The 54909-nt window shown below is 69.6% G+C and carries 54 protein-coding genes and 1 tRNA gene (1 of these 55 only partly in view); 30 read left to right on the forward strand and 25 right to left on the reverse strand.

Going from position 1 to position 54909, the window contains the following annotated elements; genetic code table 11:
- Window positions 1–190: 190 nt before the first annotated feature.
- Complete coding sequence (locus tag C7444_RS07945; protein ID WP_110400320.1) at window positions 191–1561, reverse strand: Fic family protein; 1371 nt, start codon at window positions 1559–1561, stop codon at window positions 191–193.
- Between the two features lie 861 nt (window positions 1562–2422).
- On the opposite strand from C7444_RS07945, the gene C7444_RS07950 reads away from it, so the two are divergent.
- Window positions 2423–3979: a M20/M25/M40 family metallo-hydrolase gene (locus C7444_RS07950; RefSeq protein ID WP_170130673.1), complete on the forward strand. Its 1557-nt coding sequence runs from the start codon at window positions 2423–2425 to the stop codon at window positions 3977–3979.
- 11 nt (window positions 3980–3990) lie between these two features.
- Window positions 3991–4515 carry an Lrp/AsnC family transcriptional regulator gene (locus C7444_RS07955; RefSeq protein WP_110400321.1) on the forward strand — a complete coding sequence of 175 codons (525 nt, stop codon included), beginning with the start codon at window positions 3991–3993 and terminating at the stop codon, window positions 4513–4515.
- A gap of 24 nt (window positions 4516–4539) precedes the next feature.
- Here the strand turns inward: C7444_RS07955 and C7444_RS07960 are convergent, their stop codons facing one another.
- Complete coding sequence (locus tag C7444_RS07960; RefSeq protein ID WP_110400322.1) at window positions 4540–6141, reverse strand: HDOD domain-containing protein; 1602 nt, start codon at window positions 6139–6141, stop codon at window positions 4540–4542.
- Between the two features lie 64 nt (window positions 6142–6205).
- Window positions 6206–7255, reverse strand: a complete 1050-nt coding sequence (locus C7444_RS07965) for a quinone-dependent dihydroorotate dehydrogenase (RefSeq protein WP_110400323.1) — start codon at window positions 7253–7255, stop codon at window positions 6206–6208.
- A gap of 45 nt (window positions 7256–7300) precedes the next feature.
- Between C7444_RS07965 and rpiA the strand changes: the two genes are divergently transcribed.
- A complete protein-coding gene (rpiA, locus tag C7444_RS07970) occupies window positions 7301–7963 on the forward strand; it encodes a ribose-5-phosphate isomerase RpiA (protein WP_110400324.1) in 663 nt (220 codons plus the stop codon).
- Here rpiA and C7444_RS07975 read toward each other — a convergent pair.
- The 3 genes from C7444_RS07975 to C7444_RS07985 form a co-directional block, all read right to left on the reverse strand.
- Window positions 7957–8763 carry a BPSS1780 family membrane protein gene (locus C7444_RS07975; RefSeq protein ID WP_110400325.1) on the reverse strand — a complete coding sequence of 269 codons (807 nt, stop codon included), beginning with the start codon at window positions 8761–8763 and terminating at the stop codon, window positions 7957–7959. The two genes, rpiA and C7444_RS07975, sit on opposite strands and share 7 nt — an antisense overlap.
- Window positions 8764–8776: 13 nt before the next feature.
- Window positions 8777–9745 carry a homoserine kinase gene (locus tag C7444_RS07980; protein WP_110400326.1) on the reverse strand — a complete coding sequence of 323 codons (969 nt, stop codon included), beginning with the start codon at window positions 9743–9745 and terminating at the stop codon, window positions 8777–8779.
- An 89-nt stretch (window positions 9746–9834) separates the two neighbouring features.
- Window positions 9835–10158 carry a hypothetical protein gene (locus C7444_RS07985; protein WP_110400327.1) on the reverse strand — a complete coding sequence of 108 codons (324 nt, stop codon included), beginning with the start codon at window positions 10156–10158 and terminating at the stop codon, window positions 9835–9837.
- A 42-nt stretch (window positions 10159–10200) separates the two neighbouring features.
- Here C7444_RS07985 and polA point away from each other — a divergent pair, with 42 nt between their 5' ends.
- From polA to cho, 3 genes are read left to right on the forward strand one after another with little or no spacing between them, the layout of a single operon-like run.
- The gene (gene polA / locus C7444_RS07990) at window positions 10201–13059 is read left to right on the forward strand and encodes a DNA polymerase I (RefSeq protein WP_110400328.1); all 2859 of its coding nucleotides are present in this window, start codon (window positions 10201–10203) and stop codon (window positions 13057–13059) included.
- 22 nt (window positions 13060–13081) lie between these two features.
- Window positions 13082–13576, forward strand: a complete 495-nt coding sequence (locus C7444_RS07995; protein ID WP_110400329.1) for a HugZ family pyridoxamine 5'-phosphate oxidase — start codon at window positions 13082–13084, stop codon at window positions 13574–13576.
- 21 nt (window positions 13577–13597) lie between these two features.
- On the forward strand, window positions 13598–14473 hold the full coding sequence (gene cho, locus C7444_RS08000; protein WP_110400330.1) for an excinuclease Cho: 876 nt from the start codon (window positions 13598–13600) through the stop codon (window positions 14471–14473).
- Window positions 14474–14556: 83 nt separating this feature from the next.
- Here the strand turns inward: cho and C7444_RS08005 are convergent.
- From C7444_RS08005 to C7444_RS08020, 4 genes are all read right to left on the reverse strand, one after another.
- Window positions 14557–14644 (reverse strand) — tRNA-Ser (locus C7444_RS08005).
- A gap of 50 nt (window positions 14645–14694) precedes the next feature.
- Window positions 14695–15993 (reverse strand): serine--tRNA ligase, encoded by a 1299-nt coding sequence (serS, locus tag C7444_RS08010; RefSeq protein WP_110400331.1) that lies wholly within the window; start codon window positions 15991–15993, stop codon window positions 14695–14697.
- A gap of 73 nt (window positions 15994–16066) precedes the next feature.
- Window positions 16067–17056, reverse strand: coding sequence for a 4-hydroxy-3-methylbut-2-enyl diphosphate reductase (gene ispH, locus C7444_RS08015; protein ID WP_110400332.1), 990 nt, complete (start codon window positions 17054–17056; stop codon window positions 16067–16069).
- Window positions 17056–17508 carry an FKBP-type peptidyl-prolyl cis-trans isomerase gene (locus C7444_RS08020; protein WP_110400333.1) on the reverse strand — a complete coding sequence of 151 codons (453 nt, stop codon included), beginning with the start codon at window positions 17506–17508 and terminating at the stop codon, window positions 17056–17058. Before C7444_RS08020 ends, ispH begins: the two co-directional genes overlap by 1 nt.
- Window positions 17509–17580: 72 nt before the next feature.
- Between C7444_RS08020 and radC the strand changes: the two genes are divergently transcribed.
- Together radC and C7444_RS08030 are read left to right on the forward strand one after the other, a co-directional pair.
- Window positions 17581–18249 carry a RadC family protein gene (gene radC / locus C7444_RS08025; RefSeq protein ID WP_110400334.1) on the forward strand — a complete coding sequence of 223 codons (669 nt, stop codon included), beginning with the start codon at window positions 17581–17583 and terminating at the stop codon, window positions 18247–18249.
- A 33-nt stretch (window positions 18250–18282) separates the two neighbouring features.
- A complete protein-coding gene (locus tag C7444_RS08030; RefSeq protein WP_110400335.1) occupies window positions 18283–18987 on the forward strand; it encodes a Smr/MutS family protein in 705 nt (234 codons plus the stop codon).
- A 33-nt stretch (window positions 18988–19020) separates the two neighbouring features.
- Here the strand turns inward: C7444_RS08030 and C7444_RS08035 are convergent, their stop codons facing one another.
- The 3 genes from C7444_RS08035 to C7444_RS08045 form a co-directional block, all read right to left on the reverse strand.
- The gene (locus C7444_RS08035) at window positions 19021–19377 is read right to left on the reverse strand and encodes a group II truncated hemoglobin (protein ID WP_245909471.1); all 357 of its coding nucleotides are present in this window, start codon (window positions 19375–19377) and stop codon (window positions 19021–19023) included.
- Between the two features lie 139 nt (window positions 19378–19516).
- Complete coding sequence (locus C7444_RS08040; RefSeq protein ID WP_245909459.1) at window positions 19517–20329, reverse strand: MinD/ParA family protein; 813 nt, start codon at window positions 20327–20329, stop codon at window positions 19517–19519.
- Window positions 20330–20337: 8 nt separating this feature from the next.
- A complete protein-coding gene (locus C7444_RS08045) occupies window positions 20338–21102 on the reverse strand; it encodes a GGDEF domain-containing protein (RefSeq protein ID WP_110400338.1) in 765 nt (254 codons plus the stop codon).
- 253 nt (window positions 21103–21355) lie between these two features.
- On the opposite strand from C7444_RS08045, the gene C7444_RS08050 reads away from it, so the two are divergent.
- From C7444_RS08050 to C7444_RS08060, 3 genes are read left to right on the forward strand one after another with little or no spacing between them, the layout of a single operon-like run.
- Window positions 21356–22213, forward strand: coding sequence for a CheR family methyltransferase (locus C7444_RS08050; RefSeq protein WP_110400339.1), 858 nt, complete (start codon window positions 21356–21358; stop codon window positions 22211–22213).
- A gap of 40 nt (window positions 22214–22253) precedes the next feature.
- Window positions 22254–22916, forward strand: coding sequence for a chemoreceptor glutamine deamidase CheD (gene cheD, locus C7444_RS08055; protein ID WP_110400340.1), 663 nt, complete (start codon window positions 22254–22256; stop codon window positions 22914–22916).
- Window positions 22917–22936: 20 nt separating this feature from the next.
- Window positions 22937–24040 carry a protein-glutamate methylesterase/protein-glutamine glutaminase gene (locus C7444_RS08060; protein WP_110400341.1) on the forward strand — a complete coding sequence of 368 codons (1104 nt, stop codon included), beginning with the start codon at window positions 22937–22939 and terminating at the stop codon, window positions 24038–24040.
- Window positions 24041–24114: 74 nt separating this feature from the next.
- Here the strand turns inward: C7444_RS08060 and hemW are convergent, their stop codons facing one another.
- From hemW to C7444_RS08085, 5 genes are all read right to left on the reverse strand, one after another.
- Window positions 24115–25371 (reverse strand): radical SAM family heme chaperone HemW, encoded by a 1257-nt coding sequence (hemW, locus tag C7444_RS08065; protein WP_375136918.1) that lies wholly within the window; start codon window positions 25369–25371, stop codon window positions 24115–24117.
- Window positions 25364–25996, reverse strand: a complete 633-nt coding sequence (rdgB, locus tag C7444_RS08070; RefSeq protein ID WP_110400342.1) for an RdgB/HAM1 family non-canonical purine NTP pyrophosphatase — start codon at window positions 25994–25996, stop codon at window positions 25364–25366. Before rdgB ends, hemW begins: the two co-directional genes overlap by 8 nt.
- Window positions 25993–26724: a ribonuclease PH gene (gene rph / locus C7444_RS08075; protein WP_110400343.1), complete on the reverse strand. Its 732-nt coding sequence runs from the start codon at window positions 26722–26724 to the stop codon at window positions 25993–25995. The genes rdgB and rph overlap by 4 nt, the downstream gene beginning before the upstream one ends.
- A gap of 82 nt (window positions 26725–26806) precedes the next feature.
- Complete coding sequence (locus C7444_RS08080) at window positions 26807–27721, reverse strand: PP2C family protein-serine/threonine phosphatase (protein WP_110400344.1); 915 nt, start codon at window positions 27719–27721, stop codon at window positions 26807–26809.
- A gap of 34 nt (window positions 27722–27755) precedes the next feature.
- Complete coding sequence (locus C7444_RS08085) at window positions 27756–28724, reverse strand: serine/threonine protein kinase (protein ID WP_110400345.1); 969 nt, start codon at window positions 28722–28724, stop codon at window positions 27756–27758.
- A 28-nt stretch (window positions 28725–28752) separates the two neighbouring features.
- Between C7444_RS08085 and C7444_RS08090 the strand changes: the two genes are divergently transcribed.
- From C7444_RS08090 to C7444_RS08105, 4 genes are all read left to right on the forward strand, one after another.
- Window positions 28753–29676: a YicC/YloC family endoribonuclease gene (locus tag C7444_RS08090; protein ID WP_110400346.1), complete on the forward strand. Its 924-nt coding sequence runs from the start codon at window positions 28753–28755 to the stop codon at window positions 29674–29676.
- Between the two features lie 46 nt (window positions 29677–29722).
- Window positions 29723–30343: a guanylate kinase gene (gmk, locus tag C7444_RS08095; protein WP_110400347.1), complete on the forward strand. Its 621-nt coding sequence runs from the start codon at window positions 29723–29725 to the stop codon at window positions 30341–30343.
- Between the two features lie 66 nt (window positions 30344–30409).
- On the forward strand, window positions 30410–30613 hold the full coding sequence (gene rpoZ / locus C7444_RS08100) for a DNA-directed RNA polymerase subunit omega (protein ID WP_110400348.1): 204 nt from the start codon (window positions 30410–30412) through the stop codon (window positions 30611–30613).
- A 115-nt stretch (window positions 30614–30728) separates the two neighbouring features.
- Window positions 30729–33053 carry a RelA/SpoT family protein gene (locus tag C7444_RS08105; protein ID WP_110400349.1) on the forward strand — a complete coding sequence of 775 codons (2325 nt, stop codon included), beginning with the start codon at window positions 30729–30731 and terminating at the stop codon, window positions 33051–33053.
- Here the strand turns inward: C7444_RS08105 and greB are convergent.
- Window positions 33043–33624 (reverse strand): transcription elongation factor GreB, encoded by a 582-nt coding sequence (gene greB, locus C7444_RS08110; RefSeq protein ID WP_110400350.1) that lies wholly within the window; start codon window positions 33622–33624, stop codon window positions 33043–33045. The two genes, C7444_RS08105 and greB, sit on opposite strands and share 11 nt — an antisense overlap.
- A 257-nt stretch (window positions 33625–33881) precedes the next feature.
- On the opposite strand from greB, the gene C7444_RS08115 reads away from it, so the two are divergent.
- From C7444_RS08115 to C7444_RS08150, 8 genes are all read left to right on the forward strand, one after another.
- Window positions 33882–34523, forward strand: coding sequence for an excisionase family DNA-binding protein (locus tag C7444_RS08115; protein ID WP_110400351.1), 642 nt, complete (start codon window positions 33882–33884; stop codon window positions 34521–34523).
- Window positions 34524–34525: 2 nt separating this feature from the next.
- Window positions 34526–35623: a sensor histidine kinase gene (locus C7444_RS08120; RefSeq protein ID WP_110400352.1), complete on the forward strand. Its 1098-nt coding sequence runs from the start codon at window positions 34526–34528 to the stop codon at window positions 35621–35623.
- A gap of 25 nt (window positions 35624–35648) precedes the next feature.
- Window positions 35649–36032, forward strand: coding sequence for a response regulator transcription factor (locus C7444_RS08125; RefSeq protein WP_110400353.1), 384 nt, complete (start codon window positions 35649–35651; stop codon window positions 36030–36032).
- Window positions 36033–36128: 96 nt separating this feature from the next.
- Entirely contained in the window at window positions 36129–38114 is a 1986-nt protein-coding gene (locus C7444_RS20525; protein ID WP_110400354.1) for a PAS domain S-box protein, read from the forward strand.
- A 13-nt stretch (window positions 38115–38127) separates the two neighbouring features.
- Window positions 38128–38685: a heme NO-binding domain-containing protein gene (locus C7444_RS08135; protein WP_170130675.1), complete on the forward strand. Its 558-nt coding sequence runs from the start codon at window positions 38128–38130 to the stop codon at window positions 38683–38685.
- Window positions 38682–40265 carry an ATP-binding protein gene (locus tag C7444_RS08140; RefSeq protein WP_110400356.1) on the forward strand — a complete coding sequence of 528 codons (1584 nt, stop codon included), beginning with the start codon at window positions 38682–38684 and terminating at the stop codon, window positions 40263–40265. The genes C7444_RS08135 and C7444_RS08140 overlap by 4 nt, the downstream gene beginning before the upstream one ends.
- A gap of 106 nt (window positions 40266–40371) precedes the next feature.
- On the forward strand, window positions 40372–41079 hold the full coding sequence (locus C7444_RS08145) for a response regulator (RefSeq protein WP_110400357.1): 708 nt from the start codon (window positions 40372–40374) through the stop codon (window positions 41077–41079).
- Window positions 41079–42527: a sensor histidine kinase gene (locus C7444_RS08150; RefSeq protein ID WP_110400358.1), complete on the forward strand. Its 1449-nt coding sequence runs from the start codon at window positions 41079–41081 to the stop codon at window positions 42525–42527. Before C7444_RS08145 ends, C7444_RS08150 begins: the two co-directional genes overlap by 1 nt.
- Here the strand turns inward: C7444_RS08150 and C7444_RS08155 are convergent.
- Complete coding sequence (locus C7444_RS08155) at window positions 42494–42940, reverse strand: DUF3717 domain-containing protein (RefSeq protein ID WP_110400359.1); 447 nt, start codon at window positions 42938–42940, stop codon at window positions 42494–42496. The genes C7444_RS08150 and C7444_RS08155 overlap by 34 nt on opposite strands.
- Window positions 42941–43062: 122 nt before the next feature.
- The gene (locus C7444_RS08160) at window positions 43063–43512 is read right to left on the reverse strand and encodes a YidB family protein (RefSeq protein ID WP_110400360.1); all 450 of its coding nucleotides are present in this window, start codon (window positions 43510–43512) and stop codon (window positions 43063–43065) included.
- Between the two features lie 121 nt (window positions 43513–43633).
- Between C7444_RS08160 and purN the strand changes: the two genes are divergently transcribed.
- The 3 genes from purN (at window position 43634) to C7444_RS08175 (ending at window position 46916) form a co-directional block, all read left to right on the forward strand.
- Window positions 43634–44260 carry a phosphoribosylglycinamide formyltransferase gene (gene purN / locus C7444_RS08165; protein ID WP_110400361.1) on the forward strand — a complete coding sequence of 209 codons (627 nt, stop codon included), beginning with the start codon at window positions 43634–43636 and terminating at the stop codon, window positions 44258–44260.
- Window positions 44261–44279: 19 nt separating this feature from the next.
- The gene (locus tag C7444_RS08170) at window positions 44280–45536 is read left to right on the forward strand and encodes an RsmB/NOP family class I SAM-dependent RNA methyltransferase (RefSeq protein WP_110400362.1); all 1257 of its coding nucleotides are present in this window, start codon (window positions 44280–44282) and stop codon (window positions 45534–45536) included.
- Between the two features lie 156 nt (window positions 45537–45692).
- Complete coding sequence (locus C7444_RS08175; RefSeq protein ID WP_110400363.1) at window positions 45693–46916, forward strand: DesA family fatty acid desaturase; 1224 nt, start codon at window positions 45693–45695, stop codon at window positions 46914–46916.
- A 76-nt stretch (window positions 46917–46992) separates the two neighbouring features.
- Here C7444_RS08175 and C7444_RS08180 read toward each other — a convergent pair whose 3' ends face one another.
- The 4 genes from C7444_RS08180 to trxB form a co-directional block, all read right to left on the reverse strand.
- Window positions 46993–48603: a hypothetical protein gene (locus C7444_RS08180; RefSeq protein WP_110400364.1), complete on the reverse strand. Its 1611-nt coding sequence runs from the start codon at window positions 48601–48603 to the stop codon at window positions 46993–46995.
- A 173-nt stretch (window positions 48604–48776) separates the two neighbouring features.
- Window positions 48777–48947 carry a 50S ribosomal protein L33 gene (gene rpmG, locus C7444_RS08185; RefSeq protein ID WP_110400365.1) on the reverse strand — a complete coding sequence of 57 codons (171 nt, stop codon included), beginning with the start codon at window positions 48945–48947 and terminating at the stop codon, window positions 48777–48779.
- 17 nt (window positions 48948–48964) lie between these two features.
- Window positions 48965–49198, reverse strand: coding sequence for a 50S ribosomal protein L28 (gene rpmB, locus C7444_RS08190; RefSeq protein ID WP_110400366.1), 234 nt, complete (start codon window positions 49196–49198; stop codon window positions 48965–48967).
- Window positions 49199–49506: 308 nt separating this feature from the next.
- On the reverse strand, window positions 49507–50451 hold the full coding sequence (gene trxB / locus C7444_RS08195; RefSeq protein WP_110400367.1) for a thioredoxin-disulfide reductase: 945 nt from the start codon (window positions 50449–50451) through the stop codon (window positions 49507–49509).
- Between the two features lie 262 nt (window positions 50452–50713).
- Here trxB and C7444_RS08200 point away from each other — a divergent pair, with 262 nt between their 5' ends.
- The 4 genes from C7444_RS08200 to C7444_RS08215 all read left to right on the forward strand — a co-directional run.
- Entirely contained in the window at window positions 50714–51385 is a 672-nt protein-coding gene (locus C7444_RS08200) for a Crp/Fnr family transcriptional regulator (protein WP_110400368.1), read from the forward strand.
- A 79-nt stretch (window positions 51386–51464) separates the two neighbouring features.
- Window positions 51465–53957 carry a DNA translocase FtsK gene (locus C7444_RS08205; protein ID WP_110400369.1) on the forward strand — a complete coding sequence of 831 codons (2493 nt, stop codon included), beginning with the start codon at window positions 51465–51467 and terminating at the stop codon, window positions 53955–53957.
- 5 nt (window positions 53958–53962) lie between these two features.
- Window positions 53963–54598 carry an outer membrane lipoprotein periplasmic chaperone LolA gene (gene lolA, locus C7444_RS08210; RefSeq protein WP_110400370.1) on the forward strand — a complete coding sequence of 212 codons (636 nt, stop codon included), beginning with the start codon at window positions 53963–53965 and terminating at the stop codon, window positions 54596–54598.
- A 5-nt stretch (window positions 54599–54603) separates the two neighbouring features.
- Window positions 54604–54909 carry the 5' end (the start) of a replication-associated recombination protein A gene (locus tag C7444_RS08215; protein ID WP_211317503.1) on the forward strand. The gene runs 1059 nt beyond the window's last position, so 306 of the gene's 1365 nt are visible here — the first part of the coding sequence; the start codon lies at window positions 54604–54606; its stop codon lies off the right edge, out of view.

Here is a 54909-nt window from a genome sequence, read left to right on the forward strand (position 1 = left end):
CCCGCCCGCCGAGGCTGAGGCAAACTACTACTGGCATCTCGCCGAGCAGGTCGCTGTCGCGGCCTGACTTAAACCAACTGGCCTCCATGAAACCCGGGGCGGTTCATTATTGCATTGCTTCCGACTGCGCGTCTGTGCTCTACGCGAAGGCACGCGCTCGCGGCAAATGCGACCTCTCAGAACGGGCCGGTTACCGACGCCTTCCAGCGTCAATCCACCGCTGTGTCATGCCTCGGGCAAGGTTGTAACGGGCGCAGTTGTATTGCTCCAGGTGGTCCAACTCCGTGTGCGCGATGACCCGTAACGCTGCTATGTCTGCTGCGTCCACGGGCACCTCCGAAAATGCGTTCTCCAGTGTCCGGCCGTAGAAGACGACGAACTGCATGAGCTCATTCAGGGCCTGTCGGTAGCGTACCCGAATCGGGTCGGGGGCAGCCAGGGAGGCTCGCAGCACGCTGTACTTCTGAATCGAGCGACGGTAGATGAACTCGAACAGCTCCACGGCCGCAGCGACGTTGCGTTGCTCGTAGACACCGAGCATGGCCGTCGCGTAGTCCGTGCGCTCGACATCCAGGAACGACAGCGGCGCGCAGTTGTAAAGCATGAGCGGCATGTTCGCGCTCAGGCGGCTTGTGCGTTTGTTGCCGTCCGAGAACGGCTGCAGGTACGCGATATGGACCCAAAGGAAGAATGCGGCCTCCACAGGGTTGCGGATGTGGCGGACCTTGTCGACGATGGACGCCAGTGTTTCTTCCAGCAGCATGGGGATGTTGCTCGGGGAATAGACCGAGCCGTCGATGTTCACCATGCGCCGGCGGATGCTGCCGATGTCCCGCGAGTCCTTCAGCAAGTCCCGCATCAACTTGGCCTGCAAGTCGACGATGACGGGCACCGTGATGCCTTCGGTCGGCACGGCTTCAACCATGAACTCGATGGCGCTCTTGTGGTTGAGCAGCATCAGGGTGTCCTCGTCGATGGGGCCGGCTTGTTCCCCCAGCTCGAAGAGTGCCTGGGTGTCGAGCAAGCTCTTGTTGTTGCCCTCCAGGCGTGATGACGACCAGGACAGGTCAATCAGCAACTGCTCCAGAACTTCGCGGGCATAGGTGCCGGCAGGTTGCTGGTCGCGGCTGCGACCAGCGTTGAACAAGTCCGTGGCCAGTTGCGGGGGCAGCAGGCTGGACTGGTTCGGGATGTAGTTGCCCACAAAACTGCTGTCGTAGCCCACAGGGGTACGAGTTCCCAGAGGCGCGCGAAGCGATTCGACCAATGACAGTGCAGCGGGCGACCATCGCAGCAGGCCGGATCCTGTTGCGGTGGGTTCGACCGAAACCACGGCTCCCAGTGCGGCTTGGGCTGCATCCGTGGCCAGGTAGCGCGTGGACCGGCCGTCCCCCAGCTTCTCCAGAAGGCCAGACGCCAGCAGGTCTCGCAAGGCCCGGTTGATGGTCGGCCGGGAAGACTGAAGGGCTTGCTCCAGCGCTCCAGGCTGTACAGGCGCGCCGGCGCCAAGGACCAGGCGCAGCAAGGCCTCGTGACGGGGCGAAAGGCTGGCAGCAGTCATGGTTCAGGGAATCTTGTCAGTTGATGAGATAAGCGCCAAAATCTTGTCAATACAATAAGATTAGAGCTTAATCTTATCAATCTGAGCGGTCGGCGACAAGAATCCGGCGCGCAAGTCCAGGTGAAAGGCTTGGGGGACTGCGGCTGCCGCGGTTCAGGTTTGCCGGCCCCACTCACCCCGAATGAACCGAACGCAGGTGGTTAGAGGTTCGCCCCTCTCCAGGCACCACATCCTTGGACGCTTGGGTCAGTTCAGACAAGATGCCGCACGCCTGCGCAGAACGCGCGTCAAGAGGCCTTGATCTCTGAGCGTCTGGGGATGGACTTCACTCAGGCCGGCTGCTCCTGTCGAAGTGACGCCATGACTCCCCGCATCCGGCCCCTGGCTTTGAACAGTGGCCAACTACGGATGGGCCCATGATCACATGGGCCCCAACACCTTGTGACCGCGGCAAGGTGTGTGGCGTTCGCCCGTCCTGGGCACGTCGGCACTCGGGGGCACTGAAGGATGCCGTGGTCGCTCATCCGGATTGGTGCATCAATCGTGCGCTGGGCACGAAAAAATGCGGTGAACGCGCACCATTAGGCATCGGATGATGAAATCGTGCGGACATGGGTCGGCATGAATGCGTCGAAATGTGCCCAAGTCGTTGATCTGAAAGGATCTTGTCGATTCGGGCAGCGGATGGCCCCGGATTTGCTCACGCAGGCTGGTGTTCTTCGCTTCGGCCCCCATCGCAGCGATGCCACGCGATGCCCGGCGCGGCGTCAGCGACCCCGCGCCGACCCTGACGGCGGTCCGGCTGCAGCGCGTGACGGGGGCTGTCCCTTCTGGTCTGCCTTGCTTGTCGAGAGCCCTGTCATGACGTCCGTCCTTCCGTCCTCCCGTTTCCTGCGTCGCCACCTGTTCGGCCTGGTCTGTGCCACCCTGGCCGGCACCAGTGGTGCGCAGCACGTCATCAGTCCGTCGCAGGCCGAGCAGTTCGCCCGGCAGAGCTTCCCGGCTTACCTGCAGTTCCTGTCCATGCCCGCTGATGCGGCCAAGCCGGCCGACATCCAGCGCAACGCCGCCTGGCTGCAGGAGGCCTTCGAGGCGCGGGGCTTTCGCACCCAGGCCCTGCCCAACGAAGGCAAGCCGGTGGTCTACGCCGAGCTGCCCGCCGGCCAGCCGGGCCGCAAGACGGTGCTGTTCTACATGCACTTCGATGCCCAGCCCGTGACGCCCTCCGAATGGCAGACCGACCCGTGGACGCCGACCCTGCGTGCCCGCGATGCGGCCGGCCAGTGGCAGACCCTGCCGCTGAGCAAGCTGAGCACCGACCCGATCGACCCCGAGTGGCGCGTGTTCGCGCGTGCCGCCGCGGACGACAAGGGCCCGATCATCATGTTCCTGGCCGCCATCGACGCGCTGAAGGCGGCCGGCCAGCTGCCCGAGGTCAACATCAAGCTGCTGCTGGACTCGGAAGAAGAGAAGGGCTCGCCCCGGCTGCACAGCGTCATGGCGGCTCACCAGGCCCTGCTGCAGAGCGACGGCCTGATCGTCTACGACGGTGCCATGCCGGCCAGCAACCAGCCGGGCGTGAGCTTTGGCAACCGTGGCTCCATCCAGCTGGACCTGACCATGTTCGGGCCCTTGAGCGCGCAGCACAGCGGCCACCAGGGCAACGTCATTCCCAACCCGGCGCTGGGCCTGAGCCAGCTGCTGGCCACCATGAAGGACCAGGACGGCCGCGTCGTGATCCCCGGCTTCTATGAAGGCGTCCACATCAGCGAGGCCGACAGGCAGCAGATGGCGCAGATGGCTCCGCCCCCGGGGGCCCTGGCCAAGCGCCTGGGCCTGGCCAGGCTGACGACCTTTGCGGCCAACCCGCTGGAGGCCGTGCAGTACCCCTCGCTCGATATTCTCGGCCTGAGCGCCGGCCAGGTGGGGGCCAAGGCGGCCAACGCCATCCCGGCCACGGCCGTCGCCAGCCTCAACATCCGCACCGTGCCCGAGACCCCGCCGGCCCGCATGCTGGGCCTGGTGCGCCAGCACCTGGTGGACCAGGGCGTGCACCTGATCGAGGGCGAGGTGCCCACGGCACAGGAGCGCAGCCAGTTCAGCCGGCTGGCCCGTCTCACGATGCTGGCCTACCCCAGCACCTCGACCGCCGCCCGCGTGCCCATGGACTCGCCCCTGGCCCGCTGGGTGCTGCAGGGCGTGAAGGCCCCGAGCCGGATCGAGCCCGAGAAGGTGCGCATGATCGGCTCGACCCTGCCGATGAGCGGTGCGGTCGACGTGCTCAAGATGCCCTATGTGGTGGTGCCCCTGGTGAACGCCGACAACAACCAGCATGGGGCCGACGAGAACATGCGCCTGGGCAACTACCTGGAGGGCGTGCGCACCATCGCGGCCATGCTCACCACCCGGCTGCCGTGACCGCCCGCGCCATGAGCGACACCGACAAGGCTCCTGGAGGCGATGCCGACGCCGTGGTCCGTACCGGCGCAGGCCTCGATCCGCACGACCGCCTGATCCTCGACCTGCTGCGTGACGATGGCCGCCTCACCAGCCAGGAACTGGCCCGGCGGGTCGGGCTGTCGCCGTCGCAATGCTCGCGCAGGCGGCTGGCGCTGGAGCAGCAGGGGTTGATCCTGGGCTACCACGCCCAGCTCTCGCCGCGCGCCGATGGTGCGCCGCTGCTGAGCCTGATCGAGGTGAGCCTGGCACGCCAGGCGGTCGATGCGGTGCAGGCGCTGCTGCGTTTCGTGCGCGACGAGCCGCATGTGCGTGACATGTACAAGCTCACGGGCGATCACGACTACCTCATCAAGGCCGCCGTGGGTGATCTTCCCGCGCTCAATCGGCTGCTCAACAGCCTGTCCGCGCTGCCGGGCTGCGTGGCCCATCTGCAGACCTCGGTGGTGCTGGAGCGCATCAAGGAAAGCGGTCTGATGCTGCCGCTGGATCCATGAGCCGGGCGACGGGCGGCCGCGGGGTCAGCCGCCCGCCTTCCTCGGCATCAGGATGATCTGCACCAGCTGGTCACGCAGGGACTTCAGCAGCGTCAGCTCCTGGTCGCCGATGGCGAGGGAGCCGGCGTCGCGCCGGTCGGCGTAGACCAGCCCGACGGGCTGGCCGTGCACGGTCAGCGGCAGCAGCAGGAAGGTCTGGGCGGTGACCCGGCTGCGGAACCAGGCGGGCAGGTGCCGGGCGATCGACAGGTCGCTGGCGTCGGAGATCAGCGTGTCGGCGGCCTTGATCGACAGCAGGCCGAAGAGGTCCGAGGGCGGCGCCAGCGGCACGGTGAAGGTGGGCATCAGCACGCTGACCCGGTCGCCCTGGCCGTAGCGGCCGCGCAGCTGCGCCGGCGGGCCGGGCGTCCTCAGGCAGATCAGGATGCGCTGCAGCTCCAGCGTCTCGACCATCATGGTCATGTAGGCCTGCCAGAGCTGTTCGGCGGGCGTGCCGGCCCGCGCGAGGGCGTCGAGCTGCTTCATGCCCTGGTTCAGCGCCTGCTTGACGGCCTTGCGCCGGGCCGCGTCGCTGGTAGCCACGAGGGTGGAGCCGGTCTTGCCGGGAGGCTGCTTGCGCGGCAGGTCGAGCACCAGCGCCATGTCGTTCCACTGCCGCATCGAGGTCTCCAGCGTCTGGGCGATGGTGCTGTCGTCGATCGCCAGGCAGGTGCCCCAGCGGGCCACGAAGGCCAGTCCGTGGGCCTCGAGCTCCGGGCCGGGGGTCGCGTCGATGCACAGCCGGGCCAGCTCGTTGGCGGCGGTGCAGGTGACACGCAGCAGCTTGTCCATGCTGGCCGGCTCGTCCAGGTTGGCCGGCACCAGCGGCCGCAGCGCCGACTGCAGCGCCTCGGGCCAGCCCCACTGGCAGGCGATCTCCACGCCGAGCTCCTCGTAGGACAGGCCGAGCACCTCACGCTCCAGCCGTTCGGTGGCGAGCAGGTCGACGGGGGCCGCGGGGTCAGGGGTGGCTTCGCGCTGCTCGTCCAGGCGCTGCTCGATGGTCTCGGCGTCGTCGGGGAAGTGCAGCCACGCCAGCATCGAGCCCAGGTTCTGGAACAGCGCGGTGACGTAGATGTTCTCCTCGAGCGCGCGCACCGGGCAGAGCTGGTGCGCCAGCGTGGCGGCCAGCAGGGCCAGGGCGAATTCCTCGCGCACGCGGGCGCCGTCGCTGCCCTTGGGCAGCCGGTCGAAGAGCTGCAGCGAGGCCGCCAGCCGTCCGATCGCCTCGAAGCCCATCAGCGCGACCGCCCGGGTGATCGTGGTGATCGAGCCCCCGCCCACCGAGTTGTAGAAGGCGGTGTTGATCAGCCGCAGCAGCTTGTTGGTGAGCGCGACGTCGTTGAGCACCTCGTCGGTCAGCACCCGCATGTGGGCCAGGTCGGAGCGGGTGACCTTCTGGATCGAGCGGATCGAGTCCTTCAGCGAAGGAAAGTCCTTGCGCTCGTGGATGCGGTTGAAGAGCCGCTGCAGCCGTGCTTCCCGGGCGGCGGCCTCGTCCTCGACCTCGCTGACCGGGTCGGCGGGGCGTGCCGGTGACGTGTCTTCGGTGCTGGTCGGGGTCGAGGGGACATCAGGCGCGCTCATGCCCCCAGCCTAGCGGCTGCGGACCGTACCCAGGCTCGGAAGAAACGTGGAAAAAGCCCGTTCGTCAGCGGGCCGTGGCGGCCTTCAGCGCCCGGGCGCAGTCGCCCACCAGGCCGGGGCCCTGGTAGATCAGGCCGGTGTAGACCTGCACCAGGTCGGCACCGGCCTCGAGCTTGGTGCGGGCGGCCGTGCCGCTGTCGACGCCGCCGACCCCGATGATCGGGTAGGCCGCGCCCAGTTCGGCCCGCAGCTGGCGGATCACCCGGTTGCTGGCCTCGAACACCGGCCGCCCGGACAGGCCGCCGGTTTCCTGGGCGTGGGCCAGGCCCTGCACGGCCGACCGCTCGATCGTGGTGTTGGTGGCGATCACGCCGTCGATGCCGTTGTGGCGCAGCGTGGCGGCGATCACCTTGACCTGGGCCTCGTCGAGGTCCGGGGCGATCTTGACGAACATCGGCACCTGGCGGCCGTGCTGGCCGGCCAGTGTCTGGCGTCGCGCCTGCAGGGCGCCCAGCAGCGCGTCCAGCGCGGCGTCGCTCTGCAGCGCGCGCAGGTTCTTGGTGTTGGGGCTGGAGATGTTGATCGTCACGTAGTCGGCGTGCGGGTAGACGCCGTCCAGGCAGATCAGGTAGTCCCGCTCGGCCTGCTCGATGGGGGTGGCCGCGTTCTTGCCGATGTTGAGTCCGAGCAGGCCGCCCGAGCGGCGAAAGCGCGTGGCCCGCTTCACGTTGGCCAGGAAGCTGTCCAGGCCCTCGTTGTTGAAGCCCAGCCGGTTGATCAGCGCCTGCGCGGCGGGCAGGCGGAACATGCGGGGTTTCGGGTTGCCCAGCTGGCCCAGCGGCGTGACGGTGCCGACCTCGATGAAGCCGAAGCCCATCGCGCCGAGGCCGTCGATGCAGCGCCCGTTCTTGTCCAGCCCGGCGGCCAGGCCGATGCGGTTCGGGAAACGCAGGCCGGCCACGGTGACCGGGTCGTCGACGCGCGCGCGGGCCCACAGGCACTGCAGCGGCGTGTTCTGGAAGCGCGCGATCGAGTCGAGCGTCAACTCATGGGCCGCTTCGGGGTCCATGCCAAAAAGGAAGGGGCGGGCGAGGGCGTAAGGCACTGACGACATAATCCGGCGATTGTCCCAGAGACTTCCCTGATCCCGTTCCTCAACATGACTCAAGACGAACTCAAGGCCCTGGTGGGCCAGGCGGCCCTGGCCTATGTCGTGCCCGGCAGCATCGTGGGCGTGGGCACCGGCTCCACCGTCAACCACTTCATCGACGCGCTGGCCACGGTGCGCGACACCATCCGGGGCGCCGTCTCCAGCTCGGTGAAGAGCACCGAACGCCTGCTGGCGCTGGGCATCCCGGTGCTGCAGGCCGAGGAGGTCGACTCGCTGCCGGTCTACATCGACGGCGCCGACGAGATCGACGCCCGGGGCTGCATGATCAAGGGCGGTGGCGCGGCGCTGACTCGCGAGAAGATCGTCGCCGACCTGGCCGAGCGTTTCATCTGCATCGCCGACGAGAGCAAGCTCGTGCCGGTGCTGGGCCGCTTCCCGCTGCCCGTCGAGGTGATCCCGATGGCGGCCACGCAGATCGCCCGCCGCTTCGCGAAGGCCTATGGCGCCCAGGCCGTGCTGCGCGCCGGGGTGGTGACCGACAACGGCAACCACATCCTGGACGTGAGCGGCCTGTCGATCACCGATCCGCTGGCCATGGAGGCCGAGACCAGCGGCTGGCCGGGCGTCGTCACCGTGGGCATCTTCGCCCGCCACCGCGCCAGCGTCTGCCTGCTGGGCACGGCGGACGGCGTGCGCACGATCGCCTACTGATCCGTCGCGGTCACGGTGGGGGCGGCGTCGATCTCGAGGCAGCCTTCCACCGTGGCGGCGAGCGAGGCGTAGAACGCGGTCGAGAACATCAGCGCCACCGGCATCGCCAGCAGCATGACCAGCTGCTGCAGGCCCAGCAGCGTCAGCAGGCCGCCCAGCAGCATCGACAGCGCCACGTCGGCACCGGCCCAGGCCAGCGCGTAGACCCCGAAGGCGCCCAGGTTGCGCCAGCTGGCCAGCGCGCTGGCGAACAGGGCCTTCGGGATGGCCATGTTTTCGCGGTGCACCAGCACCGGGGCATGCCAGAACAGCAGCGACAGCGGCACCATCAGCAGCGCCCGCAGCACCATGCTGCCCTGCAGGTCGCCGATCGCCGCCATCACCTCGGCTTCGGTGCGCTGGTCCTCGTCGCCGCTGCGCAGCACGTCCCAGGCGGCTTCCAGGCCCGGATCGACCAGATCGGCCAGCCCCAGCAGCACGAAGGCCAGCACCGCGTGCAGCGCGCCCAGCTTCAGCAGCCGCGGCCGTGCCGGCGAGCGCAGCGGCGCCAGCAGGTGGCCCAGGCTGGCCGGCTGGCCGGCCTGCAGGGCCTGCACCTCGTGCACCCAGCCGGCGGTCAGCAGCGGCAGCAGTGCTCCGACCAGCAGCGGGCCGATCCAGGGCATGCCCAGCAGCATGCCCATCAGCAGCATCGTCAACGCGAACTGGCCGCTGAGCGCCAGCGGGTGGCGCAGCAGCAGCATCACGCCACTCTTCATCCACAGCGCGCCCTCGCGGGCCGTGGCTCGGCGCAGTTTCATCGGGGATCCTCGTTCAGCTCACACCATGCCAGGGGTTGGCGATGCGTTCGCGCAAGACGCGCTCGAAATGGGTCGGATCGTGCGGCTGCAGCATGCTGGCCTCGCGCGGCAGGTGGAAGTCCCACAAGCGCGAGATCCAGAAGCGCAGCGCGGCGGCCCGCAGCATCGCCGGCAGCAGGCGCAGCTCGTCGTGGGTCAGCGCCCGCTCGTCCTCGTAGGCCTGCACGAAGGCGGCGGCCCGCAGCTCGTCGAGCCGGCCGGTGGACAGGTCGATGCACCAGTCGTTCAGGCACACCGCCAGGTCGAACAGCCAGGCGTCGACGCCGGCGAAATAGAAGTCGAAGAAGCCGGTGAGCTTCTCGTGGCCGGGCAGGCCGTCGAACATCACGTTGTCGCGGAACAGGTCGGCGTGCACCGGGCCGCGTGGCAGCGCTTCGTTGGCCGGGGTCTCGGCCACCGAGCGCTGGAAGAACAGCTCGTCCTCGAGCAGCGTGCGCTGCTCCGGCGCCAGGTGCGGCAGCACGACCGGCACGGTCTCGATCCACCAGTCCAGGCCCCGCAGATTGGGCTGGTGCAGCGGGTAGTCGCGGCCGGCCAGGTGCATGCGCGCCAGCATGCGGCCGACCTGCTCGCAGTGCCAGCTGGCCGGCGCGAGCTGGCTGCGGCCCTGCAGGCGGTTGACCACCGCGGCGGGCTTGCCGCCCAGCCGGTGCAGGATCACGCCGTCGGCGTCGGCCTGCGGGTCGGGCACCGGGATCTCGCGCCGGGCCAGGTGCTTCATCAGCTGCAGGTAGAACGGCAGCTGTTCGAAGGTCAGCCGCTCGAACACGGTGAGCACCCACTCGCCCCGGTCGGTGCTCAGGAAGTAGTTGGTGTTCTCGATGCCGGCGGTGATGCCACGCAGATCGGTCAGCGAGCCCAGCGACAGCCGCTGCGCCAGGGCGGCGGCTTCTTCGCGGGACACTTCAGTGAATACGGCCATGACAGCTCAGTCTTGCGGAAGAGGGGGGTGACACGCGAGCGCGTCCTGCCCACGCCGGCCCGGGAGGCGGCGCGAGTGCGGCAATCGGATCAGAAACGCAGCAGGGACCAGACCCGCTGGCCACCGACGCCCCGCGAGCCGGCGGCGTTGGTGCCCGGATCTCGGCCCCGGGTGCTGGGCACGATCTCGTAGTCGGGCAGCACCTGGTCGCCCTGCTTGGGGTGCACGGTGATGCGCTGCACCTCGCCTCGCACCCGCAGCTCCTCGACCACGACGGTCGGCTCGTCGATCACGGTGCGGCTCACCGCCGGTTCCCGGGTCACCGGCGTGGCCGTGATCGGGGGGGCGGCCAGCGCGGCCGCCGACAGGGTGCTGCCCAGACCGACCGTCAGGAAGGTGCGAAGGATTTTCATGCTCCGGATTGTAGGAGGCCGGACCGCGCCACAATCCTGCCCATGAGTTTGCCCCTGTCTCCTTCCGATGCCACGACCCCCGCCGAGGTCGATCCCGTGGTGGTCGCGCCGCGGCCGGTGCTGCTGCTGGTCGATGGTTCCAGCTACCTGTACCGGGCCTTCCACGCCATGCCCGACCTGCGTGGCCCCGACGGCCAGCCGACCGGCGCCATCCACGGCATGGTCGCGATGATGAAGCGCCTGCGCGAGCAGGTCGCCGCCGAGCACGCCGCCTGCGTGTTCGACGCCAAGGGCCCGACCTTCCGCGACGAGTGGTATCCCGACTACAAGGGCCACCGCCCGCCGATGCCCGAGGACCTGCGTGCGCAGATCGAGCCCATCCACGAGGTGGTGCGCCTGCTGGGCTGGCCGATCCTGGAGGTGCCGGGCATCGAGGCCGACGATGCGATCGGCACGCTCGCCCGCCTGGGCGAGCAGTCCGGCCACCGCGTGGTGGTCTCCACCGGCGACAAGGACCTGGCGCAGCTGGTGACCGAGCACGTCGGGCTGATCAACACGATGAGCAACGAGTCGCTCGACATCGCCGGCGTGACCGCCAAGTTCGGCGTGCCGCCGGACCGCATCGTCGACTACCTGACGCTGATGGGCGATGCGGTCGACAACGTGCCCGGCGTGGAGAAGGTCGGGCCCAAGACCGCGGCCAAGTGGATCGCCGAACATGGCTCGCTCGACGGGGTGATGGCCAACGCCGGGCGCATCAAGGGCGTGGCCGGCGAGAACCTGCGCCGCGCGCTCGACTGGCTGCCCACGGCCCGCCGGCTGGTGACCGTCAAGATCGACTGCGACCTGACCGGCCACCTGCCGGGCTGGCCCGCCCTCGAGGCGCTGGCGCTGCGCCCGGTCGACCCGGACGGGCTGCTCGACTTCTACGGCCGCCACGGCTTCCGCAGCTGGAAGCGTGAGCTGGAGGCGCAGGCCGTCGTGGCGGCGCCCGCACCGGCGGCGTCGCCGGCCGCGCCCAGGGCCCGTGACAGCGGCGGCACCGGCGACCTGTTCGCCGCCGAGGCGCCGGCCGACGAGGTCGATCCGCCGTCCTCGGGCCGCTACGACACCGTGCTGACCCGCGAGCAGCTGCAGGCCTGGTTCGATCGCCTGCGCAGCGCCCCGCTGGTGGCGCTGGACACCGAGACCGATTCGCTCGACGCGATGCAGGCGCGCATCGTCGGCATCAGCTTCGCGGTGCAGCCCGGCGAGGCGGCCTACGTGCCGGTGGGCCACGACTACCCCGGCGCCCCGGAGCAGCTGCCGCTCGACGAGGTGCTGGCGCTGCTGCGCCCCTGGCTGGAGGACCCGGCCGCCGCCAAGCTGGGCCAGAACATCAAGTACGACACCCACGTGTTCGCCAACCACGGCATCACCGTGCGGGGATATGTGCACGACACGATGCTCGAGAGCTACGTGCTCGAGGCGCACCGCCCGCACGGCCTGGCCAGCCTGGCCGAACGCCACCTCGGCCGCGCGGGCCTGAGCTACGAGGACCTGTGCGGCAAGGGGGCCGGCCAGATCCCGTTCAGCCACGTCGACATCGAGCGGGCCAGCCGCTACTCCGGCGAGGACAGCGAGATGGCGCTGCAGGTGCACCAGGTGCTGTGGCCCGAGCTCGAGGCCGCCGCCGGCCTGCTCGACGTCTACCGGCGCATCGAGATGCCCGCGGCCCGGGTGCTGGTGCGCATCGAGCGCCACGGCGTGCTGATCGACGCCGGCGTGCTCGCCCGGCAGAGCCAGCAGCTGGCCCAGCGCATGCTGACGCTGGAGCAGGAGGCCTACGACATCGCCGGCCAGCCCTTCAACCTGGGCTCGCCCAAGCAGATCGGCGAGATCCTGTTCACCCGGCTGGGCCTGCCGGTGAAGAAGAAGACCGCCACCGGCGCGCCCAGCACCGACGAGGAGGTGCTGCAGCAGCTGGCCGCCGACTACCCGCTGCCCGCGCGCATCCTCGAGTACCGCGGCCTGGCCAAGCTCAAGAGCACCTACACCGACAAGCTGCCGCAGATGGTCAACCCGTCCACCGGCCGTGTGCACACCAACTACGCGCAGGCCGTGGCGGTGACGGGGCGGCTCTCGAGCAACGAGCCCAACCTGCAGAACATCCCCATCCGCACCGCCGAGGGCCGGCGGGTGCGCGAGGCCTTCATCGCCGCGCCCGGCCATGTGCTGGTCAGCGCCGACTACTCGCAGATCGAGCTGCGCATCATGGCGCACATCTCCGGTGACGCCACGCTGCTGCGGGCGTTCGCCGAGGGCCTGGACGTGCATCGCGCGACCGCGGCCGAGGTCTTCGGCGTGCCGCTGGACGAGGTCAGCACCGAGCAGCGCCGCTATGCCAAGACCATCAACTTCGGCCTGATCTACGGCATGGGCGCCTTCGGTCTGGCGCAGAGCCTGGGCATCGAGCAGAAGGCCGCGCGCGACTACATCGAGCGCTATTTCACCCGCTACCCGGACGTCAAGCGCTACATGGACGAGACCAAGGCCGGCGCGGTCGAGCGGGGGCATGTCGAGACCCTGTTCGGCCGCCGCATCGTGCTGCCCGAGATCAAGGGCGCCAACGGCCCGCGCCGTGCCGGCGCCGAGCGCCAGGCGATCAACGCGCCGATGCAGGGCACGGCGGCCGACCTGATCAAGCTGGCGATGATCGCCGTGCAGCAGGCGATCGACGACGAGGGCCGCGCCAGCCGCATGATCATGCAGGTGCACGACGAGCTGGTGCTCGAGGTGCCCGAGGCCGAGCTCGACTGGGCCCGCGAGGCGCTGCCGCGGCTGATGGCCGGCGTGGCGCAGCTCAAGGTGCCGCTGGTGGCCGAGGTCGGCGTCGGTGCCAACTGGGAAGAGGCGCACTGAGCGCCGACGAGGAGCCCGCGAGATGAGCCATGTCTCCCGCCTGGACCAGGCCCTGCGTGAGCTGCTGCGGCAGCGTCCGGTCGCCGCGCTGGGCACGATCGACGACGACGGGGCGCCGTTCGTGTCGATGGTGCCCTACGCCGTCGAGCCCGCCAGCGGGGCGCTGGTGCTGCACGTCAGCGGCCTGGCGGTGCACACCCGCCACCTGCGGCAGCGCCCGGCCGTCTCGCTGATGGTGATGGGGGCCGACGATGCGACCGAGATGGCGCAGGCGCTGCCGCGGGTGACGATCTCGGCCCGGGCCGAGACGCTGGAGCCCGGCAGCGAGGACGCCCGGGCGGCCGAGCGCGCCTACCTGGCGCGTTTCCCCGCGGCCGAGCTGATGACCGGCCTGCCCGATTTCCGCTTCGTGCGGCTGCAGGCCACGGCGGTGCGGCATGTCGCCGGCTTCGGGGCGGCCCGCTCGGTCGAGCCGCAGGCGCTGGCGGCGCTGCTGCGCCCGGACGCCGCCGACTGACGGGGTCCGCCCGCCGCCGCCATGCACCTGCCGCGCCGCCGCCAGCCCGGTTTCGAGTCGGACCGGATCCACGAGTACCCGGTGCACCTGCGCGAGGCGATCGCCGACATGCCGGCCGCTCCCGGGGTCTACATCTTCCATGGCGACGACGAGCGGATGCCGCTCTACATCGGCAAGAGCGTCAACCTGCGCAGCCGGGTGCTGTCGCACCTGCGCAATCCGGACGAGGCCCGCCTGCTGCGCCAGACCCGGCGCATCAGCCACATCCGCACCACCGGCGAGATCGGCGCGCTGCTGCTCGAGGCGCAGCTGATCAAGCGCCAGCAGCCGCTGCTCAACCAGAAGCTGCGCCGCAACCGCCAGCTCTGCTCGCTGCGCCTGCACGACGGGGTGCCGGAGGTGGTGCATTCCCGCGACATGAACTTCGCCACCGAGCCCGACCTGCACGGCCTGTTCTCCAGCCGCCAGGCGGCGCTGGAGCGCCTGCGCGACCTGGCCGACGAGCACCGGCTCTGTTACGGCGCGCTGGGGCTGGAGCGGCTGGTCCCGGGGCGGGCGTGCTTCCGGGCGATGCTGCACCGCTGCGGCGGCCTGTGCCGCGGCGACGAGGCCCCGCAGGCCCACCACCAGCGGCTGCTCGACGGCCTGGCGCACCTGAGGGTGGCCTGCTGGCCGCATCCGGGCGCGATCGGCCTGGTCGAGCGGGATGGCGAGGACCTGCAGATCCACGTGATCCGCAACTGGTGTTACCTCGGCAGCGTCACCGAAGCGTCGCAGGCGGCGGCGCTGGACCGTGTGGCCGCCGATTTCGACGCCGACGGCTACCGCATCCTGTGCGGCCCGCTGCTGGGCGGGCAGGTCGAGATCATGGCGCTGCACGCCGGCGCGTCACTCTGAACGGTTGGCCCGAAAATGTCGAACGGGATGGCCGCAAGCGACCAAGAAAAAAGCCCAAGCAAATCGATTGCTTGGGCTCATTCTGGAGGAGAGGGAGGGATTCGAACCCTCGGTACCTTGCGGTACGCCTGATTTCGAGTCAGGTACATTCGACCACTCTGCCACCTCTCCGGTATCTTGCTGTGGTCTCGCCGTGAAGCGAAGACCGCTATTCTAAGGCATCAAGCCACCAGCCTGTCAACACCTTTCAGGTAGGGATGCAACACTTCGGGCACGGTGATGCTGCCGTCGGCGTTCTGGAAGTTCTCCAGCACCGCCACCAGCGTGCGGCCGACCGCCAGGCCCGAGCCGTTGAGGGTGTGCACGAACTCGTTCTTGCCCTGCGCGTTCTTGAAGCGGGTCTGCATGCGACGGGCCTGGAAGGCTTCGCAGTTGGAGCAGGAGCTGATCTCGCGGTAGGTGTTCTGCGCCGGCACCCAGACCTCGAGGTCGTAGGTCTTGGTCGAGCCGAAGCCCATGTCGCCGGTCGACAGCAGCAGCACGCGGTAGGGCAGGCCGAGCTTCTGCAGGATGGTCTCGGCGTGGCCGGTCATCTCCTCGAGCGCGGCGTTGCTCTGCTCGGGGTGCACGATCTGCACCATCTCGACCTTGTCGAACTGGTGCTGGCGGATCAGGCCGCGGGTGTCGCGCCCGGCCGAGCCGGCCTCGGAGCGGAAGCAGGGGCTGTGGGCGGTCAGCTTGATGGGCAGCTGGTCCATCGGCAGCACGCTGTCGGCCACCGCGTTGGTCAGCGTGACCTCCGAGGTCGGGATCAGGTACCACTTGCTGCCGGCGGCCTCGCCATCACCGGAGGTGACGTGGAACAGGTCCTGCTCGAACTTGGGCAGCTGGCCGGTGCCCTGCAGCGCCCGGGCCTGCACCAGGTAGGGCGTGTAGCACTCGGTGTAGCCGTGTTCCTGCGTCTGCACGTCCAGCATGAACTGGGCGAGGGCGCGGTGCAGGCGGGCGGCCGGGCCTTTCATGAAGCTGAAGCGCGAGCCCGACAGCTTGGCGCCGGTCTCGAAGTCGAGGCCCAGCGCGGCACCGAGGTCGACATGGTCCCGCGCCTCGAAGTCGAAGTGGCGCGGCGTGCCCCAGCGGCGCACCTCGACGTTGGCGCTCTCGTCGCTGCCCACCGGCACGTCGGCCTGGGGCAGGTTGGGCACGCTCATCAGCATCTGGTCGAGCGCGGCCTGGATCTGCGTCAGCCGCTCGGCCCCGGCCTTCTGCGCGTCGCCGATGCCGGCCACCTCGGCCATCACGGCGCTGGTGTCCTCGCCCTTGCCCTTGAGCATGCCGATCTGCTTGGACAGCTGGTTGCGCCGTGCCTGCAGTTCTTCGGTGCGGATCTGCAGCGTCTTGCGCTCGTTCTCCAGCGCCTGGAAGGCGTCGGCGTCGAGGAAGGGCTGCGGGGTCTTGCGGGTCTCGAGTCGGGCGATGACGCTGTCGAGGTCCTTGCGCAGCAGGGCGATGTCTAGCATGGAGGCGGGCTTTCGGCGAAGAAGGGGGTGGGCGGACGAGCTTGCTCGTCCGCCGCGCGCAGGCGCGAGGAGGTCAGGAGGAGGATCGGGCGGCGGCTTCGGCCATGGACTTGTCGCCCAGGCCCCGGGGCAGCGGGAAGTGCACGGTCTCTTCCACGCCGGGCATCTTGCGCACGGCCAGGGCGCCGAGGCTGCGCAGGCGTTCGATCACCTGCTGCACCAGCAGCTCGGGGGCCGAGGCGCCGGCGGTCAGGCCCACGCGCGGGCGGCCCTCGAACCAGGCGGGCTGCAGCTCGGCGGCGCTGTCGACCATGTAGGACGGCGTGCCGCGGCGTTCGGCCACCTCGCGCAGGCGGTTGCTGTTGGAGCTGGTCGGGCTGCCGACGACGATGAGGATGTCGACCTCGCCGCTGAGCACCTTGACCGCATCCTGGCGGTTCTGCGTGGCGTAGCAGATGTCCTGCTGCTTGGGCTCGCGCACCAGCGGGAAACGGGCCTTGACGGCGGTGAGGATGCCGGCGGCGTCGTCCACGCTCAGCGTGGTCTGCGTGACCACCGCGATGCGGCTCTCGTCGGCGATGCTCACCCGGGCGACGTCGTCGATGTCCTCGACCAGGTGGATGCCCCCGTCGAGCTGGCCCATCGTGCCTTCGACCTCGGGGTGGCCCTTGTGGCCGATCATGATGAACTCGTAGCCCTCGCGACGCAGCTTGGCGACCTCGACGTGCACCTTGGTCACCAGCGGGCAGGTGGCGTCGAAGATCTCGAAGCCGCGCGCACGCGCCTCGGCGCGCACCGCCTGGCTGACGCCGTGGGCGCTGAACACCAGGGTCGCGCCAGGGGGCACTTCGGCCAGGTCCTCGATGAAGATCGCGCCCTTGGCCTTCAGGTCGTTGACGACGTAGGTGTTGTGCACGATCTCGTGGCGCACGTGGATGGGCGCGCCGAACTTCTGCAGCGCCCGCTCGACGATCTCGATGGCCCGGTCCACGCCGGCGCAGAAGCCGCGCGGCTGGGCCAGCACGACCTCGCGCACGTCACCCTGGGGTTCGCCGCGGTCCATCACAGCACCCCGATCAGTTGCACCTCGAAGCTGACGGGCTGATCCGCCAGCGGGTGGTTGAAGTCGAACAGCGCCCAGTCCTGCTCGACCGGGCCGACCTCGCGCACCAGCCCGGCGTAGGAGCCCTGGCCGTCGGGGGTCGGGAACTGCACCACGTCGCCGACCTGGTACTGCTCGTCGGGATCGCCCAGCTCGCGCAGCAGCGCGAGCTTGACCCGCTGGATCAGCTCCGGGTTGCGCTGGCCGAAGGCCTCGCCCGCGGGCAGCTCGAAGACGGTCCGGGTGCCTTCCTCGAGGCCGAGCAGACGGCGCTCGATCGCCGGGGCCAGCTGGCCGGTGCCCAACGAGAGCGTGGCGGGCTTGTCGTTGAAGGTGTTGACGATGGCGGCCCCGTCGGGGCCGGCGAGTCGGTAATGCAGGGTCAGGAAAGAACCCGGTTGAACCTGTGGCACGCGCTGTCCTGTTCTCGATAGACTGGCCGTGATTTTAGGCGCCAGCTCGTGTGCCACCTCGGGGAGCCCGTCATGAAAGACCTGCCTGCGGCCTTGCGTCCGCGCGAGAAGCTGCTGTCCCACGGGCCCGCGGCGCTGGCCGATGCGGAACTGCTGGCCCTGCTGCTGCGCACCGGCGTGCGGGGCCTGGGGGTGCTGCAGATGGCCGAGCAGCTGCTGCAGCGCTTCGGCGGCGTCAGCGGGCTGCTGCGGGCCGAGGCGCCGGCGCTGGGCGCGGTCAAGGGCCTCGGGCCGGCCAAGCGGGCGGAGCTGCAGGCGGTGCTCGAGCTGGCGCGGCGGGCGCTGGCGGCCCAGCTGTCGCAGCGCCCGGTGTTCGACTCGCCCGCGGCCGTGCGCGACTACCTGAGCCTGCAGCTGGCCGAGCTGCCGCACGAGGTGTTCGCGGTGCTGTTCCTGGATGCGCAGCACCGGCTGCTGTCCTACGAGCCGCTGTTCCGCGGCACGCTGACGCAGACCAGCGTCTACCCGCGCGAGGTGCTCAAGCGGGCGCTGGCGCTCAATGCGGCCGCGGTGATCCTGGCGCACAACCACCCCTCGGGCGTTGCCGAGCCGTCCCGGGCGGATGAATACCTGACCCAGCAGCTGAAATCGGCCTTGGCCCTGATCGACGTGCGGGTGCTGGACCACCTCGTGGTCGGTCGCCAGGGCACGGTATCCTTCGCCGAACGTGGCCTGCTGTGAACCGGGCCGCGCCTTTTTTCGTCTGCCGCTGCCATGTCCGCCGATTCCGCTTCTTCGTCCCGCGTTCGTCCTGCTTCGCCGGTGCTGCGCCTGTCGGGCCTTTCCGAGCTGCGGCAGGTGCGCCGCGAACTGCAGGAGCGGGCCCGCCGGCACGAGGAGGAACTCGCCCGCCGTGCCGCCGAGGAGGCGGCCCGCCGCCGCGAGCACGAGCTGTTCGCCCGCCTGGTCGGTCCGGTCACGCCGCTGCGCGAGCACGACCGGGCGCAGATCGCCCGACCGCGCCCGGACCCGGTGCCCCGCCAGCGTGAGCTCGACGACCTCGAGGTGATGCGCTCGTCGCTGTCCGACGAGTTCGACGCCGCCTCGCTGATGGAGACCGACGACCAGATGTCCTACCGGCGCGAAGGGGTCGGGCAGGAGGTGCTGCGCAAGCTGCGCACCGGCACCTGGGCCGTGCAGGGCCACATCGACCTGCACGGCATGACCCGCGAGGTGGCCCGCGAGGCGCTGGTGCAGTTCCTGGGCCACGCGGGCAAGCGTGGCTGGCGCTGCGTGCGGGTGGTGCACGGCAAGGGCCTGGGCTCGCCCGGGCGGCAGCCGGTGCTCAAGGGCAAGGTGCGGGGCTGGCTGGTGCAGCGCCAGGAGGTACTGGCCTTCGCCCATGCGCTGGGCCACGACGGGGGCGCCGGTGCGCTGATCGTGCTGCTCGACTCGTCGACGCCGCGGCACGGCGGCTGAGCGCTCGCCCCTCGCCCCGGCCTGCGTGCCGCCTCAGCGGTTGCGCATCCAGTCGGCGGTGCTGAAGAAGCTCTCGGTCAGCCGGTCGAGCAGCGGGGGCTGCACCCCCTGGTCGATCATGGCCTGGTGCATGCAGGCCACCCACTGGTCGCGTTCGAGGATGCCGATCGAGAACGGCAGGTGCCGCGCCCGCAGGCGCGGGTGTCCGAAGCGTTCGATGTAGTGCTGCGGCCCGCCCAGCCAGCCGCACAGGAACCAGAACAGCTTGTCCCGTGCGCTGTCCAGCGTCGAGCCGTGGGCCGCGCGCAGCTCGCGCAGGCCCGGCTCCAGGTCCATCAGGTCGTAGAAGCGGTCGACCAGCGCGCGGATGCGGGCTTCACCGCCGAGCATCTCGAACGGGGTCGGGCCGGCCGCTTCGGGTTCGTCGGCGTCGGGGGAGGAGGCGGCAGGGGTCGGGTTCATCTCGGCAGGGCCAGCGCAGCAGGGAGGATGTCCACCACTGTAGCGCCGTCCGGCCGGTCCCCTGCGGTCAGCGGCGGAAACTGGACGAAGGCAGTCGGCCGGCGACGTTCTGGATCGCCAGGGCCGCGGCCGAGCCCGGATAGGTCAGGGTCAGCAGCTTGCGGCGCTGCACCGCGTCGCGCACCGACGGATCACTCGGGATCTCGCCCATGAATTGCAGCTTGACGTCGCCACCACCGGCCGGCTTGACGAAGCGGCGGATCACGCTGGTGAGCTGCTGTGCCACCGCCTGGCCCTCGCCGGTGCGCTGCGACTGGTTGACCACCAGCAGCAGGTCCGTGCGGTTCTGCTGCGTGGCCAGCACCTTGATCGTCGCGTAGGCATCGGCCAGCGAGGTGGGCTCGGACGTGGCCACGACCAGCACGTCATCGGCCAGCGACAGCGCGTAGAGCACGACGTCGGAGATGCCGGCGCCGGTGTCGAGCAGCACCCGGTCGTAGTGCGGCCGCACGGTGTCGAGCAGCTGGCGCAGTTGCTCCTGGACCTCGGGCGTGAGCCGGGAGTATTCGACCAGGCCCGAGCCGGCGAGCAGCACCTGGAAACCGCCGGGGGCGTCGAGCAGCGCGTCCTTCAGCGTGGAGCGGCCGGTGAACACGTCGTGCAGGGTGCTGCGTGGCTGCAGGTTCAGCACCACGTCGAGGTTGGCCAGGCCCAGATCGGTGTCGATGACCAGCACACGCTCGCCCCGGCGCGCCAGTGCGGCGGCCAGGTTGGCGCTGATCATGGTCTTGCCCACGCCACCCTTGCCGCTGGTGACGGCCATGATGCGTGCGCCCCCGCCTCCGGCAGGTCCTGCCGGTCGGGGGGAAGAAGAAGGCATCGGGGCGTTCATGAAGTGGAACTCGGTTCATCGGGCAGGAAGTCCGATGCGGGACTGAGCAGCAGGCCGCGCTCTTCGGCGCTGACCTGGGACTCGGGAGGGGTTTCCAGGCAGACGCGGTTGCGGCCCTGATGCTTGGCGAGGTAGAGCTGCCGGTCGGCGCGCTCCAGCCAGAGCGTGCAGCTCGAGCGCACCCACTGGGGCGCGTAGGAGCCGCCGATGCTGATGGTCACGCCCAGGCGCTGGTCGAGGCCGAGGTCGATCTCGAGGGCCTCGATGGCCCGCCGCACCCGCTCGGCCACCGCGTGGCCGTAGGCCGGCGGGCAGGCGGGCAGCACGGCGGCGAACTCCTCGCCACCGATGCGCGCCACGGTGTCCATCGGCCGCACGCCCACCTGCAGCGCCTGCGCCACGCGCCGGATGACCTCGTCCCCGGCCGCGTGGCCGTAGCGGTCGTTGACCCGCTTGAAGTGGTCGATGTCGAGCAGCAGCAGCATCGCCACGTCGCCCGAGCGGGCGGCGCGGTCGGCCTCGCGCTCGAGCGCGGCCTCGAACTGGCGGCGGTTCAGCAGGCCCGTCAGCGGATCGCGGCTGGACAGGGTGCACAGACCGTCGACCAGACTCTGCATCCAGACATGGGGGTCCGACGCCGCCTCGGGCGGCCAGGCGTGGCCGGCGCGCTCCAGCAGCTGCAGCGCGGTGTCGAGCAGCAGGCCGTTCGGCCGCACCGGCTCGGCATCCGGCGGGCGAGGATCGGGTGGAGAGCGGGACATGAGGCGTAGCGAAGCAGGGCCGGTGATGTGGAATGGCGGATGGAAATGAAATTGTTCAGATTCAGTCTAGTGGCTCGACGTGGTCCATGGCTGGAAATATGACCGGTCTTTGCCGGACATCTTTGGCGACGGCGCCGTGACGATATCTCTCACACTGAATCCGGTCGCAACCCGGTTGCCGTCCACTCTTCCCTGTGCGCAGGGGCGTGGATGGTTCCCGCCTGATTTCCTCCTCACGGACTCCACAGTGAGCATGCCCAACGTGACGCTTCCCACGCCCGCTGCCGATGCGCAGGCCCGCGAGTTCAGCTTCGATGCCCGGGATTTCTCCCGCGTGCGCCAGCTGATCTACCAGCGTGCGGGCATCAGCCTGCACGATCAGAAGCAGGCGATGGTCTACAGCCGCCTGTCGCGCCGTCTGCGCGACACGGGGCACCGCTCGTTCGGCGACTACCTCAACTGGCTCGAGTCCACCTCCGGCGAGCAGGGCGAGCGTGAATGGCAGGAGTTCATCAACTGCCTGACGACCAACCTGACCGCCTTCTTCCGTGAGGAGCACCATTTTCCGGTGCTGGCCGATCGGCTGTCCCGGCTCGGCCCGTCGCGCCCGATCCGCATCTGGTGCTGCGCGGCGTCGACCGGCGAGGAGCCCTATTCGCTGGCGATGTCGGCGGTCGAGACGCTGGGCGCCTCGGCGCCGGTGAAGATCCTGGCCACCGACATCGACACCAACGTGCTGCAGACCGCCCAGCGCGGGGTCTACGCGGCCGACGCCCGCGGGCTCGGCCCGGAGCGCCTGCGGCGCCACTTCCTGCGCGGCACCGGCAGCAACGCCGGTTTCATCCGTGTGCGCCCCGAGCTGGCCCGCATGATCGAGTACCGGCCGTTCAACCTCATGGGCGCCCAGTGGGCGCTCGGCGAGGCCTTCGACATCGTGTTCTGCCGCAACGTGATGATCTATTTCGATGCGCCGACCCAGCGCAAGGTGCTGGAGAACATCCACCGGGTGCTGCGTCCCGAGGGGCTGCTGTTCGTCGGGCACTCCGAGAACTTCACCGACTCCCGCGACCTGTTCGAGCTGCGCGGCAAGACCGTCTACCAGCGGGCCTGAGCGCCGCCTCCCCTTCACGACCGATTTCCAAGGATCCGCGATGCTCGCCCCATCCTCCCTTCAGACCTCACCGCCCCGGACGGCCCGTCTCGAGAAGCTGCGCAACTCGCCGCGCAAGCCCGGCGAGGCCTCGTTCTTCTTCTACGACGCCTTCTTCAAGTCCGATGCCGTCAAGGTGCTGCCCGGCGAGTACTTCGTCTACGACGAGGACGTGCTGATCATGACCACGCTGGGCTCGTGCATCGCCGCCTGCCTGTGGGACCGGGTGGCGCGCATCGGCGGGCTCAACCACTTCATGCTGCCCGACGCGGGCGCCGGCGCGATCGACGGGGGCCGCTACGGCTCGTTCGCGATGGAACTGCTGATCAACGAACTGCTCAAGCGCGGCGCGAACCGCACCACGCTGGAGGCCAAGGTGTTCGGCGGCGGGGCGGTCATCAGCGGCATGAACACGATCAACGTCGGCGAGCGCAACACCAAGTTCGTGATGGAGTACCTGGCGACCGAGCGCATCCCGGTGGTGAGCAAGGACGTGATGGACGTCTATCCGCGCAAGGTCTGCTTCTTCCCGCACAGTGGCAAGGCCATGGTCAAGCGCCTGGCGCCGACCAGCACCGAGATCGTCCAGGCCCTGGACCGTGAGGCGATCAATCGCACACGTGCCTCGACGGCCTCGTCCGGCGGCACGGTCGACCTGTTCTGAATCCGAGGAGAGCACCAGTCATGCCCAAGACCCGAGTCGTGGTGGTCGACGATTCCGCCCTCGTGCGCAGCCTGCTGTCGGAGATCATCAACCGCCAGCCCGACATGGAGTGTGTCGGCGCCGCGGCCGATCCGCTGGTGGCCCGCGAGATGATCCGCAACCTCAACCCGGACGTGATCACGCTGGACGTCGAGATGCCGCGCATGGACGGCATCGACTTCCTCGCCAAGCTGATGCGGCTGCGGCCGATGCCGGTGGTGATGGTGTCGACGCTGACCGAGCGGGGCGCCGACGTGACGATGCGCGCGCTCGAGCTGGGGGCGGTCGACTTCGTCGCCAAGCCCAAGATCGGCATCTCCGACGGCATGCGCACGCTGTCCGACGAGATCACCGACAAGATCCGCGTGGCTTCGCGCGCGCGCATCTCCCGGCTGGCGCCGGGTCCGTCGCACGGACCGTCGGCCACCAGCCATGCCGAACCCCATCACCGCCCGCCGGCCCATTCGCCGTCGCTGGGCCGGGTGTCGACCGAGAAGCTGATCTTCATCGGCGCGTCCACCGGCGGCACCGAAGCCACCCGCGAGGTGCTGATGGCGCTGCCGCCGGACTCGCCCGGCATCCTGATCACCCAGCACATGCCGGCCGGTTTCACGCGCAGCTACTCGGCCCGGCTGAATTCGCTGTGCCGCATCGCGGTCAAGGAGGCGTCCGACGGCGAACGTGTGCTGCCCGGCCATGCCTACATCGCCCCGGGCGGGCTGCACCTGTCGGTCGAGCGCTCCGGCGCCAACTACATCGCCCGCGTCACCGACGGTGATCCGGTCAACCGCCACAAGCCCAGCGTCGAGGTGCTGTTCCAGTCGGCCGCCCGGGTGGCCGGCCGCAACGCGGTGGGCATCATGCTCACCGGCATGGGCGCCGACGGCGCGCGGGCGATGAAGGAGATGCGTGATGCCGGCGCCTACAACGTCGCGCAGGACGAGGCCAGCTGCGTGGTCTTCGGCATGCCGCGCGAGGCGATCAACGCCGGTGCCTGCCATGAGGTGCTGCCGCTCAAGCGCATCGCCGACCACCTGATGGAACACCTGCGCAGCACCGCCGGGATGTCCACCAACCGGGTCTGAGCCGGCGCGGGCGCCCGCCTGATCGCAAAGGGGCTGCCGCGGCAGCCCTTTTTTCATCGGCGTCGCCCGCGGGTTCAGTCGGCCAGGAAGAGGCCCTGCAGGTCGTTGAGGAAGTCGAAACCCCGCGCGGTCGGCAGCACCGAGCCCGTGTCCCGCGTGAGCAGCCCCTTGGCCTGCGCCTCGGCCAGGCCGGCCTCGATGGCCGACATCGGCAGTCCCGTGCGCTCGCGGAAGAGCTGCAGCGGCACGCCTTCGCGCAGCCGCAGCGCGTTGAGCATGAACTCGAAGGGCAGGGCCTTGCGGCCGATCTCGTCCTCGTTGGACACCGCCGTGCCCTGGAAGGCGCGTTCCATGTAGGTCGACGGTTCGCGCCAGCGCACCTGGCGGATCACCCGGTGGGCGAAGCTCAGCTTGCTGTGCGCGCCCGCGCCGATGCCCAGGTAGTCGCCGAACTGCCAGTAGTTCAGGTTGTGGGTGCAGCGGTGGCCGGGCCGGGCATAGGCCGAGACCTCGTAGCGGTCCATGCCGGCCGCGCCGGTCAGGGCCACCACCTGGTCGAGCATGTCGCTGGCGCTGTCGTCGTCGGGCACCTCGGGCGGGTCGAGCGCAAAACGGGTGTTGGGCTCGATGGTCAGGTGGTAGAGCGACAGGTGCGGCGGCTGCAGCGCGAGCGCGGTGCGCAGGTCCTCGGCGGCCTCGGCCAGGCTCTGGCCGGGCAGGGCGTACATCAGGTCGAGGTTGAAGGTCTCGAACGCGTCGGCGGCCTCCTCGGCGGCGGCCAGCGCCTGGCCGCGGTCGTGCACCCGCCCCAGCGCGGCGAGGTGGCGGTCGTCGAAGCTCTGCACGCCCACCGACAGCCGGGTCACGCCGGCGGCCCGGAAGGCGCGGAAACGGTCGCGCTCGAAGGTGCCGGGATTGGCCTCCAGCGTGATCTCGCAGCCGGGCTGCAGCGGCATCAGCGTGCGGATGTCGCTGAGCAGGCGCTCGATGCCGTCCGGCGAGAACAGGCTGGGCGTGCCGCCACCGATGAAGATGCTGTGCACCGGCCGGCCCCAGACCCAGGGCAGCGCGGCCTCGAGGTCGTGGCGCAGCGCGTCGAGGTATCGGGCCTCGGGCAGCGCGCCCCCGCCCGCGACCTCGTGCGAATTGAAGTCGCAGTAGGGGCACTTGCGCAGGCACCACGGCAGGTGCACGTACAGCGACAGCGGGGGCGGTGCGCCCAGCTGCAGCGTGCCGGGGCGCAGGTGGCGCTGCAGCAGCTCGGCGGTGCCGGGGGCCGGGCGGTTCGGGTCGGCCGCACCGGCGGCGACCAGGCGGGGCAGTTCAGCCAAGGTGCCAGACCTCCCGCATCAGCTGCAGCAGCTGGGCCGCGGCCAGCGCGCGGTGGCTCTGGCGGTTCTTCTGCTCGGCCGACAGCTCGGCCACCGAGCAGCCCGACGCGGGCAGCCGCAGCAGCGGGTCGTAGCCGAAGCCGCCGGTGCCGCTGCGCTCGGTGCCGATCTCGCCCTGCCAGCGGCCGAAGGCCATCAGCGGCTCCGGATCGTCGGCCGAACGCACGGCCACCAGCGCGCACATGAAATGCGCCCGGCGGTCCGAGACGCCGTCCAGTGCGGCCAGCAGCTGGCGGTTGTTGGCCTCGTCCTGGCGTTCGCGGCGGGCCTCGCGTGCCAGGCTGGCGTCGAGCTCGAGCTCGGCGTAGCGGGCCGAATGCACGCCGGGTGCGCCCCGCAGCGCGCCCACGCACAGCCCTGAATCGTCGGCGATCGCCGGCAGGCCGCTGGCCGCCGCGGCATGTCGCGCCTTGGCCAGCGCGTTCTCGGCGAAGGTGATGTGCGGCTCCTCGGCCTCGGCGATGCCCAGGCTGCCCTGGGCCACCAGCTCGATGGCCAGTGGCTGCAGCAGCGCCTCGAGCTCGCGCAGCTTCTTGGCGTTGTTGGAGGCCAGCACCAGCTTCATGCCGAGACCCCCAGCACCTCGCGCTGGGCGGCGACCAGGTCGCGGATGCCCTGTTCGGCCAGCGCCAGCAGCCGGTCCATCTCGGCGCGGCTGAACGCGGCGCCTTCGGCCGTGCCCTGCACCTCGACAAAACCGCCCGAGCCGGTCATGACGACGTTCATGTCGGTGTCGCAGGCCGAGTCCTCGCTGTAGTCCAGGTCCAGGCGCGGCTGGCCGTCGACGATGCCCACCGACACGGCGGCGACGAAGTCGCGGATCGGCGAAGCGCTGATCCTGCCCTGCGCCAGCATCCAGCTCACCGCGTCGTGCGCGGCGACGAAGGCGCCGGTGATCGCCGCGGTGCGGGTGCCGCCATCGGCCTGCAGCACGTCGCAGTCCAGCGAGATGGTGTGCTCGCCCAGGGCGGCGAGGTCGAACACGCAGCGCATCGAGCGGCCGATCAGGCGCTGGATCTCCTGGGTGCGGCCGGTCTGCTTGCCCTTGGCCGCCTCGCGCGACGAGCGGGTGTGGGTGGCACGCGGCAGCATGCCGTACTCGGCCGTCACCCAGCCTTCGCCGGAGCCCTTCTTGTGCGGCGGCACCCGGTCCTCGACGGAGGCGGTGCACAGCACCTTGGTGTGGCCGAACTCGACCAGCACCGAACCTTCGGCGTGGCGGGTGTACTGGCGGGTCAGGCGCACGGGGCGCAGGGCATGGGCGGCGCGGTTGCCGGGGCGGGCAGTGGACATGGTGTCTTTCCTGGGCAGGGTGGATGGCCTGCAGCGGCGGTGGCGCGGATGCGCGCAGCCGCTGCGGCCGTGCCGTCCGGCGTCAGCTGCGCTTCTGCGCGCTGCGCCGGATGGCTTCGTTGATCTCGCGGATCGAGCGTTCGATCTCGGCGTCGTCGAGCAGGTCCTCGGCATTGCCCACGCCGCTGCCGGCCTGGATCGTCGAGGCGAAGCTGTCGGCCGCCAGCGTGTCGGTCTCGACGCCGGCGGGGCTGTCCTCGTCCTCGGCGGACTCCCACTCGACGCTGATCACGGTGACATTGTCGCTGCGCTCGCCAGCGATGCGCAGCGCCTGCTCGACCAGGTCGGGGGTGGACTCGGAAATCGAGGCATTGGCGAGCACGGCGGTGATCGTCTCGTCGTCGATGCTGCCCCACAGGCCGTCGGAGCACAGCATGAAGCGGTCGCCCGGCTGCAGCAGCAGCGGCCCGACCGTGTCGACCACCGGCTTGCCCGGGCTGCCCAGGCAGGTGAACAGCACGTTGCGGTTGACCCGCTCCAGCAGCGCCGACTGTCCGCCCAGCGCGTCCTGCAGCTCGCTGTAGGAGTGGTCGCGGGTGCGGGCCATCAGCTTGCCGTTGCGCACCAGGTAGAGGCGAGAGTCGCCGCAGTGGGCCCAGTAGGCCTCGCGGCCCTGCAGCACGCAGGCGACGATGGTCGTGCGGGGCGTGTCGAGCAGCGCCCGCTCGGTGGCGTAGCGGATGAGCTGGTGGTGGCCGGCGAGGATGGCCTCGTTCAGGAAGCGGCGCGGATCCTTCAGCTGCGGCCGGGCGTCCCGCTGGAACATGCTGGCGAGGATCTGCAGCGACAGCTGCGAGGCGACCTCGCCTTCCGGATGTCCGCCCATGCCGTCGGCCAGCGCGAACAGCCCCGAGGACCGGGTGTAGCAATAGCCCATCCGGTCCTCGTTCTTCTCCCGCCCGCCTCGGCGGCTGATCTGGTAGACCGAAAAACGCATGCGCGACTGCCTGGCTGGTCGGATCGGGTCAGGCTCAGGCCTTGGCGCCGGTCTTGAGGTTTTCAAGCTGGAGCTTGAGGCGTTCGCTGAAGCTCAGCTTGGTGTAGCGGCGCTCGGTCTCGCGCGCCAGTTCCTTCTGCAGCGCGAAGACGCTCTGCGGCCGGGCGAGCGGGTCGATCGACATGCACCATTCGGTGACCTCGATCAGGTTGTCGGAGTAGACATTGCGCAGCCGCGACAGCGACAGGTTCAGCCGGTCCTTCTCGATGCGCTGCGGCGCGTCGTTGGGCGGATACCCCTGCATGCAGGCGTAGATGCAGGCGCCGATGGCGTAGATGTCGGTCCACGGGCCCAGCGTGCCGTCGCGGCGGTACATCTCGGGCGCGGCGAAGCCCGGCGTGTACATCGGCCGGATGAAGTTGCCTTCCTTGGACAGCACTTCACGCGCGGCGCCGAAGTCCAGCATCACCGCCTTGTTGTCGTTGGTGATGAAGACGTTGGCCGGCTTGATGTCCAGGTGCAGCATCTTGTGCTGGTGCACGATGCGCAGGCCGCGCAGGATCTCGTCGAACAGGCTGCGGATGGTCGACTCGCGGAAGACCTTGTCGCGCTTCAGGTCGCGCGCGGTGACGATGAAGTCCTGCAGGGTGTCGCCCTGCAGATAGTTCATCACCATGTAGACGGTCTCGTTCTCGCGGAAGAAGTTCAGCACCGAGACCACGCTCGGGTGCGAGATCTGCGCCAGCGAGCGGCCTTCCTCGAAGAAGCTCTTCAGCCCCAGCCGGTAGAGCGGCTGCTTCTCGGGCTTGACCCTCGGCACCAGTTCGCCGACCGGCCGTTCGGCCAGGGAGGATGGCAGGTATTCCTTCAGCGCCACCAGGCGTCGCTCGGCATCTTCAGCCAGGTAGACGACGCCAAAACCACCGGCGGCCAGCTTGCGAATGATCTGGTAGCCGCCGACCACGGTGCCGGGTGGCAACGGGGCTGGTTTGGGCTTTGACATAATCGTGTTTTGTTTGGCGAGAGTCGCAATGGCAGTTTACAGCATGACTGGCTACGCCAGCGCCACGGTCAGTGGTGCGGATGGCCGGGGCGAGAATGGGGCCGCGGCCGGCCCGCGCAGCGCGGCGGTCAGCGTCGAGCTGCGGTCGGTGAACAGCCGGTTTCTCGACGTGGTCCTGCGCCTGCCCGACGAGTTCCGCTCGCTCGAGCCCGCGCTGCGCGAGCTGATGACCGCCGGCCTGCGCCGCGGCAAGGTGGAGCTGCGGCTCAACGTCGAGCGGGCCGGCGAGGCGGCCCAGGCCCAGCCCCAGCCCGAGCAGCTCAACGCCATCGCCCGGCTCGAGGGTTCGGTGCACAACTGGCTGCCGCAGGCCCCGCGCCTGTCGGTGTTCGAGGTGCTGCAGTGGTGCCGCAACACCGCGCCGGCGCTGCAGCTCGACGAGGAGGCGCTGCAGGCCGCCCGCGAGTGCCTGGAGCGCCTGCGCGAGGCCCGGGCCCGCGAGGGTGCGCGCCTGGTGCAGATCCTGATGGAGCGTGTCAGCGGGCTGCGCGAGCTGGCCGCCCAGGCCGCGCCGCTGCTGCCCGAGGTGGTGGCGCGCCAGCAGCAGCGTTTCCTGGAGCGCTGGAACGAGGCGCTCCAGAGCGCCGGTGCGGGCCAGGCGGTGCCGGCCCAGACGCTGGCCGAGCGGGCCCTGTCCGAGGCGGCGGCCTTCGCGGTGCGCATCGACGTGGCCGAGGAGCTCGGCCGCCTGGGCGCGCACCTCGACGAGATCACCCGCCTGCTGACCCGCGGTGGCGAGGTGGGCAAGCGGCTGGACTTCCTGATCCAGGAGCTGCACCGCGAGGCCAACACGCTGGGCTCCAAGTCGGCCGCGCTCGAGCTGACCCGCATCTCGGTCGACATGAAGGTGCTGATCGAGCAGCTGCGCGAGCAGGTCCAGAACATCGAGTGAACGAGCCGGAAGCACGATGAGCACGTCCCCCCTTCTTTCCGAAGCCATGGATTACCCTGGCAACCTCTACGTGATCGCGGCGCCCTCGGGCGCCGGCAAGTCCAGCCTGGTCAAGGCCCTGCTGGAGCTCGATGCCCGCCTGATGGTGTCGATCTCCCACACCACGCGACCCCCGCGCGGCCAGGAGCAGAACGGCCGCGAGTACTGGTTCATCTCTCCCGCGGAGTTCCAGGCCATGGTCGATCGAGGCGATTTCTTCGAGTGGGCCGAGGTGCACGGCAACCGCTACGGCACCTCGCGCGGGGCCATCGAGAAGCGCCTGAAGGCCGGCGAGGACGTCGTGCTCGAGATCGATTACCAGGGCGCGCTGCAGATCAAGCAGCTGTTCCGGCTGGCGGTGCTGATCTTCATCCTGCCGCCTTCGTGGGAGGAGCTGCGCCAGCGGCTGTGCCGCCGCGGCGAGGATGCGCCCGAGGTCATCGAGCAGCGCATGGTCAACGCGCGCCACGAGGTCGACCAGGCCCGGCACTTCGACTACATCGTCGTCAATGCCCTGTTCGAGACCGCCTTGTTCGACCTGAAGACCATCGTGCACGCGCAGCGGTTAAAATACGCTTCCCAGCGTCGCAGCCGTCCGGCTGTGTTTGACGCCCTCCAACTCTCCTGAGAGCGCCGGCATGGCGTGTCACCCGGTCGGGTGATGCGCCGTTCCTGTGCGGAAAGATGTCCTGACATGGCCCGCATCACCGTCGAAGACTGCCTGAACAAGATCCCGAACCGCTTCCAGCTGGTGCTGGCGGCCACCTACCGGGCACGCATGCTGAGCCAGGGCCACGCCCCGAAGATCGAGACCAAGAACAAGCCGGGCGTGACCGCGCTGCGCGAGATCGCCGCCGGCCAGGTCGGCATCGAGATGCTGCGCAAGGTTCCGACCTGATCCTGGACGGATCGCCCGCCTCGGGGCCGAGAATCCGGCAACGAGGCAGGCGTACATCGCCGCGAGCAGCTAGAGTGACGTCATGGTGTCACGTACAGCAGATGTTCTCCGTCGCATGTTCTTCCCGCCCTGGGCCAGCCGCAGCGGCGCCCGCCCGGATCCGGCCAAGCCGGAAGGAGAGGCCGGCGCTGCGGTCGCGCCCAAGCCGGCGCCTCCGGCCCGCGACCCGGTTCCCGGTGCTCATGGTGCCAGTGCCGCCTCCTTCGCCGCACTGACCGGCAAGCTCGACTACCTCGACGAAGCAGACGTGCGCCGGGTGCGCGACGCCTACCGCTTCGCCGACGAGGCCCACCTCGGCCAGTTCCGCGCCAGCGGCGAGCCCTACATCACCCACCCCATCGCGGTGGCCGGCCTCTGTGCCGACTGGAAGCTCGACGCCCAGGCCATCATGGCCGCGCTGATGCACGACGCGATGGAAGACTGCGGCGTGACCAAGCAGGAGCTGATCGAGCGTTTCGGCTCGCCGACGGCCGAACTGGTCGACGGCCTGACCAAGCTCGACAAGCTGCAGTTCCTGACCCGCGAGGAGTCCCAGGCCGAATCGTTCCGCAAGATGCTGCTGGCGATGGCGCGCGACGTGCGGGTCATCTTGATCAAGCTGGCCGACCGCATGCACAACATGCGCACGATGACGGCCATGGCCGCCAGCAAGCGCGGCCGCATCGCCCGCGAGACGCTCGAGATCTACGCCCCGATCGCCCACCGGCTGGGCCTGAACCAGACCTACCGCGAGCTGCAGGAGCTGTCCTTCCAGTTCCTGCGCCCCTGGCGCTACAGCGCGCTGTCCAAGGCCGTGCGCAGCGCGCGGGGCCACCGCCGCGACGTGGTCGAGCGGGTGCGCGTCGAGGTCGAGAAGGCCTTCGAGGAGGCCGGGCTGCCGGCCCAGGTCTACGGTCGCGAGAAGACCGTGCACTCGATCTACAACAAGATGCGCGACAAGCATCTGAGCTTTGCCCAGGTCAGCGACATCTTCGGTTTCCGGCTCGTGGTCAACACGCTGCCCGACTGCTACCTCGCGCTGGGCGTGCTGCACCAGCTGTTCAAGCCGGTGCCGGGGCGTTTCAAGGATTACATCGCGATCCCGAAGGCCAACGGCTACCAGTCGCTGCACACCATGGTCGTCAGCCCGGTCGGCACGGCGGTGGAGTTCCAGATCCGCACCGAGGCCATGCATGCGGTGGCCGAGGCGGGCATCGCCGCGCACTGGATGTACAAGACCCGCCAGGACCACGAGGGCGCCGACAACCAGCACATCGGCACGATGTGGCTGCAGTCGCTGGTCGACATCCAGAGCGAGACCCGCGATTCCGCCGAATTCCTCGAGCACGTCAAGATCGACCTGTTCCCCGAGTCGATCTACGTCTTCACGCCCAAGAGCAAGATCCTGGCGCTGCCGCGCGGGGCCACGCCGGTCGACTTCGCCTACGCGATCCACTCCCGCGTCGGTGACCACTGCGTGGCCGCGCGCGTCAACGGCGAGCCGGTGGCGCTGCGCACCGAGCTGCGCTCGGGCGACGTGATCGAGATCGTGACCGCTCCGGCGGCCCGCCCGAATCCGGCCTGGCTGAATTTCGTTCGCACCGGCCGGGCCCGCTCGAAGATCCGCCACTACCTCAAGAACATGGAGGCCGAGGAGTCCTACGAACTCGGCCAGAAGCTGCTGGCCCAGGCGCTGCGCGCCGAAGGCCTGCAGCTGCCCACGGCCGAGGACGACGACATCGACGCCAACAGCGTGCTGTGGCATGCGCTGGTGCGCTGGAGCGGCAACCGCAACCGCCGCGAGCTGATGGTCGACATCGGCCTGGGTCGCAAGATCGCCTCGATCGTCGCCAAGCGGCTGGCCAAGCTGATGGTCGACCAGGGCCAGCGCCCCGACGCGCTGACGCTGACCATGGGCCGCTACGCCACCGACAGCAACGCGCCGGCCCAGGGCACGGTGGTCATCGACGGCACCGAGAACGCCACGGTGCAGCTGGGCACCTGCTGCCGGCCGATCCCGGGCGATGACATCGTCGGCTACCTCGGCCGCGGCGAGGGCCTGACCGTGCACCGCGCCGAATGCACGGTCGGCAAGCGCCTGTTCGAGCGCGACAGCGAACGCTGGCTGACGGTGGAGTGGTCGGACCACCCGGCCCGGGCCTTCCAGACCTCGGTGGCCGTGCTGGTGCGCAACGGCAAGGGCGTGCTGGCCGAGGTGGCCCAGGCCGTCAGCGTCGCCGAGGCCGACATCACCCACATCGACATGGACACCTCCCGCAGCGGCGAGACCAGCGAGCTCAAGCTGCTGCTGGCCGTGCGTGACCGCCAGCACCTGGCCGACGTGCTGCGCGTGCTGCGCCACCGGCCCTCGGTCGACAAGGTCTCGCGCGTCAAGTCCTGAGCGGCACCCCGCCGTCCGGCGTGGGGTAGCGCACCTCGAGCACTTCCAGGTGCTCGAGGCCGCCCGGCGTCATCAGCTGCACCTCGTCACCCTCGCGTGACTTCAGCAGCGCGCGGGCGATCGGCGAGACCCAGCTGACCTCGCCCTGCAGCGCATCGGCCTCGTCGATGCCCTTGATCGTGATCGTGCGTTCCTCGCCGTGCCGGTTCAGGTAGGTGACGGTGGCGCCGAAGAACACCTGGTCGCTGCCATGGTGGCTCGACGGGTCCGCGACCTCCGCGATGTCGAGCCGCCGCGTGAGGAAGCGGATGCGCCGGTCGATCTCGCGCAGCCGCTTCTTGCCGTAGAGGTAGTCGCCGTTCTCCGACCGGTCGCCGTTCTTGGCGGCCCACGACACCACCTCCACCACCCGCGGACGCTCGACGTCCAGCAGGTTCATCAGCTCCGCGCGCAAGGCGCGGTGGCCGGCCGGGGTCATGTAGTTGCGCAGGCCGGCGGGCAGGGCCGGCAGGGCACCGGCCTCCTCGTCGTCGTCGCCGGCATCGGGTTCGCGGGTGAAGGCCTTGCTCATCGTTTCTGTTCCGGGGGCATGGATTTCATTTTGCCGCGGGTGCGGGCGGCTGCCGCAAATGCTGCATTCGAGGGGGAGGGTGACGTTTTTTCTCTTTTTGGCGAGAATTCGGTCACACTTTGTCACATCCGGTCCTACAGGCAGGGGGGCGACTGCCGAAAAACCTCCCAAGTCGCCTTTTTTTGAATTCAACGTACCCGGAGACCGCGACCGTGAACCACCCCAGTTCGCCCGCCACTTTTTTGAGGGCCCCTGTCATGTCCCGTCCCCATTTTGCTCAAGATCCTCTCGATCCCCTGCTGACCACACGTGAAGCGGCCATGCGACTGGGTGTTTCGCTGCGCACCGTGCAACTCTGGGTCGAGGCCGGCACGCTGCCGGCCGGACGCACCCCCGGTGGTCACCGGCGCATCCGCCTGTCCGCGGTCGAGGCGCTGGCCCAGCGCAGCGGCCTGCGTGCCGCGGCCCAGAGCCAGCAGCCGGCACCGCCCTCGTCGTCCGGCGTGGACGTGCTGCTGATCGCCGCCACCGTCGACCAACTGCAGCTGTGGAACGATGCGCTGCAGCCGCTGACCGCCTCGGTGACGCTGCGCGGCGCCAACAACGGCTACACCGGGCTGCTGCAGCTCGGCAACCGGGTGCCCGACCTGCTGGTCACCGACCTGGCCATGCCCGACATCGACGGCTACGCGATGCTGTCGACGCTGTCGAGCATCCCGGAGTACGGTGCGATGCACACCCTGGCCATCACGCCGCTGACGCCCCAGGCGATCGCCGAGCGCGGCGGGCTGCCCGACCGGGTCCGCGTGCTGCACCACCCGGCGCCGGCGCAGGCGGTGCGCACCTGGATCGAGGGCGAGCTGGCCCGCCTGGGCCGGAGCCAGAGCGTGGGGGCCTGACCATGAACGACGCCTTCAGGATGCTGTTCGACCAGGTCAGGAGTGGCGTCGTCTGGGTGGGGCGCAACGGCCAGGTGCGTTATGCCAACAAGGCGGCCGTTCAACTCACCCCCTGCATGCTGGGCCGCCCGTTCATGGACCCGGTGGTGGACCGCCACATCAAGTCCGCCGTCGACGGCCTGGCGCCGCTGCCGTTCCAGTTCGAGCTGCGCACCCAGGAGGTCCGCCCCGACACGGTGAAGGCGGTGATCATTCCGGCCCCGGTCGGCAACGACCTGATGCTGGTGCTCAACAACGTCTCGGAGGAGCGCTGGTTCACCCAGGCCCTCGAGAACCTCATCCACTACATCGACGCCGAGATGTCCCGGCCGATCGAGCGGCTGGTGGCCGATCTGGCGGCCTTGCCGGGCGGCCTGGCCCTGCTGGAGCAGGGCCGTGGCCAGGATGCCGGCATGGCCGCCGATGCGGCGGCGCTGTCGGACCGGCTCGGGCGCCTGCGCGACCTGGTCAAGGTCTTCGGCAGCGGGGCCATCCAGTGCGACGACCGGCTGGTGATGTCGCAGGTGCTGCGCTCGGCGCTGGACCTGGTGGCGACCTCGCTCGACGAGCGCAACGTGACCGTCACCCTGACCGGGGTGCAGGAGGACCTGGCCGTCTACGGCAGCCCGACCTGGCTGCCTCGTGCGCTGGTCGAGTACCTCGACCAGGCGATCCGTTCGTCGGCCCGGGGCTCGGTGATCGAACTCTCGCTCAGCGGGGCCGGCACCCGCATCGTGCTGCGGTCGCGCAGCCGCGGGCTGTTCGTGTCGAACCAGGACCGCCGCAACGCCTACGTGCCTTTTGGCGTGGGCAGCGGTGCCGATCAGGCCCATCCGCGCATCGGCCTGGCGCTGGCGCGGTACGTGGTCGAGCAGCACGGCGGCTCGGTGCGCATCGACGATGAATACGACACGGTCGACTTCGTGCTGGAGCTGCCGGCGGGTGCACCTGCCGACCAGGGCGCCACGCAGCTGTCGATGGAGCAGGCCCAGCGTTATGCCCGCGACATGGCCCAGCTGATGGCGCGCAGCACGCAGCGCCGCGCGCCCAAGCCTGCCTGAGCAGGCCTTCCAAGGAAACATCGACATGACCCACCGCATCCTGATCGTCGAGGACCAGGCCGACATCCGCAAGCTGATCCGCATGACGCTGGAGTTCGGCGAGTTCGAGATCCACGAGGCCCAGGACGGCGAGTCCGGGCTGAACAAGGCCAAGGCCGTCCGCCCGCACGTGATGCTGCTCGACGTGATGATGCCGGGCCTGCTGGACGGCTATCAGGTCTGCCAGCGCATCAAGCAGGATCCCGAGCTGCGGGACATCCAGATCATCATGCTGACCGCCCGCGGGCAGGCCACCGACGTGGCCATGGGCGAGAAGGCCGGCGCCGACGCCTACCTGGTCAAGCCCTTCAGTCCGCTGGAGCTGATCGATCGGGTCGAGGCCATCGTGGCCAGCCGATCGCCCGGCTGAGGGTCCGGGGACCTCCTGCATCTCGGCCTGGCGGCGCACTCGAGGGCGCCTGGAAGGGCCTCCGGCCGGTTGCGGTCATCGGATGAAGGAAACGATATGGATGTGTCGACGCTCACGCTGGGCCTGCTGATCGGCGTCGTGCTGACCTGGTTCGTGACGAGTCTGCTGCGCCTGCAGGACGACCGCCGCAGCCAGGCGGCGGCGCGTGCCAGTGGCGAGATCTTCACCGCCGCCATCGTCGAGGCCGCGCCGGACGCGATGGTCGCCACCAACGCGGCCGGCGAGATCGCCTGGGCCAACGAAGCCAGCTCCAGCATCTTCGGGCGCAGCGGCGACGAGCTGCGCGGCCTGCGCCTGTGCGAGGTGCTGCCGGCCTTCGAAGGCCGGCTGATGGAGCGCTGGATGAGCGATCACGGCATCAACGGCCGGGTGATCGCCCACGAGACCGTGGGCCAGCGGGTCGACGGCACCCGCTTTCCCTGTGCCGTCTCGGGCAGCGTGATGCGCCTCGGGGACGAGCGCTGCTTCACCTTCGTCGTGCGCGACACCACCGACAGCCGCTGGGCCGAGCAGGAACTGCTGCTGCGCGAGCGGGCCCTCGAGTCGGCGGCCGACGGCATCACCATCCTCAGCATGGAGCTGCCCGGCGAGCCGATCATCTTCGCCAATCCGGCCTTCTGCGGCATCACCGGCTACAGCCACGACGAGGTCATCGGCCGCGCGTTCGGCTTCCTGTACGGCGACGGCCCCGACGCCCGCGCCGCGATGCAGGAGATCCGCCGTGCGATGGCGGCGCGCGTGGCCACCCGGGTCGTCGTCAGCCTGCTGCGCAAGGACGGCGTGCTGTCCTGGAACGAGCTGCGCCTGGCCCCGGTGGTGCGCGAGGACGGCCGCATGACCCATTACGTCGGCGTGCACGTCGACATCACCGAGCGCATGGCGCAGGAGGAGATGCTGCGCCTGCGCACCGAGCGGCTCAACACCATCTTCGACCTGAGCCCCGACGGTTTCGTGGCCCAGGACGAGCAGGGGCTGGTGCGCATCGTCAACCCGGCGTTCGAGCGCATGACGGGCCTGCCGGCCCACGAGCTGCTCGGCCAGTCGCGCGATCTTCTGGAGGATCGGCTGGCGGCCATCTGCCGCGGCACCGAGTCCGCCGACGCCGGTGCGGCGGGCGGCGACAGCCAGATGCTCGGGGAGGCTGGCGCCATGCCGGTCCGCACGTTCGGAGGCGAGCTGCTGCATCTGGCCTCGCCCGCACCCCGCACGCTGCTGCGTCGGGTGCGGCGCAGCCAGGGCACCGGGCACGAGACGGTCATGTACTTCCGCGACATGACGCGGGAGTTCGAGGTCGATCGCATGAAGAGCGAATTCCTGTCGATGGCCGCCCACGAGCTGCGCACGCCGATGGCCAGCATCTTCGGATTCACCGAGCTGCTGCTGAAGCGCAAGTTCGACGAGGTCCGTCGCCAGGACATGCTCGCGACCATCCACCGCCAGGCGGGCGTGCTGGTCAACCTGGTCAACGAGCTGCTGGACCTGGCGCGCATCGAGGCCCGCCGCGGCAAGGACTTCCATCGCAGCGTGCAGCCCCTCGTGCCGATCCTGGAGAACACGCTGGCGGGCATCCTGGTGCACAACGATCCCCGCAAGGTGCAGGTGAGCTGGTCGGACGAGGACGCCGGGGTGCTGGTCAACGTCGACGCCGAGAAGCTGGCCCAGGCGGTGCTCAACGTGGTGTCGAACGCCTACAAGTATTCCAGCGACGGGGACATCGGCCTGCAGCTGCTGCGCCGCGACCATGACGGCATCGGCGTGTGCGTCACCGACCAGGGCATGGGCATGACGCCGGAGCAGCTGGGCCGCGTGTTCGAGCGTTTCTTCCGTGCCGACACCTCGGGCAACATCCCGGGCACCGGTCTGGGCATGACGATCGTCAAGGAGATCCTCGAGCTGATGGATGGCCAGGTCGAGGTGCACAGCGAGCACGGGCGGGGAACCCGCGTCACGCTCTGGCTGCGCACGGCGGCACCGGCCCCCGAGCCCGTGGGCGACCCGGCGCCTGCGCTGGCCCGGGCCTGAACGGAGCGCCGCCATGTACGGATTCGTCAACCGGGGCCTGGAGCAGATGGTGACGGCCCGCGGGGGCCGGGAGGCCTGGCGGCGGGTGTGCCGGCGCGCGCACCTGGGCTCCGAGGGCTTCGTGTCCCTGCAGGTCTACCCCGACACGCTCACGCTGCGGCTGATCGACGCCGTCAGCGAGGAGCTCGAGATCAGCGGCGAGCGGGTGCAGGAGTCCTTCGGCGCGTACTGGGTGACCCACACCGCGCCGCAAGGCTATGGCGAGCTGCTGCAGCCCGCCGGCCGTTCCCTGTGCGAGTTCCTCGAGCAGCTCTCCCAGGTGCATCGCCGCGTCCGCGCCAGCGTGCCCGAGCTGGAGCTGCCGCTGATGGAGGTCGAGCGGCTGGCCCCCGCGGGGCACTGCCGTCTGCGCTGCTCGTCGTCCGCCGACGGGTTCACCGCGCTGGTGACGGGCATGCTGCGCGGGCTGGCCCAGGTCCTCGGCGACCCGGTCGACATCGAGTTGCAGGAAGTCTTCACGACCGGTGGCCGCTGCCACACGGTCTTCATGGTTCGCAGGAGCATCTCATGAGTGGCTCACTCGTCGCCGATCGCGGCCCCGGGCTCAGTCCCGCGCAGCTGGTCCGCGCCTTTCCGTTTTTCATCCATGTCGACCGGTTCCTGGTGATCCAGTCCTTCGGTCCTTCGCTGCGCAAGGCGATGCGCGTGCTGCAGCCCGGCGTCAAGCTGGGGGCGCTGTTCGAGGCCCAGCAGCCGATGGACGCGTCCAATGCCGCGGCCTGGGCCGCCCATCCGGGCGAGCTGGTCACGCTGACCTCCCGCAGCGGCGGGGCGCTCACGCTGCGGGGCAGTTCCGAGCCGATGGAGGACGGGTCGTGGCTGCTGCTGGTCTCGCCGGTCTTTGCCGGGGTGTCCGAGATGGTGGCGCTCGGGCTGGAGTTCTCCGACATCGCCAAGCACGACGCCGCGGCCGACCTGCTGCTGGCGCGGCGCACCGTGGAGCTGTCGCTGGACGATGCCCGGCGCCTGGCCACCCGGCTGCGGGCCCGCACCCACCAGCTGGAGACCATCCTCGAGCTGAGCGCCGGCGGCGTGCTGTACTTCGACGCGACCGGCACCCTGATGCATTGCAACGAGGCGCTGGAGGCCACCCTCGAGATGCCGCGCGACGAGCTGATCGGCCGCAGCCTGGCGCAGGTCGACGAGGTGCTGGTGGCGATGCTGGCCCCGCGTGACCGGCGGCGCCAGATCCTGCAGCAGCTGGCGGTCTGCGAGGGCGGCGAGCCCGGCACGACCACCACCGTGCAGCTGCAGCTGCCGATGCACAAGACCGTGCAGATCCGCCATCGCACGAGCGCCGAGGGCGAGAGCGTCTTCTACCTCGTCGACATCACGCGGGAGACCGAGGTCGACCGCATGAAGAGCGAATTCCTGTCGACGGCCGCCCACGAGCTGCGCACGCCGATGGTCAGCGTCTTCGGTTTCACCGAATTGTTGCTCAAACGTGAATATCCGCCCGAGCGCCGCCGCGAGATGCTCGAGACCGTGCACCGCCAGACCGGCGTGCTGGTGCACCTGGTCAACGAGCTGCTGGACCTGTCGCGCATCGAGGCGCGGCGGGGCCAGGATTTCCTGGTGCACGACCACGAGCTGATGGCCCTGGTCACCCATGCGGTCGACGGGCTGATGGTGCCGGGAGATGGGCGCCAGGTCCGGCTGATCAACGACATGTTCGACCCGGCGCCGACCGTGCAGGTCGATGCCGAGAAGTTCGGGCTGGCGCTGACGAACGTGCTGTCGAACGCCTACAAGTACTCGCCTGCCGGGGGCGAGATCACGCTGAGGGTGCGCCCGGCGGTGATGGGCGACCTGCCGGCCGTCAGCGTCGAGGTCGGCGACCAGGGCATGGGCATGAGCCCGGAGCAGCAGTCGAGGCTGTTCGAGCGCTTCTGGCGGGCCGATCCGTCCGGGCGCATTCCCGGGACCGGCCTGGGCATGTGCCTGGTCAAGGAGATCCTCGAGCTGCTGGGCGGACAGGTCGACGTGCAGAGCGCCATCGGGGTCGGCACGACGGTCTCGCTGACCCTGCCGTGCAGCGAGACCGTCCGCGCCGAGGTGATCCCCGTGGCCACCGTGATCGACATGGATTGAGCTGGACTTCACCTTTCTTTACGTCGGCGGCGAAGGTGTGCACAGGGGGCATGGCAAGCTCCTCGCATCGGGCTTGCGCCCCTGCCTCCTGACTGCCTGACCTGAGATGCCCGCCCATTTGCTGTTGATCGACGACGACGCCCGCCTGACCTCCATGGTGCGCGATTACCTGAGTGCTGCCGGCATGACCGTCAGCGTGGCCGGCGACCTGGCCCAGGGCCGGGCGATGCTGCTGCGCGAGACCTTCGATGCGCTGGTGCTCGACCTGATGCTGCCCGACGGGGACGGCCTGGACCTGACCCGCGAGCTGCGTGCCGATGCCCGCTGGCGCTCGCTGCCGCTGCTGATGCTCACCGCCAGGGGGGAGCCGATGGACCGCATCGTCGGCCTCGAGCTGGGTGCGGACGACTACCTGCCCAAGCCCTTCGAGCCGCGTGAGCTGCTGGCCCGCCTGAAGGCGCTGCTGCGCCGCACCGCGCCCCAGGGCGACGATGGCGTGCTGCGCTTCGGCCGGCTCGAGGTCGATCCGCAGGCCCGCCAGGTGCGCATCGGCGGCGAGCACTGCGACCTGACGAGCTACCAGTTCGACATCCTGATGGTGCTGGCCGGCAGCCCGGGCCGCGTGCTCTCGCGCGACCAGATCATGGATGCGCTCAAGGGCCACCCGATGGATGCGTTCGACCGCAGCATCGACGTGCACGTCTCGCGCATCCGTTCGGCCATCGAGGACGATCCCAAGAACCCGCGCCGCATCCTGACGGTGCGCGGTGCGGGTTACGTGTTCGCCCGCAAGCAGGACGCCGAAGCGGCCTGATGCTCGCCGTGGCCGTCCGCAACCTCTACCTGAACATCTACCTCACGGTCGTGGCCGTGCTGCTGGTCTTCGCCCTGGTGGTCGGCCTGGTGGTGCGCCACTACGCCATCGCCGAGCGCGGCCGCATCGAGACGGCCCTCGACGGCCGCGCCACGGCCTGGGCCGAGCTGATCGAGAAGGCGCTGCCGCCGGTCGACGGTCCGGTCGAGGCCCAGCGCACGGCCCTGCTGAGCTGGTCGCAGCGCCTGGGCCTGCCCCTGGCGCTGGAGGCGACCGGTGGCGAGCGCCTGGCGACGTCGCCGATGTTCGCCGAGGCGCAGCGCGAGGCCGACGGGGTGGCTGACATCGCCACGCGCATCGTGCTGAAGGACGGGCGTGTGCTGTGGATCGGCAAACCTTCGTTCCGTCTGCGCCGCCCGATGTCCGAGCCGGGACCCGGACCGGGGCGGGGCGAGCCGGACGGTCGCGGGCCTGGGCGCGGTCCGGGTGACGGGTTCGGGCGCCTGCCCGGGCCGCTGCCCGGCCTGGGGCCGCGCTGGTGGCCGCGCGGCCCCTGGGTGGACATGGCGGCCCTGCTCGTGGCCCTGTTCCTGGCGGTGGCAGCGGGCTCCTACCCGGTGGTGCGCCGCCTGACCCGTCGCCTGGAGCGGCTCCAGCAGGGCGTCGAGACCTTCGGTGCCGGCCAGCTGGGCCATCGTGTGGCCGTCGACGGCCAGGACGAGGTGGCGGCCTTGGCCGAGAGCTTCAACCGCGCCGCCCAGCGGGTGGAGGACCTGGTGACTTCGAATCGATCCATGCTGGCCAATGCCAGCCATGAACTGCGTTCTCCGCTGGCCCGCCTGAAGATGGCGGTCGAGATGCTGGAGATCACGCCGGCCGAGCGCCGCGCCGATCTGCGCGACGAGATCGACCGCGACATCCGCGAGCTCGATGCGCTGGTGGAGGAGGTGCTGCTGGCCAGTCGGCTCGATGCCAGCACGGCGCTGGCCGAGGTGCCGGTGGAGCTGGCCGGTCTGCTGGCCGAAGAGGCGGCGCGGGTGGGGGCCGAGGTGGATCTGGAGGCCGCGGCCGCCCAGGTCCAGGTGCTGGGCGACGAGCGGCTGCTGCGCCGCGCGGTGCGCAACCTGCTGGAGAACGCGCACCGCTACGGCGGCGACGAGGTCCAGGCGCAGCTGCGCCTGACGGCGCCCGGGCAGGTCGAGATCGCGGTCTGCGACCGGGGCCCCGGGGTGCAGGAATCCCTGCGCGAACGCATCTTCGAGCCCTTCTACCGACTGCCCGGCCATGCCGAGCGGGCCGGCGGGGTGGGGCTGGGCCTGTCGCTGGTCCGCCAGATCGTGACCCGCCACGGCGGGCGGGTCTCCTGCGAGGCGCGTGAAGGCGGCGGCAGCCGCTTCGTCATCCGCCTGCCGCTTCAGGCGGCATCGGTGCCGTCCGCTGCGCCCTGAGTCCGGTCGCGCTCGCGGGCGCGTTCGGCATAACGGTTGAAGCGCCACGCGCTGCCTTCGCTGACGATGCGGTGCCAGGTGTCGCGTTTCTCGACCGGGCTCATGCGCGGCCAGTGCTGCACCTCCTCGAAGGTGCGCCCGCAGCCCTTGCACAGCGCATCACCCTGGGTGGTGGAGCAGATCGCGATGCAGGGCGCATCCGGCGTGCTGTCGTACCAGGCCATCCAGGCCTCGCGGGCCGCCTCGGACAGCTGCGCCTCGTCGCAGCGGGTCTCGTGCCGGTAGACCAGCAGGGCGTAGACCTCGGCCAGCGCGGCCAGGGGCGGGCACAGCGCCAGGCCGTCCGCGGTGGGGCTGCGGTGGCGCCACCAGTTGATGGCCGCCTCGATGTCGGTGATGTGGATGGCCGCCATGGCTGATCGCTCGAAAGGGCATCGAGCATAACGCGGCGGCGGTGGCCGGATCCGCGGCGGGATCCGGGCTGGTCCCGGGCGGCGCAGGAAGTCCCTGGCCGTCCGAGGGGGATGTGCCGGATTCAGCCGCGCGACATCAGGCTGCCCAGCACCTGCGGCAGCAGGGCGCCCAGGTCGGTGCCGGCGCTGGGGGCCTGTCCGTCCGGGGTCAGCGTATCGACCACCTGGGGCAGCCACTGGGCGAGCTGGCCGGCGGCGGCACCGGGCTCGATGCCCAGCTGACCGGCGATCTGGCCGACCAGGTCGCTGCCCAGCACGCCTTGCAGCTGGTCGGCCGAGATCGGCAGGTTCTGTCCGCTCGACACCCACGAGGCGGCGACCTCTCCCAGGCCCCCTTGCTGGAACTTCTGCAGCAGGCCGCCCAGGCCTTCACTGCCCGGCTGGTTCAGCAGGTTCATCACGACGCCGATCAGCGCGGCCGTGCCGTTGTTGTTGCCCCCGCCGAGCATGCCGCCCAGCTGACCTGCCAGCTGGCCACCCACTGCGCCGAGCACCGAATCAAACAAGCCCATGAAATTCCTCCAATTGGTGAGATGTTGCACGAGTGTACGGCCGCTCCATGGCACCGCGATGGCCGGCCCCGATGCGGTCGCTGCGGGCAAAGGGCCGGCAGGTCGCTACACTCGCGCACCCATGAAACGCATCGTGATCCTGATTTCCGGCCGTGGCTCCAACATGGAGGCCATCCACCGCGCCTGCCTGGCCGAGGGCTGGCCGGCCTCCATCGTGGCCGTGCTGAGCAACAAACCGTCGGCGGCCGGCCTGGCCTGGGCCGCCGAGCGCGGGATCGACACGGTGGCGATCGATCACCGCGCGCATGCCGACCGCGAGGCGTTCGATGCGGCCCTGGCCGAGCAGATCGACCGCTACCAGCCCGACCTGGTCGTGCTGGCCGGTTTCATGCGCATCCTGAGCGCCGGCTTCGTGCGCCGCTACGAGGGGCGCCTGCTCAACATCCACCCCTCCCTGCTGCCGTCGTTCCCCGGCCTGCACACGCACCAGCGGGCGATCGACGCGGGCTGCAAGCTCGCGGGCGCCACGGTGCACCTGGTCACCGCCGAGCTCGACCACGGGCCCATCGTGATGCAGGCGGCGGTGCCGGTGCTGCCCGGCGATGATGCCGACACCCTGTCGGCACGGGTGCTGGCGCGTGAGCACGTGATCTATCCACGCGCGGTCCGCTGGTTCGTCAGCGACGAGCTGGAGGTCCAGGGTGACCTGGTCCGCCACCGCCACGGCGAGCCCCAGTGGCTGGCCTGAACCCCAAAGTGAGTCTTCGATGAATCCAAAGTCCCTGTTCGCGCTGTGCGAAGAACTGCTGCACGAGGTGCTGCGGTTCACGCAACCGGCCGATACGGTCGTCTCCGCCTTCTTCCGCCAGAACCGTTCGCTGGGCATGCACGAGCGCCATGCGCTGGCCGAGACGGCCTACGCGGTGCTGCGTGAGCGCCTGAAGTACCAGTACCTTGCCAAGTCGGGCACCGGCGCCCTCGAGCGCCGGCTGGCGCTGCTGGCCTGGCAGGGCAGTGACAGCTTCCTGCGTGCGGCGGCGACGACCGCCGAGCTGAACTGGGTGACCACCGCCCGCCTGATCGACCTGTCGCGCCAGCCCGAGAACCTGCGCCACAACCTGCCGGAATGGCTGTCGGTGATGCTCAAGGAGCAGGTCGGCGACGCGTTCTGGCCGCTGGTCGAGGCGATGGCCCAGCCCGCCGGGCTGGACCTGCGGGCCAACCTGCTCAAGAGCAAGCGCGAGGCCGTGCAGGCGGCGCTGGCCGCCGAAGGCATCGAGACCGAGGCGACGGCCTGGTCACCCTGGGGCCTGCGCGCCCGCGGCAAGCCCACGCTCAACCGCACCGAGACCTTCCTGCGCGGAGAAGTCGAGGTCCAGGACGAGGGCAGCCAGCTGCTGGCGCTGCTGACCGAGGCCAAGCGTGGCGAGATGGTGGTCGACTTCTGTGCCGGCGCCGGCGGCAAGACCCTGGCGCTGGGCGCGATGATGCGCAGCACCGGGCGCCTGTACGCCTTCGACGTGTCGGCCCACCGCCTGGCCGCGCTCAAGCCGCGCCTGGCCCGCAGCGGCCTGTCCAACGTCTACCCGGCCGGCATCGCCCATGAGCGCGACGAGCGCATCAAGCGGCTGTCGGGCAAGATCGACCGGGTGCTGGTCGATGCGCCGTGCTCCGGGCTGGGCACGCTGCGCCGCAATCCGGACCTGAAGTGGCGCCAGTCCGCTCAGGCGGTGATCGAGCTCAATGCCAAGCAGGCCGCGATCCTGGACAGTTCGGCACGGCTGGTGAAGTCGGGCGGCCGGCTCGTCTATGCGACCTGCAGCCTGCTGCGCCAGGAGAACGAGGACATCGCCGCCGCGTTTTCCGCCGCGCATCCGGACTTCGAGCCGGTCGACGCGAGCGAGATCCTGGCGCGGCAGAAGGTGCCCGATGCCGAGTCCCTGGTCCATGAGGGCCACCTGCGCCTGTGGCCGCACGTGCATGGCACGGACGGCTTCTTCGCGGCGGTCTGGCAGCGGCGCTGAATCGGTGCAATATCCCTCGGTGCGAGGCGGCGTGGCCGGCTCGCACCCTGGGTCGTGCTCTAGAATCTTGCACCCGCAGTACACCTTGATCAGCGATCGAGCCGACATTCGAGAGGCGTAGGGCGGAACCCGTGTCCGTATTCTGAGAGCCTTTTGATGAATGAACTTTCCCTGATCTGGTCCGCGGTGCTGGACTGGCTGTCGTATGGCGCCCTCGGTGCCAGTCCGTGGCAGGTGCTGCTGGTGACGCTGGTGTTCACCCACATCACCATCGCGGCCGTCACGATCTACCTGCACCGCTGCCAGGCCCACCGCTCGCTGGACCTGCATCCGCTGCCCTCGCACTTCTTCCGCCTCTGGCTGTGGATGACGACCGGCATGGTCACCAAGCAGTGGGTGGCCATCCACCGCAAGCACCACGCCAAGTGCGAGACCGTCGACGATCCGCACAGCCCGGTCACGCGGGGCATCAAGACCGTGCTGCGCAAGGGCAGCGAGCTCTATCGCGCCGAGGCCAAGGTCCAGGAAACCCTCGACAAGTACGGTCACAACACGCCGGACGACTGGATCGAGCGCAACGTCTACACCCGCTACAGCTGGCAGGGCGTGGGCCTGATGATGGTCATCAACGTCGCGCTGTTCGGCGTCATCGGCGTGTCGGTCTGGGCGGTGCAGATGATGTGGATCCCCATCACGGCGGCCGGCATCATCAACGGCATCGGCCACTACTGGGGCTACCGCAACTTCGAGGCGGTCGACGCGTCGACCAACGTGTTCCCGTGGGGCATCATCATCGGCGGTGAAGAGCTGCACAACAACCACCACACCTACCCGACGTCGGCCAAGCTGTCCGTCAAGCCCTACGAGTTCGACATCGGCTGGCTCTACATCCGCACGCTGGAGACGCTGGGCCTGGCCAAGGTCCGCAAGACGCCGCCGCTGCTGCGCACCGGGGTGATCAAGCCGGTGCCCGACGGCCAGACGCTCGAAGGCCTGATCGCCAACCGCTACGAGGTCATGGCCCGTTATGCCCAGGGGCTGCGCCAGAGCTGCGCTGACGAGCTGCAGCGCCTGAAGGCACAGGGCGGGCAGAACACCCAGCGCTGGTCGAACATGCGGCTGGCGCAGCGCTGGCTGCACCGTGACGCGGCCAAGATCCCCGCGGCCGTGCTGCCCCAGGTCGAGGCCGCCTGCGGTGCGAGCCCGACCCTGACCACGCTGGTGGCCATGCGCGAGGAGCTGCGCCTGATGTGGACCCGCACCAATGTGTCGGCCGAACAGCTGGTGGTCGACCTGCAGGACTGGTGCGTGCGTGCGGAGCAGAGCGGCATCGCGGCCCTGCAGGACTTCGCGCGCACGCTGCGCTCCGTCCGCGCCTGAGTCCCGTTCATCCGCAAGCCCCCTGCGCCGGTGTCGGTGCAGGGGGCTTTTTCATGGCCGTTGCGCTCATCGGGCCTCATGCGGCCAGCAGCAGCGCCTGGTCCCTGCCGACGTCCCGGGCGATGGCATGCAGCAGCAGCGCGTCGTCGAAGGCCTCGAGCTCGAGCCGGGGCTGCTGCTGTTCGTCGGCCTGGTGCCGGGGCAGCAGCAGCTCGGCCAGCGTGTCCGCCGCGGTCGCTGGCCAGTTCGAGCAGATCGTCCGCATCAGCGGCTCGTCGGCCAGCAGGCCGTCCCCGGGCGGTCCAGTGCCTTCGTCCGTGAGCGTGGACCAGGCCGGAACCCGGACCTGGTAGAGCGCCTCCAGCTGGGCGCCGACCCGCTCGTGGTTGTCGGGTTGGTGCAGCGCCGCGTAGAGCTTCAGCAGGCGCATCAGCAGGGCGGGGTGCTTGGCAGGCCCTCGCTGCAGGGCCTGCTCCAGCAGGGCCACCGCGGCCCCAACATAACCCTCGGCGCTGATGCGGTCGACTTCAGCCAGCCACGGTCGCCGAGGTTCCGCATCGAGGGTCGATTGGCCGAAGTCGGCATGGGCCCAGGTCGATCGGGCCAGCGCGATGTTGTCCCGGGACGGCTCCGGCGGCAGGGCCACGGCCGGCGGCGAGTCAGGCACTTCGGTGCTGGTCAGCTCGAGCGGGCTCGGCAGGGATCTGGGCGTGCTGGCGGTGAGGTCCGTGGTCGCGGCGGCGTGCGTCGTGGCCTTCATGGCGGTCGTGGGGGAGGGGCGTGGACGCCTCGATGTCATCGACCCGGGACCGGTCGGGTCGAGATGGAATCGGCGCAGCCACTGGTCCCGCATCAGCGTGGCCAGCGCATGGCCGACCATCAGCGTGATGCCCAGGGCGGCCAGCCAGCCCCAGGGTTGCCAGTGCGAGGCCTCGTTGCGTTCGAGTCGATGGGTCAGTGCGGCGAGCTCGAGGCGATGGCGCTGCAGGTCCTGGCGCATGCCGGCGATGTCGCTGATCCACTCGTCGTGGCTGCCGGCCTGGAGTCGGGGTGCCGCTGCCGGAGGCGGGGTCGCGGTCAGGCCATGCAGCGGTGCGGCAGACGGGGGCTTCGTGGCGTGGGCGTCGGGCTGGCCCGGGCCGGCGGACGGCCCGGGCGCAGTCTCCGGGGTGGTCGAGGCGGCCTCGGGCTTCATGGTCCTGAGGGTGGCGGCGCTGGCTGCGCGCGGTCCGGATGCGGGTGGTCGAGGCCGGCCGGCCCGGGCGGGTGACGTGGCCGCGGTGGGCCGGGGCGCCTGCCCGAGGATCGTGAAGTCACGTTCGTAAGGGGCGCCGCAGCGCATCTGCACCCGGACGATCACGACAGGCTCCTGCAGCGGGCCGGAGCTGCTCAGTCGCAGCCTCGCGGGCTCGTGATCGGTCTGGAAGGCCAGGTGCTCGACCCGCAGCCGGGTGGCGAATCGGTCGGGCTGCAGCAGTTCGGCGTCCAGGCAGCCGGGGTGCACGGGCTGGGCGGGACCGTCGAAGCTGCGGGCGCTGATCTCGAGCCGCAGCGGCTGGGCGATCGTGGCTTCGGTGCGGGTCAGCTCGAGGCTCTGTGCCGAGGCGCCGGCCAGGGGCAGCAGCAGGGCGAGCGTGGCGATCAGGAGGGTGCCGCGCGGCCGGGGTCGGCGAGGTCCGTCGTGCACGCTCGTTCTCCTGTCGGGATGCGGGCGTCCACTGTATGAGGCGGGTCCGGCGCCTGTCCATCACCGCCGCGGGTGCGCTCTTTTGGGGGTGTCGCGGACTTTTTGGATGCACCAAAGACAAGGCCCGCGGCGACGGAGTCGCGGCGGGCCCGGGTGACGAGGGTCAGGCTGGCTCAGCGCAGCTTGACTTCCTTGTACAGGACATGCTTGCGCACCGTCGGGTCGAACTTCATGAATTCGAGCTTCTGGGGCGTCGTCTTCTTGTTCTTGTTGGTGGTGTAGAAGTGGCCGGTACCCGCAGTGGATTCCAGCTTGATCTTCTCGCGTCCGCCTTTTGATGCCATGGTCGTGACCCTCCGGTTTACAGTTCGCCGCGGGCGCGCAGATCGACGAGGACCTGGTCAATGCCCACCTTGTCGATCAGTCGCAGCGCAGCGTTGGAGATGCGCAGGCGCACCCAACGGTTTTCGCTCTCGACCCAGAAGCGGCGGTACTGCAGATTCGGCAGCCAGCGACGCTTGGTTTTGTTGTTGGCGTGGGAAACATTGTTTCCCACCATCGGGCCCTTGCCCGTGACTTGACAGACGCGTGCCATGACGCTTCTCCAGACAGTGTTTCAACACGACAGCCAGAGCAGGCCTCTCAACCCCCCACGTCGCCGAGTGTCGCAGTGTGGTTGAAGCTAGGCGCAGGCAGGATGCGGTTGCTGTCGTCGGCACCTGTTGGGTGCTGACGCCGTTCCCGAGTCCTGGATCGCGCCGCCGGCTTGATGGCTGTCCCTCCGGCTGCCTGACCCGCTCAGGTGTGAAAACACCGCCTGAGCGAACTTCGGCTGCCGGGACGTATTACGGCAAAACGAAGATTGTAGCCTGAAAGAACGTGCTTGTGCTACCGAGGCGCCGCTCAGTGGCCCTGTTCCAGGAAGCGCTGGGCATCCAGCGCGGCCATGCAGCCGGTTCCGGCGCTGGTGATGGCCTGGCGATAGACGTGGTCCTGCACGTCGCCGGCGGCAAACACGCCGGGCACGCTGGTCATGGTCGCGAAGCCGTCCAGACCCGAGCGCGTCACGATGTAGCCGTCCTTCATCTCCAGCTGGCCCTGGAAGATCTCGGTGTTGGGCTTGTGGCCGATGGCGATGAAGCAGCCGGTCAGGGCCAGATCGGTCGTCGCGCCGGTGTTGACGTCGGCCAGGCGCACGCCGGTGACGCCGCTGGCGTCGCCCAGCACTTCCTGCAGGGTCGAGAACAGGTGCGTCTGCATCTTGCCCGCGGCGATCTTCTCGTTGAGCTTGTCCACCAGGATGGCTTCGGCGCGGAACTTGTCGCGGCGATGGATCAGGTGCACCTTGCTGGCGATGTTCGACAGGTAGAGCGCCTCCTCGACGGCGGTGTTGCCGCCACCGACGACGCAGACTTCCTGGTCGCGGTAGAAGAAGCCGTCACAGGTGGCGCAGCCGCTGACCCCGCGGCCCATGAAGGCCTGTTCGGACGGCAGGCCCAGGTACTGGGCGCTGGCGCCGGTGGCCAGGATCAGCGCGTCGCAGGTGTAGGTGCCGGAGTCGCCCTTGAGCACGAAGGGGCGCTGGCTGAAATCCACCTCGTTGATGTGATCGAACACCATGCGGGTGTTGAAGCGCTCGGCATGCTTCTGGAAACGCTCCATCAGCTCGGGGCCCTGCACGCCCATGACGTCGGCAGGCCAGTTGTCCACCTCGGTGGTGGTCATCAGCTGTCCGCCCTGGGCCATGCCGGTGATCAGCAGCGGCTGGAGGTTGGCGCGCGCCGCGTAGATGGCGGCGGTGTAGCCGGCCGGGCCGGAGCCGAGGATCAGGACTTGGGCGTGTGTCATCGTGGAGCTGGTAGGGTTCATCGGTGGTGCGGCGGGATCGTCACGCACGGTTTCATTTCGGGCTATCACGCTGTTCAATTCGGTAGCTCTTCATGTAGAGTAGTAACGGATTGGCATGGCGCAACAGAGGGCGGTCAAAGCCCCGCGGAGCCGGAACAGGTCGAGCATCAACCTGACCTGGACATTGTAGGAAGTGTCGCTGTCGTCCGGCGCATGCCACTCCCAATGTCAACAATAGAAATATTCAAGCAGGAGTGCCTACATGGCGATGCTCTCGAACCTCGACCTGATCCGCCGTGTCCCCTTGTTTTCCATGCTCACCACCGAACAGGCGCAGACCATCGCCGACGGCGTGATCAAGCGGAGATACCGGCGGGGCGAGATCATCGTGGAGCAGGGCCGCAAGTCCGATGCGCTGTTCATCCTGCTGAGCGGACGCGCACGCGTGATCACCTCCGACGCGCGGGGCCGTGAAGTGATCCTGGCCGTGCTCGAGTCGGGTGATTACCTGGGCGAGATGAGCCTGATCGACAACGAGCCCCACTCGGCGACCGTGCGGGCCGAGGTGCAGACCGACGTGCTGGTGCTGGCCCGCTCGGATTTCGCGGCCTGTCTGCCCGAGAACTCCAGCCTGTCCTACGCCATCCTGCGCGGCCTCGTGTCGCGCCTGCGCAATGCCGACCGGCAGATCGAGTCCCTGGCCCTGCTCGATGTCTACGGCCGGGTGGCCCGAGCCCTGCTCGACATGGCGCAGGACGAGGAGGACGGCAGCAAGGTCATCCGCAGCAAGGTGTCGCGCCAGGACCTGGCCAAGGTCGTCGGCGCCTCGCGCGAGATGGTCAGCCGGGTGATGAAGGACCTGGAGGAGCGCGGCCTGATCGAGACCCAGGAGAACGGCTGGGTCAACCTGACCGAGCGGCTCACGACCCAGTGAGCCTCGTGGCGCGGCGGACCGTGTCGCAAGTGGCAGGCCGCGGGTGCGGCGGGCACGGTCGATCGCAGAGAATGCGCGGATGACCTATTCGCTTGGAACCCTACGCTCGGGCCGCTCCGGTGACCGCGCCGCGGCTGCGGCCGATGCCTCGCCGTCCCGGATCCCGTCCAGTCGCCGGCGGCTCCAGATCGGCCTGACCGTCGGCGCCGTGCTCTGGCTCGTCTGGTGTCTGGCGATGTTCACGCACCACCCCGCCGATGTCGCCTTCTCCACGTCCGGCATTCCGGGCGAGGCCGTGCACAACCGCGCCGGCGTGATCGGCGCCTGGTGGTCCGACATCTCCTACGTGCTGTTTGGCTACTCGGTCTGGTGGTGCGCGCTGTTCGCGCTGCGGGACTGGCTGGCCCTGCTGGCCGGACTGCTGCGCACCGCCCCCGAGGCGCCCCGGGTCGAGGCACCGGCGTCCTGGCGGCCCTGGGGCGTTCCATGGATCGGGCTCGCGCTGGTGCTGATCGCCAGCACCACGCTGGAGTGGACCCGGGTCTACCGGGTCGAGGCCGGTGTGCCCGGCTCCCACGCGGGCGGCGTGCTCGGCGCGATGCTGGGCCCGCAGTCGATGCACTGGCTCGGGTTCACGGGCAGCGGTGTCGTGGCGGTGGGCCTGCTGCTGCTGGGGCTGTCCTGGGCCTTCCGTTTTTCATGGCTGGTGCTGGCCGAGCAGATCGGCGAGGCCCTGGAGGGGCTGCGCCACCGGCGTGTCGAGCGCCTCGAGCGTGACGAGGACCTGCGCATCGGCCAGCAGGCCCAGCAGGAGCGTGAGCGTGTGGTCGACGACCAGCGCCGCGAGGAGGCCGCCACGCACGTGCCGCTGGTGATTGAGCGGGTGGTCGATCCGGAACCGCCGCCGCGGGTGCCTGCACCGGCGTCGTCTGCGCTGCCCGTGCCGCCGGCTCCGGTGGCCACGGTGCCCGTGCCCCCGCCGCGGCCGCCACTCGTGGTGCCGGCCCCCGTGGTGGCGCCGGTGCTGCAGCAGGTGGTCCGCGAGCCGGCGCCGCCGCCGTTCAGGGATTCGCAGGCCGATCCGGGCCGGCTGCCCCAGATCGATCTGCTGGACCCGCCGGCGCAGTTCGTCGAGACCGTGGCCACCGAGTCGCTGGAGATGACCAGCCGGCTGATCGAGAAGAAGCTCAAGGACTTCGGCGTCGAGGTCCGGGTGGTCGCGGCCATGCCCGGTCCGGTCATCACCCGCTACGAGATCGAACCGGCGACCGGGGTCAAGGGCTCCCAGATCGTCAACCTGGCCCGTGACCTGGCTCGGGCGCTGAGCCTGGTCTCGATCCGGGTGGTCGAGATCATCCCCGGCAAGAACTGCATGGCGCTGGAGCTGCCCAATGCGAAGCGCCTGACGATCCGCCTGTCGGAGATCCTCGGCTCGCAGGTCTACCACGACGCGACCTCGCAGCTGACCATGGGCCTGGGCAAGGACATCGTCGGTCATTCGGTGGTGGCCGACCTGGCCAAGATGCCTCACCTGCTGGTGGCCGGCACGACCGGCTCGGGCAAGTCGGTGGGCATCAACGCGATGATCCTCAGCCTGCTCTACAAGGCCGAGGCCAGCGACGTCCGGCTGATCCTGATCGATCCGAAGATGCTCGAGATGAGCGTCTACGAAGGCATTCCGCACCTGCTCGCTCCGGTCGTGACCGACATGAAGCAGGCGGCCAACGCGCTGAACTGGTGCGTGGCGGAGATGGAGCGCCGCTACAAGCTGCTCAGCAAGATGGGCGTGCGCAACCTCGCCGGCTACAACAAGAAGATCGACGAGGCCCGCGCCCGCGGCGAGCTGATCCCCAACCCGTTCAGCCTGACCCCCGAGCAGCCCGAGCCGCTCGACCGCCTGCCCTTCATCGTCGTGGTGATAGACGAGCTGGCCGACCTGATGATGGTGGTGGGCAAGAAGATCGAGGAGCTGATCGCCCGGCTGGCGCAGAAGGCGCGCGCCTGCGGCATCCACCTGATCCTGGCCACGCAGCGCCCCAGCGTGGACGTCATCACCGGTCTGATCAAGGCCAACATCCCGACCCGCATGTCCTTCCAGGTGTCGAGCAAGATCGACAGCCGCACCATCCTCGACCAGATGGGCGCCGAGGCGCTGCTGGGGCAGGGCGACATGCTCTACCTCGCCCCCGGCACCGGCCTGCCCACGCGGGTGCACGGCGCCTTCGTCAGCGACGACGAGGTGCACCGCGTCGTCGAGTACCTCAAGTCCCAGGGCGAGCCCAACTACATCGAGGGCATCCTCGAAGGTGGCGTGCTCGATGCCGACGGCAACGACACCAACGCCGAAGGCGGTGGCGGTGATGCCGAGTCCGATCCGATGTACGACCAGGCGGTGGCCGTGGTGCTGCAGAACCGTCGCGCGTCGATCTCGCTGGTGCAGCGCCACCTGCGCATCGGCTACAACCGTGCGGCCCGCCTGCTGGAACAAATGGAGCAGTCCGGACTCGTATCGGGCATGGCGACCAACGGCAACCGGGACATCCTGGTGCCCGCCGCCCGCAACCCGGAATGAACCTCATGTCCTCCAGATCCCTGTCCCGACCGCTGCTGGCCTGCCTGACCGGCATCGTCCTGCTGACGGCGCATGCCGTCGCCCGTGCCGATGCCTCCGAGGCGCTGCGCCAGTTCGTCCAGACGGTGCAGAGCGCCCGCTCCGGCTTCACGCAGACCGTCAGCTCGCCCGATGGCGCGAAGAAGAAGACCTCCAGCGGCACCTTCGAATTCCAGCGCCCGAACCGCTTCCGCTTCGACTACAGCAAGCCCTACGAGCAGCAGGTCGTCGCCGATGGCGTGAAGGTCTGGATGTACGACCTGGACCTGAACCAGGTCACGGTGCGTCCCTACGACCAGGCGCTGGGCCAGACCCCGGCGGCGCTGCTGACCGGCGGCCAGCTCGACCGCGACTTCACGCTGCGCAACGAAGCCGACGAGGGCGGGCTGCAATGGGTGCTGGCCACGCCCAGGGGCAAGGAAGGCAGCATCCGCCAGCTGCGCATCGGTTTCCGTGGCCGTGAGCTCGCCGCCTTCGAGATGACCGACGCCTTCGGGCAGCGTTCGCGGCTGGAGTTCACCCGCCTGGAGACGCAGGCCGCCATCCCCGCCGCCCGCTTCAAGTTCGTGGCGCCGGCCGGTGCGGACGTGCTGAACCAGTGAGCGACGTGGCCGACGACCTGTTCGGCGGCACGGCCGCCGATCCGCCCGCATCCGCGCGGGCGGGTGCCGGTGCCGGTGCCAGTGCCCACGACGCCCAGGTGCCGCTGGCCGAGCGGCTGCGGCCGCAGCACCTCGACGAGGTCATCGGCCAGCACGACCTGCTGGGCGAGGGCAAGCCGCTGCGTGTCGCCTTCGAGTCCGGGCAGCCTCACTCGATGATCCTGTGGGGCCCGCCGGGCGTCGGCAAGACCACGCTGGCGCGGCTGATGGCCGATGCCTTCGATGCCCACTTCATCCAGATCTCCGCGGTG

It is taken from the genome of Sphaerotilus hippei, assembly GCF_003201595.1.
GTDB lineage: Bacteria > Pseudomonadota > Gammaproteobacteria > Burkholderiales > Burkholderiaceae_C > Sphaerotilus > Sphaerotilus hippei.

Coding starts and splice junctions, on each gene's coding strand:
- C7444_RS08175 (WP_110400363.1), top strand. CDS start 45,693: ATGAATGAACTTTCCCTGATCTGGTCCGCGGTGCTGGACTGGCTGTCG.
- greB (WP_110400350.1), bottom strand. CDS start 33,624: ATGAGCAAGGCCTTCACCCGCGAACCCGATGCCGGCGACGACGACGAG.
- C7444_RS08085 (WP_110400345.1), bottom strand. CDS start 28,724: ATGTCAAAGCCCAAACCAGCCCCGTTGCCACCCGGCACCGTGGTCGGC.
- C7444_RS08150 (WP_110400358.1), top strand. CDS start 41,079: ATGCTCGCCGTGGCCGTCCGCAACCTCTACCTGAACATCTACCTCACG.
- C7444_RS08050 (WP_110400339.1), top strand. CDS start 21,356: ATGCCCAACGTGACGCTTCCCACGCCCGCTGCCGATGCGCAGGCCCGC.
- C7444_RS07975 (WP_110400325.1), bottom strand. CDS start 8,763: ATGAAACTGCGCCGAGCCACGGCCCGCGAGGGCGCGCTGTGGATGAAG.
- rpoZ (WP_110400348.1), top strand. CDS start 30,410: ATGGCCCGCATCACCGTCGAAGACTGCCTGAACAAGATCCCGAACCGC.
- C7444_RS08040 (WP_245909459.1), bottom strand. CDS start 20,329: ATGCCTTCTTCTTCCCCCCGACCGGCAGGACCTGCCGGAGGCGGGGGC.
- C7444_RS08090 (WP_110400346.1), top strand. CDS start 28,753: ATGGCAGTTTACAGCATGACTGGCTACGCCAGCGCCACGGTCAGTGGT.
- rpmB (WP_110400366.1), bottom strand. CDS start 49,198: ATGGCACGCGTCTGTCAAGTCACGGGCAAGGGCCCGATGGTGGGAAAC.
- C7444_RS08045 (WP_110400338.1), bottom strand. CDS start 21,102: ATGTCCCGCTCTCCACCCGATCCTCGCCCGCCGGATGCCGAGCCGGTG.
- C7444_RS07980 (WP_110400326.1), bottom strand. CDS start 9,745: ATGGCCGTATTCACTGAAGTGTCCCGCGAAGAAGCCGCCGCCCTGGCG.
- ispH (WP_110400332.1), bottom strand. CDS start 17,056: ATGGACCGCGGCGAACCCCAGGGTGACGTGCGCGAGGTCGTGCTGGCC.
- C7444_RS07955 (WP_110400321.1), top strand. CDS start 3,991: ATGAGCGACACCGACAAGGCTCCTGGAGGCGATGCCGACGCCGTGGTC.
- C7444_RS08080 (WP_110400344.1), bottom strand. CDS start 27,721: ATGCGTTTTTCGGTCTACCAGATCAGCCGCCGAGGCGGGCGGGAGAAG.
- C7444_RS07985 (WP_110400327.1), bottom strand. CDS start 10,158: ATGAAAATCCTTCGCACCTTCCTGACGGTCGGTCTGGGCAGCACCCTG.
- C7444_RS08170 (WP_110400362.1), top strand. CDS start 44,280: ATGAATCCAAAGTCCCTGTTCGCGCTGTGCGAAGAACTGCTGCACGAG.
- C7444_RS08115 (WP_110400351.1), top strand. CDS start 33,882: ATGTCCCGTCCCCATTTTGCTCAAGATCCTCTCGATCCCCTGCTGACC.
- C7444_RS08160 (WP_110400360.1), bottom strand. CDS start 43,512: ATGGGCTTGTTTGATTCGGTGCTCGGCGCAGTGGGTGGCCAGCTGGCA.
- C7444_RS08035 (WP_245909471.1), bottom strand. CDS start 19,377: ATGCTCGGCGGTGAAGCCCGCATCCGCGCGCTGGTCGACCGCTTCTAC.
- C7444_RS08155 (WP_110400359.1), bottom strand. CDS start 42,940: ATGGCGGCCATCCACATCACCGACATCGAGGCGGCCATCAACTGGTGG.
- lolA (WP_110400370.1), top strand. CDS start 53,963: ATGTCCTCCAGATCCCTGTCCCGACCGCTGCTGGCCTGCCTGACCGGC.
- rdgB (WP_110400342.1), bottom strand. CDS start 25,996: ATGAAGCTGGTGCTGGCCTCCAACAACGCCAAGAAGCTGCGCGAGCTC.
- serS (WP_110400331.1), bottom strand. CDS start 15,993: ATGCTAGACATCGCCCTGCTGCGCAAGGACCTCGACAGCGTCATCGCC.
- purN (WP_110400361.1), top strand. CDS start 43,634: ATGAAACGCATCGTGATCCTGATTTCCGGCCGTGGCTCCAACATGGAG.
- C7444_RS07965 (WP_110400323.1), bottom strand. CDS start 7,255: ATGTCGTCAGTGCCTTACGCCCTCGCCCGCCCCTTCCTTTTTGGCATG.
- C7444_RS08200 (WP_110400368.1), top strand. CDS start 50,714: ATGGCGATGCTCTCGAACCTCGACCTGATCCGCCGTGTCCCCTTGTTT.
- C7444_RS07960 (WP_110400322.1), bottom strand. CDS start 6,141: ATGAGCGCGCCTGATGTCCCCTCGACCCCGACCAGCACCGAAGACACG.
- C7444_RS20525 (WP_110400354.1), top strand. CDS start 36,129: ATGGATGTGTCGACGCTCACGCTGGGCCTGCTGATCGGCGTCGTGCTG.
- rph (WP_110400343.1), bottom strand. CDS start 26,724: ATGTCCACTGCCCGCCCCGGCAACCGCGCCGCCCATGCCCTGCGCCCC.
- rpiA (WP_110400324.1), top strand. CDS start 7,301: ATGACTCAAGACGAACTCAAGGCCCTGGTGGGCCAGGCGGCCCTGGCC.
- rpmG (WP_110400365.1), bottom strand. CDS start 48,947: ATGGCATCAAAAGGCGGACGCGAGAAGATCAAGCTGGAATCCACTGCG.
- C7444_RS08105 (WP_110400349.1), top strand. CDS start 30,729: ATGTTCTTCCCGCCCTGGGCCAGCCGCAGCGGCGCCCGCCCGGATCCG.
- C7444_RS07945 (WP_110400320.1), bottom strand. CDS start 1,561: ATGACTGCTGCCAGCCTTTCGCCCCGTCACGAGGCCTTGCTGCGCCTG.
- C7444_RS08120 (WP_110400352.1), top strand. CDS start 34,526: ATGAACGACGCCTTCAGGATGCTGTTCGACCAGGTCAGGAGTGGCGTC.
- C7444_RS08125 (WP_110400353.1), top strand. CDS start 35,649: ATGACCCACCGCATCCTGATCGTCGAGGACCAGGCCGACATCCGCAAG.
- C7444_RS08030 (WP_110400335.1), top strand. CDS start 18,283: ATGTCCGCCGATTCCGCTTCTTCGTCCCGCGTTCGTCCTGCTTCGCCG.
- radC (WP_110400334.1), top strand. CDS start 17,581: ATGAAAGACCTGCCTGCGGCCTTGCGTCCGCGCGAGAAGCTGCTGTCC.
- C7444_RS07950 (WP_170130673.1), top strand. CDS start 2,423: ATGACGTCCGTCCTTCCGTCCTCCCGTTTCCTGCGTCGCCACCTGTTC.
- C7444_RS07995 (WP_110400329.1), top strand. CDS start 13,082: ATGAGCCATGTCTCCCGCCTGGACCAGGCCCTGCGTGAGCTGCTGCGG.
- gmk (WP_110400347.1), top strand. CDS start 29,723: ATGGATTACCCTGGCAACCTCTACGTGATCGCGGCGCCCTCGGGCGCC.
- C7444_RS08060 (WP_110400341.1), top strand. CDS start 22,937: ATGCCCAAGACCCGAGTCGTGGTGGTCGACGATTCCGCCCTCGTGCGC.
- C7444_RS08145 (WP_110400357.1), top strand. CDS start 40,372: ATGCCCGCCCATTTGCTGTTGATCGACGACGACGCCCGCCTGACCTCC.
- cheD (WP_110400340.1), top strand. CDS start 22,254: ATGCTCGCCCCATCCTCCCTTCAGACCTCACCGCCCCGGACGGCCCGT.
- cho (WP_110400330.1), top strand. CDS start 13,598: ATGCACCTGCCGCGCCGCCGCCAGCCCGGTTTCGAGTCGGACCGGATC.
- C7444_RS08135 (WP_170130675.1), top strand. CDS start 38,128: ATGTACGGATTCGTCAACCGGGGCCTGGAGCAGATGGTGACGGCCCGC.
- trxB (WP_110400367.1), bottom strand. CDS start 50,451: ATGACACACGCCCAAGTCCTGATCCTCGGCTCCGGCCCGGCCGGCTAC.
- C7444_RS08205 (WP_110400369.1), top strand. CDS start 51,465: ATGACCTATTCGCTTGGAACCCTACGCTCGGGCCGCTCCGGTGACCGC.
- C7444_RS08140 (WP_110400356.1), top strand. CDS start 38,682: ATGAGTGGCTCACTCGTCGCCGATCGCGGCCCCGGGCTCAGTCCCGCG.
- polA (WP_110400328.1), top strand. CDS start 10,201: ATGAGTTTGCCCCTGTCTCCTTCCGATGCCACGACCCCCGCCGAGGTC.